The sequence below is a fragment of the Flavobacterium tructae genome, from assembly GCF_002217475.1.
Classification (GTDB): Bacteria; Bacteroidota; Bacteroidia; order Flavobacteriales; family Flavobacteriaceae; genus Flavobacterium; species Flavobacterium tructae.
Window position 1 is genome coordinate 1 of record NZ_MUHH01000023.1, and the last position, 57671, is coordinate 57671.

General features: G+C 35.9%; 48 protein-coding genes and 3 tRNA genes (1 of these 51 running past the window's edge). 32 read left to right on the top strand and 19 right to left on the bottom strand.

Annotated elements, in window-relative coordinates:
- Positions 1-61: 61 nt before the first annotated feature.
- Positions 62-134 (bottom strand) — tRNA-Gly (locus tag B0A80_RS10640).
- Positions 135-701: 567 nt separating this feature from the next.
- Between B0A80_RS10640 and B0A80_RS10645 the strand changes: the two genes are divergently transcribed.
- On the top strand, positions 702-2285 hold the full coding sequence (locus B0A80_RS10645; RefSeq protein ID WP_089077275.1) for a L,D-transpeptidase family protein: 1584 nt from the start codon (positions 702-704) through the stop codon (positions 2283-2285).
- On the opposite strand, the gene B0A80_RS10650 is transcribed toward B0A80_RS10645, so the two are convergent.
- The gene (locus tag B0A80_RS10650) at positions 2274-2996 is read right to left on the bottom strand and encodes a murein L,D-transpeptidase catalytic domain family protein (RefSeq protein WP_089077276.1); all 723 of its coding nucleotides are present in this window, start codon (positions 2994-2996) and stop codon (positions 2274-2276) included. The two genes, B0A80_RS10645 and B0A80_RS10650, sit on opposite strands and share 12 nt — an antisense overlap.
- Positions 2997-3313: 317 nt before the next feature.
- Here B0A80_RS10650 and B0A80_RS10655 point away from each other — a divergent pair, with 317 nt between their 5' ends.
- From B0A80_RS10655 to B0A80_RS10680, 6 genes are all read left to right on the top strand, one after another.
- A complete protein-coding gene (locus tag B0A80_RS10655) occupies positions 3314-5740 on the top strand; it encodes a DUF5916 domain-containing protein (RefSeq protein ID WP_089077277.1) in 2427 nt (808 codons plus the stop codon).
- Between the two features lie 139 nt (positions 5741-5879).
- Complete coding sequence (gpmI, locus tag B0A80_RS10660; protein WP_089077278.1) at positions 5880-7397, top strand: 2,3-bisphosphoglycerate-independent phosphoglycerate mutase; 1518 nt, start codon at positions 5880-5882, stop codon at positions 7395-7397.
- Positions 7398-7598: 201 nt separating this feature from the next.
- Complete coding sequence (locus B0A80_RS10665; protein WP_026110125.1) at positions 7599-8270, top strand: TetR/AcrR family transcriptional regulator; 672 nt, start codon at positions 7599-7601, stop codon at positions 8268-8270.
- Positions 8271-8286: 16 nt separating this feature from the next.
- Positions 8287-9954, top strand: coding sequence for a peptidase domain-containing ABC transporter (locus B0A80_RS10670; RefSeq protein ID WP_017497805.1), 1668 nt, complete (start codon positions 8287-8289; stop codon positions 9952-9954).
- Between the two features lie 3 nt (positions 9955-9957).
- Positions 9958-11304, top strand: a complete 1347-nt coding sequence (locus B0A80_RS10675) for an HlyD family secretion protein (protein WP_070908695.1) — start codon at positions 9958-9960, stop codon at positions 11302-11304.
- Positions 11304-12692 (top strand): TolC family protein, encoded by a 1389-nt coding sequence (locus tag B0A80_RS10680; protein WP_233430736.1) that lies wholly within the window; start codon positions 11304-11306, stop codon positions 12690-12692. The genes B0A80_RS10675 and B0A80_RS10680 overlap by 1 nt, the downstream gene beginning before the upstream one ends.
- A gap of 241 nt (positions 12693-12933) precedes the next feature.
- Here B0A80_RS10680 and B0A80_RS10685 read toward each other — a convergent pair whose 3' ends face one another.
- Positions 12934-14187: a DUF445 domain-containing protein gene (locus B0A80_RS10685; RefSeq protein ID WP_089077279.1), complete on the bottom strand. Its 1254-nt coding sequence runs from the start codon at positions 14185-14187 to the stop codon at positions 12934-12936.
- 250 nt (positions 14188-14437) lie between these two features.
- Here B0A80_RS10685 and map point away from each other — a divergent pair, with 250 nt between their 5' ends.
- From map to pruA, 7 genes are all read left to right on the top strand, one after another.
- Complete coding sequence (map, locus tag B0A80_RS10690) at positions 14438-15256, top strand: type I methionyl aminopeptidase (protein ID WP_089077280.1); 819 nt, start codon at positions 14438-14440, stop codon at positions 15254-15256.
- 73 nt (positions 15257-15329) lie between these two features.
- Positions 15330-15734, top strand: coding sequence for a GxxExxY protein (locus tag B0A80_RS10695; RefSeq protein ID WP_089077281.1), 405 nt, complete (start codon positions 15330-15332; stop codon positions 15732-15734).
- Between the two features lie 39 nt (positions 15735-15773).
- Positions 15774-16547, top strand: a complete 774-nt coding sequence (locus tag B0A80_RS10700) for a class I SAM-dependent methyltransferase (protein ID WP_089077282.1) — start codon at positions 15774-15776, stop codon at positions 16545-16547.
- Positions 16548-16668: 121 nt separating this feature from the next.
- Entirely contained in the window at positions 16669-19575 is a 2907-nt protein-coding gene (locus B0A80_RS10705; RefSeq protein ID WP_089077283.1) for a DEAD/DEAH box helicase, read from the top strand.
- 82 nt (positions 19576-19657) lie between these two features.
- Entirely contained in the window at positions 19658-20920 is a 1263-nt protein-coding gene (locus B0A80_RS10710; RefSeq protein WP_089077284.1) for a type IX secretion system plug protein, read from the top strand.
- Positions 20921-20999: 79 nt separating this feature from the next.
- The gene (gene apaG / locus B0A80_RS10715) at positions 21000-21386 is read left to right on the top strand and encodes a Co2+/Mg2+ efflux protein ApaG (protein ID WP_008467225.1); all 387 of its coding nucleotides are present in this window, start codon (positions 21000-21002) and stop codon (positions 21384-21386) included.
- Positions 21387-21540: 154 nt separating this feature from the next.
- Positions 21541-23166 (top strand): L-glutamate gamma-semialdehyde dehydrogenase, encoded by a 1626-nt coding sequence (gene pruA, locus B0A80_RS10720; RefSeq protein ID WP_017497795.1) that lies wholly within the window; start codon positions 21541-21543, stop codon positions 23164-23166.
- Between the two features lie 121 nt (positions 23167-23287).
- On the opposite strand, the gene B0A80_RS10725 is transcribed toward pruA, so the two are convergent.
- On the bottom strand, positions 23288-24361 hold the full coding sequence (locus B0A80_RS10725) for an NHL repeat-containing protein (RefSeq protein ID WP_124020568.1): 1074 nt from the start codon (positions 24359-24361) through the stop codon (positions 23288-23290).
- 308 nt (positions 24362-24669) lie between these two features.
- On the opposite strand from B0A80_RS10725, the gene B0A80_RS10730 reads away from it, so the two are divergent.
- Positions 24670-25722, top strand: coding sequence for a sensor histidine kinase (locus B0A80_RS10730; RefSeq protein ID WP_165769244.1), 1053 nt, complete (start codon positions 24670-24672; stop codon positions 25720-25722).
- A gap of 103 nt (positions 25723-25825) precedes the next feature.
- Positions 25826-26530, top strand: a complete 705-nt coding sequence (locus tag B0A80_RS10735; protein WP_070908686.1) for a LytR/AlgR family response regulator transcription factor — start codon at positions 25826-25828, stop codon at positions 26528-26530.
- A 44-nt stretch (positions 26531-26574) separates the two neighbouring features.
- Here B0A80_RS10735 and B0A80_RS10740 read toward each other — a convergent pair whose 3' ends face one another.
- The 3 genes from B0A80_RS10740 to B0A80_RS10750 all read right to left on the bottom strand — a co-directional run bounded on the left by B0A80_RS10740 (position 26575) and on the right by B0A80_RS10750 (position 30295).
- Entirely contained in the window at positions 26575-28323 is a 1749-nt protein-coding gene (locus tag B0A80_RS10740; protein WP_165769245.1) for a CocE/NonD family hydrolase, read from the bottom strand.
- Positions 28324-28523: 200 nt separating this feature from the next.
- Positions 28524-29243, bottom strand: coding sequence for a LytR/AlgR family response regulator transcription factor (locus B0A80_RS10745; RefSeq protein WP_089077288.1), 720 nt, complete (start codon positions 29241-29243; stop codon positions 28524-28526).
- Positions 29240-30295, bottom strand: coding sequence for a sensor histidine kinase (locus B0A80_RS10750; RefSeq protein ID WP_089077289.1), 1056 nt, complete (start codon positions 30293-30295; stop codon positions 29240-29242). The genes B0A80_RS10745 and B0A80_RS10750 overlap by 4 nt, the downstream gene beginning before the upstream one ends.
- Positions 30296-30778: 483 nt before the next feature.
- Here B0A80_RS10750 and B0A80_RS10760 point away from each other — a divergent pair, with 483 nt between their 5' ends.
- Positions 30779-31510 (top strand): hypothetical protein, encoded by a 732-nt coding sequence (locus B0A80_RS10760; protein ID WP_070908682.1) that lies wholly within the window; start codon positions 30779-30781, stop codon positions 31508-31510.
- 84 nt (positions 31511-31594) lie between these two features.
- On the opposite strand, the gene rsmG is transcribed toward B0A80_RS10760, so the two are convergent.
- Positions 31595-32224, bottom strand: coding sequence for a 16S rRNA (guanine(527)-N(7))-methyltransferase RsmG (rsmG, locus tag B0A80_RS10765; protein WP_017497786.1), 630 nt, complete (start codon positions 32222-32224; stop codon positions 31595-31597).
- Between the two features lie 108 nt (positions 32225-32332).
- Between rsmG and B0A80_RS10770 the strand changes: the two genes are divergently transcribed.
- Together B0A80_RS10770 and B0A80_RS10775 are read left to right on the top strand one after the other, a co-directional pair.
- Complete coding sequence (locus B0A80_RS10770) at positions 32333-33427, top strand: fatty acid desaturase family protein (protein ID WP_017497785.1); 1095 nt, start codon at positions 32333-32335, stop codon at positions 33425-33427.
- A 69-nt stretch (positions 33428-33496) separates the two neighbouring features.
- Positions 33497-34687 (top strand): pyridoxal phosphate-dependent aminotransferase, encoded by a 1191-nt coding sequence (locus B0A80_RS10775; protein ID WP_017497784.1) that lies wholly within the window; start codon positions 33497-33499, stop codon positions 34685-34687.
- Between the two features lie 57 nt (positions 34688-34744).
- Here the strand turns inward: B0A80_RS10775 and B0A80_RS10780 are convergent, their stop codons facing one another.
- Positions 34745-35803 carry a serine hydrolase domain-containing protein gene (locus B0A80_RS10780; protein WP_089077291.1) on the bottom strand — a complete coding sequence of 353 codons (1059 nt, stop codon included), beginning with the start codon at positions 35801-35803 and terminating at the stop codon, positions 34745-34747.
- Positions 35804-35968: 165 nt separating this feature from the next.
- Between B0A80_RS10780 and B0A80_RS10785 the strand changes: the two genes are divergently transcribed.
- The 5 genes from B0A80_RS10785 to B0A80_RS10805 all read left to right on the top strand — a co-directional run bounded on the left by B0A80_RS10785 (position 35969) and on the right by B0A80_RS10805 (position 40967).
- On the top strand, positions 35969-36514 hold the full coding sequence (locus tag B0A80_RS10785; protein ID WP_089077292.1) for a dihydrofolate reductase family protein: 546 nt from the start codon (positions 35969-35971) through the stop codon (positions 36512-36514).
- A gap of 135 nt (positions 36515-36649) precedes the next feature.
- Positions 36650-38524 (top strand): peptidase U32 family protein, encoded by a 1875-nt coding sequence (locus B0A80_RS10790; protein WP_089077293.1) that lies wholly within the window; start codon positions 36650-36652, stop codon positions 38522-38524.
- A gap of 386 nt (positions 38525-38910) precedes the next feature.
- Positions 38911-40071, top strand: coding sequence for a formate-dependent phosphoribosylglycinamide formyltransferase (gene purT / locus B0A80_RS10795; RefSeq protein ID WP_089077294.1), 1161 nt, complete (start codon positions 38911-38913; stop codon positions 40069-40071).
- A 3-nt stretch (positions 40072-40074) separates the two neighbouring features.
- A complete protein-coding gene (locus tag B0A80_RS10800) occupies positions 40075-40392 on the top strand; it encodes a DUF6370 family protein (RefSeq protein WP_070908676.1) in 318 nt (105 codons plus the stop codon).
- Positions 40392-40967 carry a Crp/Fnr family transcriptional regulator gene (locus B0A80_RS10805; RefSeq protein ID WP_089077295.1) on the top strand — a complete coding sequence of 192 codons (576 nt, stop codon included), beginning with the start codon at positions 40392-40394 and terminating at the stop codon, positions 40965-40967. Before B0A80_RS10800 ends, B0A80_RS10805 begins: the two co-directional genes overlap by 1 nt.
- 175 nt (positions 40968-41142) lie before the next feature.
- Here B0A80_RS10805 and aceA read toward each other — a convergent pair whose 3' ends face one another.
- Both aceA and aceB read right to left on the bottom strand, forming a co-directional pair.
- Positions 41143-42423, bottom strand: a complete 1281-nt coding sequence (aceA, locus tag B0A80_RS10810) for an isocitrate lyase (RefSeq protein ID WP_089077296.1) — start codon at positions 42421-42423, stop codon at positions 41143-41145.
- Between the two features lie 121 nt (positions 42424-42544).
- Positions 42545-44146 (bottom strand): malate synthase A, encoded by a 1602-nt coding sequence (gene aceB / locus B0A80_RS10815; protein ID WP_089077297.1) that lies wholly within the window; start codon positions 44144-44146, stop codon positions 42545-42547.
- 196 nt (positions 44147-44342) lie between these two features.
- Between aceB and B0A80_RS10820 the strand changes: the two genes are divergently transcribed.
- From B0A80_RS10820 to B0A80_RS10835, 4 genes are all read left to right on the top strand, one after another.
- The gene (locus tag B0A80_RS10820; protein ID WP_089077344.1) at positions 44343-45824 is read left to right on the top strand and encodes a helix-turn-helix domain-containing protein; all 1482 of its coding nucleotides are present in this window, start codon (positions 44343-44345) and stop codon (positions 45822-45824) included.
- 258 nt (positions 45825-46082) lie between these two features.
- Positions 46083-46799: a pirin family protein gene (locus B0A80_RS10825; RefSeq protein ID WP_017497774.1), complete on the top strand. Its 717-nt coding sequence runs from the start codon at positions 46083-46085 to the stop codon at positions 46797-46799.
- A 173-nt stretch (positions 46800-46972) separates the two neighbouring features.
- Positions 46973-47203, top strand: a complete 231-nt coding sequence (locus tag B0A80_RS10830; protein ID WP_017497773.1) for a (4Fe-4S)-binding protein — start codon at positions 46973-46975, stop codon at positions 47201-47203.
- Positions 47204-47461: 258 nt separating this feature from the next.
- Complete coding sequence (locus B0A80_RS10835; protein ID WP_089077345.1) at positions 47462-47995, top strand: YceI family protein; 534 nt, start codon at positions 47462-47464, stop codon at positions 47993-47995.
- 151 nt (positions 47996-48146) lie between these two features.
- Here B0A80_RS10835 and B0A80_RS10840 read toward each other — a convergent pair whose 3' ends face one another.
- Positions 48147-49097, bottom strand: coding sequence for a helix-turn-helix domain-containing protein (locus B0A80_RS10840; protein WP_233430737.1), 951 nt, complete (start codon positions 49095-49097; stop codon positions 48147-48149).
- 96 nt (positions 49098-49193) lie between these two features.
- On the opposite strand from B0A80_RS10840, the gene B0A80_RS10845 reads away from it, so the two are divergent.
- Both B0A80_RS10845 and fabD read left to right on the top strand, forming a co-directional pair.
- On the top strand, positions 49194-49556 hold the full coding sequence (locus B0A80_RS10845) for a hypothetical protein (protein WP_017497770.1): 363 nt from the start codon (positions 49194-49196) through the stop codon (positions 49554-49556).
- 72 nt (positions 49557-49628) lie between these two features.
- Complete coding sequence (gene fabD, locus B0A80_RS10850) at positions 49629-50504, top strand: ACP S-malonyltransferase (RefSeq protein ID WP_017497769.1); 876 nt, start codon at positions 49629-49631, stop codon at positions 50502-50504.
- A gap of 390 nt (positions 50505-50894) precedes the next feature.
- Here fabD and B0A80_RS10855 read toward each other — a convergent pair whose 3' ends face one another.
- From B0A80_RS10855 to B0A80_RS10865, 3 genes are all read right to left on the bottom strand, one after another.
- Positions 50895-51092 carry a hypothetical protein gene (locus tag B0A80_RS10855; RefSeq protein ID WP_070908671.1) on the bottom strand — a complete coding sequence of 66 codons (198 nt, stop codon included), beginning with the start codon at positions 51090-51092 and terminating at the stop codon, positions 50895-50897.
- Positions 51093-51210: 118 nt separating this feature from the next.
- A complete protein-coding gene (gene galE, locus B0A80_RS10860; RefSeq protein WP_017497766.1) occupies positions 51211-52224 on the bottom strand; it encodes a UDP-glucose 4-epimerase GalE in 1014 nt (337 codons plus the stop codon).
- A gap of 43 nt (positions 52225-52267) precedes the next feature.
- Positions 52268-53401 carry a DegT/DnrJ/EryC1/StrS family aminotransferase gene (locus B0A80_RS10865; RefSeq protein WP_089077298.1) on the bottom strand — a complete coding sequence of 378 codons (1134 nt, stop codon included), beginning with the start codon at positions 53399-53401 and terminating at the stop codon, positions 52268-52270.
- A gap of 135 nt (positions 53402-53536) precedes the next feature.
- Between B0A80_RS10865 and B0A80_RS10870 the strand changes: the two genes are divergently transcribed.
- A complete protein-coding gene (locus B0A80_RS10870; RefSeq protein WP_089077299.1) occupies positions 53537-54766 on the top strand; it encodes a 3-deoxy-D-manno-octulosonic acid transferase in 1230 nt (409 codons plus the stop codon).
- Positions 54767-55115: 349 nt separating this feature from the next.
- Positions 55116-55340 (top strand): PG1828 family lipoprotein, encoded by a 225-nt coding sequence (locus B0A80_RS10875; protein WP_017497763.1) that lies wholly within the window; start codon positions 55116-55118, stop codon positions 55338-55340.
- Positions 55341-55534: 194 nt separating this feature from the next.
- Here the strand turns inward: B0A80_RS10875 and B0A80_RS10880 are convergent, their stop codons facing one another.
- From B0A80_RS10880 to mutS, 4 genes are all read right to left on the bottom strand, one after another.
- Entirely contained in the window at positions 55535-55915 is a 381-nt protein-coding gene (locus tag B0A80_RS10880; RefSeq protein WP_089077300.1) for a DUF1508 domain-containing protein, read from the bottom strand.
- A gap of 163 nt (positions 55916-56078) precedes the next feature.
- A tRNA-Leu gene (locus tag B0A80_RS10885) sits at positions 56079-56164 on the bottom strand.
- Between the two features lie 14 nt (positions 56165-56178).
- Positions 56179-56251 (bottom strand) — tRNA-Gly (locus B0A80_RS10890).
- Between the two features lie 151 nt (positions 56252-56402).
- A protein-coding gene (mutS, locus tag B0A80_RS10895) for a DNA mismatch repair protein MutS (protein ID WP_165769246.1) crosses the window boundary here: on the bottom strand, positions 56403-57671 show its 3' portion. It continues 1338 nt past the right edge of the window; 1269 of the gene's 2607 nt are visible here — the last part of the coding sequence; its start codon lies beyond the right edge, outside the window; it ends in the stop codon at positions 56403-56405.

Here is a 57671-nt window from a genome sequence, read left to right on the forward strand (position 1 = left end):
AAACTCAATAATTTTTTATTTTTGTTAAAAAAACCGAAACGATTAAATCTCGGTTTTTTAGAGCGAAAGACGAGGCTCGAACTCGCGACAACCAGCTTGGAAGGCTGGAGCTCTACCAACTGAGCTACTTTCGCATTACTGCGGTGCAAAGATAAGGCATAAATTCAGTTAAATCTAAGCTTTTTGGCAAAAAAATTCAATAAAAAATCACATTTAACGATAACTTATTTAAAATTAAAAAGTTATAAAATCAATTATTTCTCATAAAATGGAGTTCGTATAAAAGAAACTACAGCAAAAGAAATTTATTCCGATTATCAATGCCGGCTTCGAAAGGAAAAATCAGCCGAAAGTTGTATCTTTGAAGGAAAAGTTTAGAAAACGGCCAACTTAACCGGTCTTATTTTAATAATGAAAAATTAATAAGAATTATTTCATTATTTGAGAAAATCAGACCTATATTTGCCGAGAAAATCAAATTTAAGTCCGGAAAATCTTTGCAGAAAAGCTTCAAAAGAGTAAAGAATCTGAAAAGGCTGCAATCAAACGTCGTAAACCTACTGCAACGCCGATGAAGCCAATTTGATTTAACATCAAAACGCTATTGTACGTTTACGAAAAGAACAAACTTCCATCCCCGGGTAATTTAGTTCGGATTAAAAACTGTAGCGTGTATTGTTTTATATTTAAAAGAATATTGAATGAAGAATTTTTACTTTTTATTTATAATATGTTTATTCATTAGCTGCAAAAAAGAAGCACCAAAAGCTATTCCCGTGGTAAAAAAAGCCGCCCCGGCTATTATACTTACTGACGAAAGAAAGGTTTCAATTGATACCGCTCTGATTGGTACCTTTAAAAGTGAAACACTCAAGCTGTTCTACAACTCATCAGAAAACATGACCGTTTGGGGAAATCTGAAAAAAAGAACCTATGTTTTGTCGCAATTGGCCGATGCCGAACAATTGGGTCTGGATCCCGAGGATTACAAAGCTTCGAAACTACAAAAATTCGAAAGTAAAATTAGTTCGTTAAGTGATTCTGATCTGGCAACCTACGATGTTTTACTGACTTATAATTTTGAAAAATACCTCAACCATCTTTACAAAGGAAAACTGGACCCTAAAAAACTATACACTGATTGGGATCTGGAAGAAAAAACATTTGACGTAAACAATGTCCTGATAAAAGCATTCAACAAAAACAAACTGGACAGCATTGTAGACGGCATTCAATCGAAGGCATCTCCTTACAAACAACTTTTAAAAGCACTGGAAATCATCAATACTTTTCCGGATGACGATATCCAACCTATTGAATCGGCTACCAAAATCACCTTAAATGACACTAACACCGCTTTGATCAATATCAAAAAAAGGCTCTTGTTCTGGAAAGACATGACCGGAAAGGACAGTCTTACTTCTATTTATGACCACAAAACTTTCGAATCGGTTAAAAAATTTCAGGAAAGACATGGCTTAGCTGCTGATGGTGTTATTGGAGCTGGAACGATAAGTGCCCTAAACTATTCAAAAGAGAAAAGAAAACATCAAATTATCGCCAACTTAGAACGCTGGAGATGGTATACTACGGATTTGGCCGAAGACTACTTTATTATCAACATCCCTGATTACAAATTAAACGTTGTCGAAAGTCAGGATACAACCCTGGTCCGTAATGTTGTCGTAGGAACAAGTAAGAGAAAAACTCCAATCATTACTTCAAAATTAAGAACGGTGGTTTTTAACCCAACCTGGACTGTACCGCCAACTATTTTAAAGGAAGATGTGGTTCCGGCAATGAAACGCAATCGAAATTATCTGGCGAATAAAAATATTACTATTTATGATACCGCCGGAAAGGAAGTCTCCCCTGCTGCCTGGAACGAAAATAAACCAGGGAATTACCGTTATGTACAAAGTCCGGGTTACAATAACGCTTTGGGATTAATGAAAATTTTATTTCCAAACAATCATAGTGTTTACCTGCACGATACGAACCATCGAAATAATTTCGGAAGAAACAACCGTTCCTTAAGTTCGGGATGTGTGCGTGTAGAAAATCCGCTGGAACTGGCTGAACATATTTTAGGAGATTCAACAAATTGGTCTAAAGATAAAATTGACACCATCATCGCTTCCAAAAAAACGACCAGCATTCGAATCACAAAAAAATACGCCTTATACCAATGGTACTGGACAGCATGGAGCAAAAAAAATCAGCTCATTTTCAGAGCTGATATTTATAATCTGGATTCGGATTTGTATGCTAAATTAAGAAATTAGCCTCTCTTCCATCGCGAAACTTCTGGATGGATGGTAGATATACAAAAGCGATTTGTCTTTTATGATCTCGATAATTTCATTAGTTAATCCCATTGGAATTGCCGGACATCCCTGACTTCTTCCTAATCGTTTGTTGTTTCTGATAAACGATTCTGAAACATAATCAGCTCCATGCATGACAACTCCACGTTCGCGTGCATTGTCATTCACTCCGTTCTCCAGTCCGTCTAAGCGTAAAGAAACACCATGTTTACCTTTATATACTTCGCCTGTAGCATAAAATCCCAGACTGCTTTTGAAAGAGGAATTGGCATTTGAAAAATTAGATGCAAATTCTTCTCCGGTATTTCTACCATGAGCTACTAAAGAATTAAATAAAACAGTATTGGTAGCCAAGTCAATTACCCACAAACGTTTGGTGTTTGACGACAGGCTAAAATCGATAAGTGTCAGGATGTCTTTTTGGATTACGCCTCTTTCTTTCAACAAGTAAAACCCTTTTAAGGCTTCAGAGAAAGTTCTAAGCTCAGGTAGTGAAAAATGATTGGGATTTAAGGTATTGTAAATACTCTCAATTTTCGAATCAACTGTAAGCGTTTCTATTTTAGCAATAGTTTTTACAGCTGCTTTTTTAACTTCGGAGGTGTTGTTTGAATCTTTACCAAAAGATAACAGCAAAAACACCAGTAATGGATAAATCTTGTAAATCATTGAATTTCTTTAGGTTAAACAGAGGTTTGGGTTTGGCAAAAGTATAAAAAAAATATACCTGGCAAAATATAAGGCTGTAAATCAGCCCTTTTTTGGTGAAACTTTAACAGAATCAGCTTAACAAATTAGTATTTGGTTCAAAAAACAAATATTTTTGTAGGAGGTTTACTCAAGGATGAATAAAAAATTGATTTTTCGTACTTTTCTTGCAAAAAACACAGAAAAATCATTTATTTCAATTAAAACTGTAACATTTGAAAAAAAACAGGGTCTGTTAACCAAAGCGCATTATCCATTCTTCTATTTTTTAAAATACTATGAAAAAATTAGTTTTTATCAGCTTTCTCTTTTTTACTTTTTGGTGTCATGCCCAAAAGAAAACACTGCAGGCTGAACTGACTACCGAAAATATTTTAATTGATGGAAAACTGGACGAACCTGCCTGGAAAAATGTTTCTCCGGCTACAGATTTTGTAATGTATCAGCCTGATAACGGCAAACCTATTCCTGACAATCAAAAAACTGAAGTAAGGGTTTTATACAATAATGATGCAATCTATATAGCCGCAACACTTCACGATGATCCTTCCAAAATTTTAAAAGAAATTTCGCAGCGTGATAATTTCGGAACTTCCGATATGTTTGGTGTTTTTATCAATGGCTTTAACGATGGCCAGCAAAATTTTCAGTTTTTTGTATCGGCAGCAGATGTACAGGGCGACTGCATCATGACAGATGCCAATGGCGAAGATTATTCCTGGGATGCCGTATGGCTCAGCAAAGCGGTGCTGAATGACAAAGGATGGGCCGTTGAAATCAAAATTCCCTATGCCGCCTTACGTTTTTCAGCCGCAGACAAACAAACCTGGGGCATTAATTTTTTCAGAGAGATCAGACGGGAACGCAAAAAATATACCTGGAATTTAATCGACACCAAAATTGGAACATTCACACAGCAAAATGGTAATCTGGAGGGAATCGTCAATATAAAACCTCCTACCCGATTGTTTTTTATGCCTTACGCCTCTTATTATTTAAATGCTTCAGACGGTCAAAAAACATATGGAACACTGAAAGGCGGTATGGATATTAAGTACGGTATTAACGATGCTTTTACTCTTGACGCGATTCTGATTCCTGATTTTGGGCAAACGAAATACGACGATCAGATTTTGAATTTAGGTCCGTTTGAACAGCAATTCAACGAAAACAGGGCTTTTTTTACAGAAGGAACTGATTTGTTCAATAAGGGAGGTTTGTTTTATTCGAGAAGAATTGGCGGCAAACCTTCTATAGACATCGCTTTAAATGACAATGAAAAAATAATTGAAGAAGTTCAGAATGTGAACCTCATCAACGCTTTAAAAATTTCAGGAAGAACCCAAAAAGGATTAGGAATCGGGATTTTAAATGCTGTTACCGAAAAAACGTTTGCCACGATAAAAGACACTCTTTCAGGCGAAACAAGACGTGTGGTTGCTGAACCTCTAACCAATTATAATGTATTGATTTTAGATCAGCGCTTTCGCAAAAATTCTTCCGTGACTCTTATCAATACAAACGTTACCCGAAATGGGCATTACAGGGATGCCAACGTAACGGCACTGGCCTGGGACTTAAGAACGAAAGCCAACACGTACAGCTTATCCGGTAATGTAAAATACAGTTTGATTAACGATACTGAAGACAAAAATGGTGTTTTCAGTACCATTCGTTTTGCCGAAACCAGCGGAAATTATCGCTATAGTATTGGCTCCGATTTTGTTTCTAAAGGTTTTAACCCCAATGATATGGGAATTAATTTTTACACCAATTATTACAATCTTTACGGAAATGGTAACTACCGCATCCTAAACCCTACAAAACTCTTTAATACTTTCAGGGTTGACTATGATATGTATACCGAATTCAATAAAGAATCCGGTAAAGTACAGGACAACCGAATTAGCACAGAAGTCAATCTCTCTACCCTGAAAAACAATTTTTACGGTGCCGGGATTGATCTTTTCCCTTTAAATTCACATGATTATTACGAACCAAGAGCCGAAAACCGCTATGTTATCATTCCTAGAAAAATAGAAATCTGGGGAAGCGTTTCGACTAATTACAACAAGAAATTTGCTTTGGACTTAAATCCATTTATAATCTTTGCGGACGAAGCAGGAAGAATGGCCTATGGTGTTGATGCTGGACCTCGATACCGTTTTAGCGATAAACTTTTACTAACCTATGCTTTTAGTTTCCTGCGAAGAAACAACAACAAAGGTTATATTGACGATTTTGACGATGATGATAATGACAACACTCCTGAAACAATCGTTTTTGCGAATCGAAATGTTATTACTTATTCGAACACTTTAAACGGAAAATATGCCATAAACAGTGCGATGACACTTAATCTGGCTGTAAGACAATATTGGTCTTATGCCGAAAATAAAGACATTCTTGAACTTCAGCAAAATGGAACTTTAACGCCATATCCACAATACACTAAAAATAAAAACTCAAGCTTTTATTCCTGGAACACTGATTTATCGTATTCCTGGTGGTTTGCTCCGGGCAGTCAGCTTTCGGTTTTATATCGCAATAATGGTGTTAATTTTGAACGCATTATCAACAAAGACTTTAAACACAACATCACCGATTTACTGAACAATCAGGCTTTAAAACATATCTTTTCAGTAAGTGTGAAATATTTTATAGACTATAATGGGGTCAAAAATAAGATCCGAAGAAGAGCCTAGCGTGAATTAATTTTAAAATTTTTAGGGTTCTGCAACCAAATTAGTATTTTTTACTACGCTTCATTTTATTAAACATAATTGTCACCGCGCTTTTTTGTCGACTTTAGAAATGAATTATCTTTGTAAAAAACGAAAACTAATGAACAAGAAAGTAATCCTTATGATTTTAGACGGTTGGGGAAAATCTCCTGACCCTAAAGTATCTGCAATAGACAATGCAAATGTTCCTTTTATAAACAGCCTTTACAAAAATTACCCAAGCGCTCAGCTTCGTACTGACGGATTAAACGTTGGTTTGCCTGAAGGTCAGATGGGAAACAGTGAAGTGGGTCATATGAACCTTGGTGCCGGACGAATTGTATATCAGGATTTAGCCAAAATAAACTTAGCCGTAGCACATCAAACACTTGCCAAAGAACAAGTCCTTATTGATGCTTTTACTTATGCTAAAGAAAACAATAAAAAAGTTCACTTTTTAGGATTAGTTTCCGACGGAGGTGTTCACTCTCATACTTCGCACTTACGCGGATTAATCGATGCTTCTCAGGAATACGGACTTGATAATGTTTTTGTTCATGCGTTTACAGACGGTCGTGATGTTGACCCTAAATCGGGAGCAAAATACATTCAGGATTTAGAAGAGCACATCAAAAATACTCCTGTAAAAATTGCTTCAATCGTTGGGCGTTATTATGCAATGGATCGTGACAAACGATGGGAGCGTGTAAAACTTGCTTATGATTTAGTAGTAAACGGTATCGGAACTCCGTCTAAAAATGCGGTTTCAAGCATTCTTGACAGTTATGCACACGATGTAACCGATGAGTTTATCGCTCCAATCGTAATGGTTGACGAGCAGGAAAAACCATTGGCAACCATCACTGAGGATGATGTAGTTATCTTTTTCAACTTCAGAACCGACAGAGGCCGTGAACTTACAGAAGCGCTTTCGCAGCAAGACTTCCACGAGCAGAACATGCACAAATTAAACTTGTATTATGTAACGCTTACCAATTACGACGAAACGTACCAAAACGTAAAAGTCGTTTACAACAAAGATAATATTACTGAAACTCTGGGTGAGGTTTTAGAAAAAGCAGGTAAAAAACAAATTCGTATTGCCGAAACAGAGAAATATCCACACGTGACCTTTTTCTTTTCGGGAGGAAGAGAAACTCCATTTGAAGGAGAATCACGTATTTTAAGAAACTCTCCAAAAGTTGCTACTTACGATTTACAGCCGGAAATGAGTGCCTATGAATTAAAAGACGCTTTAGTTCCTGAATTAAACAAAGGCGAAGTAGATTTTGTCTGTCTTAATTTTGCCAATGGTGACATGGTGGGGCATACCGGAATCATGAGTGCTGCAATTAAAGCCTGTGAAGCAGTAGATGCCTGCGTAAAAGAAGTAATCGAAGCGGCTCTTGCCAACAATTACACCACAATTGTTATTGCCGATCACGGAAATTGCGAAACGATGATTAACCCTGACGGAAGCCCAAATACAGCGCACACAACCAATCCGGTGCCGATTATTTTAGTAGATAAAGAGTTGAAAAATATTCAGGATGGTGTTCTGGGTGACATCGCTCCTACAATTCTGGAATTAATGGGCGTGCCTCAGCCAAATGCGATGACTTGCCATTCGTTATTGTAGTATTTAGTTTTTAGTCACAGTTTTCAGTCTGAATCGCGATAGTACTAAATCCTCAAAATAAATAAACCCGACAGTTTTTTTTAAACCTGTCGGGTTTCCTATTTTAAAACGGGACCGAGACAAAAAAAACAAACATAAATAATAGTTAAAATTTCTTAATTAATAGCTTTACTATTATCTTTGCAAAAAAAATGTTTTTTCATGCAAATTATACTATCAAATATAAAAATGCAGATCAACGAAAAGATCTATGTAAAAGATCCGGAAACATCTGCGTTGGGAAAAAAAATAATTGAGCAGAGTATTCTTCTAATTGACGATATTGGTTTTGATAATTTTACATTTAAAAAGTTAGGTGAAAAAATAGGCTCAAACGAAAGTTCGATTTATCGTTATTTTGAGAACAAACACAAACTGCTGGTATACCTGTCATCCTGGTACTGGAGCTGGATCGAGTATAAATTAGTTTTTAATACCACTAACATCACCGATAAAAAAGAAAAGCTTAAAAAAGCCATTACGATTGTAACCGAAAAAATATCTGACGATATTTATACAGATCATATTAATGAGTCTATTTTAAATAAGATTATAATTGCTGAGTTCACCAAAACACTTCATACCAAAGAAGTGGATCAGGAAAACAAAGAAGGCTTTTTCTTAATTTACAAAAGAATGATTAATCGAATTGTTGAGATTGTAAAAGAAGTAAATCCCGATTATCCTTACGCCAAATCACTGGTTTCAACCATTGTTGAAGGAAGTTTACATCAGCATTTTCTAACGGATCATTTGAAAACAATTACAGATTGTAATGAGACGGTTACGACAACTCAATTTTACCTAAACCTTGCAGAAAACGTTTTGCGCTAATTATAACAAAAACAGTATGACTCCTTTAAAAAGATTTTACCATTTACTTGAACTGGACAAAAAAGACATTTACCAAATTTTTTTCTATGCCATTTTTGCCGGGTTAGTCAGTTTATCGCTTCCACTGGGAATTCAGGCCATCATTACTTTTATACAATCCGGAAGAGTTAGTGTTTCCTGGATTGTACTTATTATACTTGTAGTGGGCGGTGTGGCTCTTGTTGGAGTGCTTTCGTTTATGCAGCTGCGTATCACAGAGAATTTACAGCAGAAAATATTTGTTCGTGCTTCTTTTGAATTTGCAGCCCGTCTGCCTAAAATAAAATCAGAAGAATTGTATGGCACTTACCCACCGGAACTAACAAACCGATTTTTTGATACGTTAACGATTCAAAAAGGAACTTCAAAATTATTAACCGATTTTTCTGCAGCATTACTGCAGATTACTTTCGGAATTATTCTGTTGTCCTTATATCATCCCTATTTTATTGTGTTCGGACTTTTACTGTTCCTTCTTTTGTACTTTATTTTTAAATTTTCATACAAATCAGGTTTAGAAACAAGTTTAAAAGAATCCAAATTCAAATACAAAGTGGCGGGATGGTTACAGGAAATGGCCCGTAATAACTTTAGTTTCCGTAATGAACTGAATTATGACTTTGCGCTTCAAAAAAACAATTCGATCGTAGCGGGTTACCTGAATTACAGAGAAAAACACTTTAGCGTAATCAAAAAACAATTTACCCAATTGATTATTTTCAAAGTTATTATTACCGCCAGTTTATTGTCTATCGGAGGGTATCTGGTACTAAGTCAGGAAATGAACATCGGGCAGTTTGTTGCTGCTGAGATTATCATTTTACTTGTGATTACATCGGTAGAAAAAATCATTCTGGGACTTGAAAGCTTCTATGATGTTTTAACTTCTGTTGAAAAAATCGGACAGGTAACGGACTTAGCTTTAGAGGAAAACTCTGAGTCTGATTCTCTAAACGATCACTGCTACAACAGCATCTCTTTAGAAACAGAAAATTTAAAATTCAAATTCCCGGATTCTCCAACCAATGCCCTAGATTCCATTACGTTAAAAATCGATCAGGGTGAAAAAATTGTTATTGAAGGTGAAAACGGATCAGGAAAAACAACGCTTATTCGATTGCTATCAGGCTTATTAAGACAAAGTTCGGGAGCTTTTTACATCAACGACGATACTTTCAGAAAAATAAATCTGAAACAATACCGCTCACAAATTGGCAGCATCATTCACAACGAAACACCATTTGAGGGCACTATTTTAGAGAACATTACTTTTAATGATCCAATGATCAGTACCGAAGATTTGAAATGGGCACTGGACGGAGTTCAGCTTAGTCCACTGATTAAATTATTGCCTAAAGGTCTGAATACTCATATTCACCCGGAAGGAAAACAGTTATCATCTTCTAATGCTCAAAAAATCCTGTTGGCCAGAAGTATTATCCACAAGCCAAAAGTACTCTTTTACGAAGATCCAACAGACACCATGGACGAAAAAGTGGCGAATGAAATCATAGATTTTATTACTTCGGATAAGAACAAATGGACGATTATCGTTTCTTCCAAAAATCCATATTGGAAAACCAAATCGACGCGAAAAATTACAATGCAAAACGGTCAAATTATACTGGATCAAAAAAAACAATAAGCCATGTTAAATATCTCTGACAATAAAACAAAATTACAGCCGCTTGATCGCTATGAGACTGTAAGAAACCTAAGCAACAGGCCACATTATAAAATTTTAAACCGAATTATAATTGCATCTTCCATTCTGGGAATTATTGCACTTTTATTGCCGTGGACTCAGAATATTTCGGGTTCGGGAGCGGTAACCACTTTAAAACCCAACCAAAGACCACAATCGATTCAGAGTGTGATTTCAGGACGTATTGAAAAATGGTACGTGCAGGAAGGTGACTTTGTTAAAAAAGGAGACACGATTCTGTTTATTTCTGAGATCAAGGAAGATTATATGGATCCTAATTTGGTTGAAAACACCAAAAATCAGGTCGATGCCAAGAAAAATTCCTTAGAATCTTATGGCGAAAAAGTAACCACGCTTTCCGGTCAGATTCAGGCCATCGAAAACGAAAGAAAGCTAAAACTGGAGCAAGCCAGAAATAAAGTCAAACAATCGCTTTTAAAAATAAAAAGTGACAGTATTGATCTTGTAGCGGTAAAAACGCAATTGCGAATTGCCAATACACAGTACAATCGTTCGGTGCAATTAAACAAAGAAGGTTTGAAACCACTTACCGATGTCGAAGAAAAACGTCTGAAACTGCAAGATGTAGATGCTAAAATCATCACGCAGGAAAACAAATACCTCACCAGCAAAAATGAATACATCAATGCCAGAGTAGAGATTAACAGAATTACGGCGGAGTACGGTGAGAAAGTAGCCAAAGCCAGAAGTGACCAATTTACCACCCTGAGTAATAAATTTGATACAGAAGCACAAGTGAGCAAACTGGAGAATCAATATGCCAATTACAGCTTGCGTAATGGCATGTACTACATCAGAGCGGTACAGGACGGTTACATCAACCGCGCTTTGCAGGCAGGTTTAGGTGAAACGATTAAAGAAGGTACACCAATTGTAACGATAATGCCTTCTCATTATGATATCGCAGTAGAAACCTATATCAGCCCAATTGACCTCCCTTTGATCAGAAAAGGAGAAAAAGTACGTGTTTGGTTTGACGGATGGCCTACCATTGTGTTTTCAGGATGGCCGGACATGTCTTACGGAACTTTCGGAGGAACAGTGGTAGCCATAGAAAACTTCATCAGTGAGAATGGTAAATACAGAATCTTAATTGCTCCGGACCCGGATGAGACGAAATGGCCAAAACAATTAAGTATTGGATCAGGCGCTCAAACTATTGCCCTATTAGACACGGTGCCAATTTGGTTTGAAATCTGGAGAACCCTAAACGGATTCCCTCCTAATTATTATAAAAGTACCCAAAAAGTAACTAAAGAAAAAAAATAATGAAACCAATACTTATCGCTTTTCTTTTTCTGGGCTGTACCGTTTTTGGCCAGCAGCCCTTCTCAAAAGAACTCACCTACAATGAGTTTTTGGGGTATGTAAAAAAATACCATCCATTGGTTAAAAATGCCAATTTGGAAGTCAGCAAAGCACAAGCCAATCTGATGATGGCACGTGGTGGTTTTGACCCAAAAATTGAAGTTGATTTCAGTCAGAAAAAATTTAAAGACAAAGAATATTATTCGATTCTAAACAGCAGTTTTAAGATCCCGACCTGGTACGGAATTGAACTGAAAGCGGGATTCGACAATAACGAAGGAGTGTACCTGAATCCTGAAAATACTACTCCCAATCAGGGATTAACTTCTTTTGGGATCAGTGTTCCAATTGGACAGGGATTGTTCATCAACCAAAGAATGGCAGATGTGCGAAAAGCTAAAATTCAGATCAAACTAAGTCAGGCTGAAAGAAAACTTCAGGCGGTTGGCATTTTGTATGATGCATCACTGGCTTATTTCAACTGGAAGAAAAACTTCGAGGAAATGAAGCTTTATGAAATGTACAACAGCAATGCTGAAATTCGTCTGAAAGGAATCAAATCGCTCATCGAACAAGGCGACAAGCCGGCAATAGACAGTATTGAAGCCGGAATTATCGTAAGAAACAGAGCCTTAAGCCTGGAAGATTCTAAATTAAAATTAACCAAAGCCAAACTCGAATTATCGAATTATATGTGGCTGGAGAATAATATCCCATTGGAAATTTCAGACGAGCTAGTGCCGGAAACAGCGCTTGAATCGACTTTACAAGAAACGCTGAAAACAAACGATCTACTACAAGGCGATACCAATTTAGAAACACATCCGAAATTGAATGCACTGCAAAATAAAATAGACCTACTCAAGGTTGAAAAAGACCTGAAGCAAAACATGCTGCTACCTAAAATAAACGTTGGGTATTCTTATTTATCTGATCCGAGATATATTGACAATTATAAATTTGACGATTACAAAGTTGGCTTAGAATTTTACTTCCCTTTGTTTCTTCGAAAAGAACGTGGAAGTCTGAAACTGGCCAAATACAAACTTCAGGAAAATGAATTTGCTCTTGCTCTGGAACGAACACAGCTGACCAATAAAATAAGTGCACAGAAAGTAGAAATCAATTCGCTGATCAGACAAAAGAAACTGGTAAAAAATTTAGTAGAAAATAATGCCGCGATGTTAACCTCAGAAGAACGATTGTTCTCTTTCGGAGAAAGCTCATTATTTCTGATCAATACACGCGAAAACAATCTGGTTAGCGCAAAACTAGCCGCAATTGCTCTGGACAACCGATTTTACATCTCAAATTCAGAGTTGTTCAAAATCATGGCCAATCCGGATTAAAGTTTAAAATCTACTTTAACACATAGAAACATATTTCTTTTTGCGTTCTTTTTTGTGCATTCAATCTATGTCTCTATGTGTTAAATCTTTTTGCACGCAGATCTTGCAGATTTCATAATCTTTTTAATCCCCTAATCTGTGGCTATTATCTAGACTCATAGGCCCGATACTCCTAAAAAAGACATTTCACGTTTTTTAACGCATAATCCTTCTATGTGTTAAATCATTTTTTACTGATGGATTAGACCAAATAATGATACGTCCATTCGACGGCATAAATTACTAGTCCAATGAGACCTCCTACCAAAGTTCCGTTGATTCGGATGTACTGCAGATCTTTTCCGATCTCCAGTTCTAATTTTTCCGAAACCTCCTTCCCATCCCAGCTTTTCACAGTAGACGAAATCAAATCTCCAATTACTTTTTTATTGTTTAGCAGCATCGAAAGCAAATCGTTCTTGATGAAATTATTGATCTTGTCGATCATAACAGTATCTTCTTTTAATCCGTTTCCGAACCCCTCAATCAAACCCGAAATATTTTTCTTAATTGACGATTCTTCACCCTTTTCCAAATCAGCTGAAATCGATCTTTTTATTTCATCCCAAATTCCGTTGACATAATCCTGAACCTCTTTTTTTCCGGCAAAACCCAATATCACAGTATTAATCTTCTCCCGCATTTCTTCTGAATGCTTTACTTTGTCCAGAAAATTATACACATACTCGTCTATCTTAATCCTGATGGCACTTCCGGGATGTTTGGCTTCGTTTAAAAAATCAGCAAGCCCATTAAAAACTCCCTCTGTAATACTTTTATCTGCCAAACCAAAACTTAAAAACGGAGTCGATGCTTTCACTTTTTTCCGAATCAGATCTTTATTATTAGCAAGCTCTGTACTCATCACATTCAGCACGTTGGTCAGCAGTTCCTCTTTCACATTTCCTTTCTGCAAAGGCTCTAACGCCAGCGCTACCCAATCGCCAAAATTGATTGCTTCCAGTTTTTCTTTGAACTGAGTTTGAATAAATCGTTTGATATCTTCATCTTTTATCGTTTTTAAAACTCCCGGAATAATATTTAAAGCCACAACACTGGCAATTTTATTGGCATTCTCCTCCTGCGAAAGCCAATCAGCCGCTTTCGTAGCAAAATTAAATTCTTCGAGTTTTATTTCCAGTTTCTCCCGATTCAGAAATTCTTCCGAAACAAAATTCCCTAAATTTTCACCAATTTCATTTTTCTTAGTCGGAATAATGGCCGTGTGCCAAATCGGAATTCCTAACGGATGACGGAACAATGCCACCACTGCAAACCAGTCCGCGATACCGCCCACCATCGCTGCTTCACTAAAAGCCTGAAGCATCGGAATCTTAAAATAAACCGCTATTACAAACAAAAGCACTGCGATACCTAAGAGTCCCAATGCATTATTTTTCATCCTTTTCAGGGCTTTCTTCTTTACTATGTTTTCATGATCTATAGACGTCTCCATAATTTAATTCATTTCAATGATTACTAATTTACGTTTTTTCTGTGAACCAATAACTCTTCATTAATTATCAGTTCGCCACGAATTCACAAATTTCTATTAGCAAACTTTACGCATAAATATTGATTCGTGAATTCGTGGACAATTTTCAAACGCCTGTCATTCCTTTTAATTCGTGAATTCGTTGCGAAAAATTTTTAAATAAAAAGATAATATTAAAATTTGTACTTTTGCGAACTGAAAATCCGAAATTATGATTATTGTAAAATCACGTGAAGAAATCGAATTAATGCGCGAAAGTGCTTTGATCGTATCTAAAACATTGGGAATGATTGCTTCTGAAATTAAAGAAGGAGTAACTACATTATATTTGGACAAACTGGCTGAGGAATTTATCCGTGATCACGGTGCAGTTCCAAGCTTCTTAGGTCTGTATGATTTCCCGAATTCACTTTGTATGAGTCCAAACTCTCAGGTTGTACACGGAATTCCGAACAATACACCTTTGAAAAACGGTGACGTTATTTCGGTAGATTGCGGTGCATTCAAAAATGGATATCACGGTGATCACGCCTATAGTTTCGAAATTGGAGAAGTTGCTCCCGAAGTTAAAAAACTTTTGAAAGTAACGAAAGAATCTCTTTACGTAGGAATCAGAGAATTTAAAGCCGGAAATCGCGTGGAAGATGTTGGAAATGCGATCCAAAAATATACAGAAGCTCACGGATACGGAGTAGTTCGCGAGTTGGTAGGACACGGTCTAGGGCAGAAAATGCACGAAGAACCTGAAATGCCAAACTACGGAAAACGCGGTCGCGGAAAACTGTTTGTGGAAGGAATGGTTGTAGCGATCGAGCCTATGATCAATCTTGGAACCCGAAACATCAAACAACACAAAGACGGCTGGACCATTACTACCGCAGACGGAAAAGCAAGTGCTCATTTCGAACATGATGTCGCTTTAGTGGATGGTAAACCAGAAATCTTATCGACTTTTCAATACATCTATAAAGCGCTTGGAATTGAAAGCAATGAGGAAGATGAATTCCGAAAAGTGCCGTTGATTCTGTAACAGTTATTCCGCAGAGATTCACAAAGATATACGCCAAAATTCACAAAATTCATTTATTATAAGCCTTTGGAAGATGTATGAAGAAAACACAGAATCTCGCGAAAAATTAGATGCAATTAGCTACAAAATAATCGGACTTGCTATTGAAGTTCACAAACAGCTTGGACCTGGTTTATTGGAATCAGCTTATCAGGAATGTTTGTACTATGAAATTGTAAATTCCGGTTTGATTGTTGAAAAGCAAAAAGCACTGCCCATAATCTATAAAGATATACAGCTGGATCATGGCTATAGAATTGATTTATTAATTGAAAATAAAATTGTAATTGAATTAAAAACTGTTGAAGCTTTTACAGATGTACATGTTGCTCAAATCTTAACCTATTTAAAACTTGGCAATTATCCATTAGGCCTTCTTATTAATTTTCATTCAAAAATTTTAAAAAACAACATCAAAAGATTTATAAACACTTTGTGAAGCTTTGCGCCTCCTTTGTGAAACTCTGTGAAACTACTCATGAAGAAACTTTTTAAACTCGTACTTAATACAATACCCCGTCCAATATTAATTCGTTTAAGTTATGTGGCGCGTCCTGTTTTAGCTTTATCATTAAGAGGAAGCAAATATACTGATCCGATTGACGGGAAAAGTTTTAGAAGTTTTTTACCTTATGGATATGGGAAACAACGTAACAATGTGCTTTCACCAAGTACACTTTCATTAGAGAGACATCGGTTACTGTGGTTGTATTTAAACGATCAGACTGATTTTTTTACAGCACCTAAAAAAGTATTGCACTTTGCTCCGGAACAAGCTTTTTACAAAAGATTCCGCAAGCAGAAAAATTTGGATTACACGACAACCGATTTGTTCTCGCCTTTGGCAGATGTAAAAGCAGACATTTGTAATTTGCCTTTTAAAGACAATGAATATGATGTTATTTTATGCAACCACGTTTTAGAGCATATTCCGGATGACACAAAAGCGATGCGTGAATTATTTCGTGTTTTAAAACCAGGCGGAATGGCGATTCTTCAAATCCCGCAGGACTTATCCAGAGCGGTTACTTTTGCTGACGATACCATCACCGATCAAAAAGAACGTGCCAGAATATTTGGTCAGTACGACCACGTGCGCATTTATGGCCGTGATTATTTTGACAAGTTAAGAAGCATTGGTTTTATCGTAATCGAAGAAGACTATACTCATAAAATTGCTCCGGAACTGGTAGAAAAATATTGTCTGGCAAAAGGCGAAATCATCCCGCTTTGCTTCAAACAGGAAAACTAATTCTTTCACCATATAAGTGATACAAGTTCATTTAAAAAGAGTTTTCAAATTATTGATATTTTGAAAACTCTTTATTTTTTTGCCCAATCTCTAAATTATAAGCCAACCAAATCCCTAAATCTTGGAACCTACAAAATCATTTCAGTTCTGCTTTGACATCAGTTTTGAAAAAAACCTGAATACCTACCTCCCAACAGCTTATATCATTGAGAATACCGATGATATTAAATATCTGGACAAAAAAGCGAGTACAGATGTACTTGAAAGTTTTGGAGTTCTTTTTGAAAATTTAGATTCCAATACAAAAAAAATACTGACGGCTTGCGACTCTTTAAAACCTGATTTTATCTTCAAGAAATTCAGCGCCAAAATCAAATCGGCTAAAACAATTGCTGATTTACAAAAAGATTCCAAAATTGAATTTGCCATTCGTCAGCATTTAAAATTTAACTTAGAATCCTTTTACAATCTAATTGTAAAAGAACAATTTCCATTCTCTGCTAACATGAGTGCCGAAAAGGATTTTTATCGTTGGAGAGTCGATACAAATCCGTTAGAATTTGAACCTCAGATTCAATTTGACAAACACGCCGAAGGCATTACTTATACTCTATCTTTAAAAGAAGGCGAAGCCACATTTTTACCAATGGATAAAAGTGTAGATATTCTTTTGGACGAACCAAGCTGGTTGATCATCGACAAAAAACTTGGGCAGTTAAAAGAACTTAATTCTAAAAAACTGCTGCCTTTTTTAAAGAAGAAATCAATCGAAATACCATCAAAACTAGTTGACAATTACTTCAAGAATTTCATTCCGGAAATAGCCAAAAAAATCGACATCGAATCTACCGGCTTTGAAATTGAGCTCCGCGACACCATTGTCTCCTGCACGATTCAGCCTGTTTTTGATTTCTTTAAAAACTGTTATTACCTCAACCTTTTTTTTGACTATAACGGTTATTCTTTTGATGCGGGTAAAACTAAAAAAACACACTCTTTTGTGGATTTTAGTGTTGCCAACGAACCTAAAATTATTCAGTTCAAACGAAGCGCTGATGAGATTTCCTATACAGACAAATTACTCAGTCTTGGTTTAACAAAAATCAAAAATGAATTGTTTGGATTGAGTTCAAATGCCGAGACCTCTGATCCGTATGTCAATATTCAATTCATTATTGACCATAAAGAACCACTCGAAAGTCTGGGTTTTACCATTCAGAATCTCAAACTCGAAAGCAAAGAAATCATCACCGAAAGCAACACGATTTCAATTGCAAAAGAAACGAAAGCCGATTGGTTCGACATTAAAATAATCATCACAATTGGTCCTTATAAAATCAATTTCAGCGAAATAATTCCAAACATAAAAAGCAAAGAAAGACTCTTTATGTTGCCTGACGGAAATTACTTTTTGATTCCGCTGGAATGGTTTAGCAAATACGGTTCTCTGGCAAAATTGGCAAAGACAGAAAACGGAACTGTTTTGTTGCGTAAAAGTAATTTTACTGCTTTAGACGGAATTTCAGAAATCTCCAATGATCCGGACCAGATTCATAAAGCTGAATTTACAGCTTCCGATTTACTAAAAGCAACCTTGAGACCGTATCAGATTGATGGTGTAAAATGGCTTTTAGGTCACTTTAATGCCAATCTCGGCGCGTGTCTGGCCGATGATATGGGACTTGGAAAAACGCTGCAGACTTTAGCGGTTTTAGTTGCGGTACAGGAACAATTGGGCTTTACGACTAAAACGACCAATTTTGATTTATTCTCAAACGATACGACTATCGAAAGAGAACCTCTGAAGGCCTTGATCGTTCTCCCTTCTTCTTTGGTTTTTAACTGGTACAATGAAGCCGGAAAGTTTACGCCTCATTTTTCGAAAATGCAATATGTGGGCAATGACCGAAAATTACTGGCAAGCAGATTAAATTCAACCGATTTAATTTTTACGAGTTACAGCATTGTTCATCGTGATATTTCTATTTTAGAAAAATATGATTTCCGCTATTTAATTTTAGACGAGAGTCAATACATTAAAAACAAAGATTCTAAGATTTTTAAAGCCATCAATAAGATCAGCACGGGACATAAAATTGCTTTGAGCGGTACACCAATCGAAAATTCACTTGACGATTTATGGTCGCAGATGCAGTTTATCAATCCTGATATTTTGGGGAGTTATGCTTTTTTCATGGAGAATTTCAAAAACCCTATTGAGAAAAAACAGAACGAAGAAGTTTTAAATGAATTAAAAAACCTGATCCAGCCTTATATTTTAAGAAGAACCAAAGAACAGGTTTTAAAAGATTTACCGGAATTGACAGAGCAAGTTTATTACTGCAATATGGATGCTGAACAGGAAAAACTATACGAAAAAGAGAAATCAAAAGCACGTAACTTTTTACTGAAAACGGATGGATCAGGTCCTGATAAAATTAGTATTATCAATACTTTAATGAAGCTGAGACAACTGAGCAATCATCCCAAAATGGTCGATCAGGATTCTGAAGTAGATTCCGGAAAATACATTGCCGTTACGAATTACCTGAAAAACTTAGTCAAGGGAAAACAAAAAGTCATCATTTTTAGCTCCTTTGTGACCAATTTGAATTTTTATACGGATTGGTGTAAAGAAAACAAAATAGAATATTGCGAGATTACCGGTGAAACTCCGTCACAAAAAAGAGAACAGCAGGTAAAACGATTTCAGGAAAAAGAAAACCCTTTGTTATTCTTTATTTCCCTTAAGGCGGGTGGCGTTGGTCTCAACATTACCAAGGCTTCTTATGTCTTATTCCTTGATCCCTGGTGGAATCCTTTTGCAGAGAAACAGGGAGTAGGAAGAGCACATCGTATCGGACAATTGAACAAAGTAAACGTAGTTCGTTTCATTTCAAAAAATACAGTCGAAGAAAAAATCATCAAATTACAGGAAAACAAAAAACTACTCTCGGATTCGCTTTTGGAAGAAAGTCATATCAGCGACGAAATTGAAGCTAATCTGGAATACCTGCTGGGCTCCTGATAATTTGTTTTCAAAACCTGTAAAACAGCATCTTATTAGGTTCTATAAAATTGTTATATTTACAATCTTACAACTTAATAAGATGCCAAAAAAATTATTTAGAAACCTCCTTATATTTTTCATTTTTGCTTCGGCTACTGCTCAGGAAGTACAAACTGAAGTAAATCCGCCTTACAATATTAAAACCGTCTCTTTTGTTCAGAACGGCAGTAATGTGATTCCGATCTTCGAATTGGGGGAAGCATTTCAATTTCAATTTGACGATTTATTTGGCAATGAAGCCAATTATTATTTTGAAGTGATACACTGCGACTACAACTGGAAACCGTCTGATATTCCGAAAACAGACTATATCATCGGTTTTGACAATCAGCGAATTACTGACTATTCGAATTCGTTCAATACACTTCAAATCTATTCGCATTACCGACTTCCTTTCCCGAATCAGTTTACCAGTCAATTGCGTCTTTCTGGCAATTATATGCTTCGTATTTTAAATGAGGACAAAGAAGTTGTGCTATCCAGAAAATTTATCTTATACGAAAATCACTGTACTGTAGCGACTCAGGTAAAAAGAAGCCGGGATTTGTCTAACATAGAACACAAACAAAATCTGGATTTTAATATCAGCTCTAATGATATTGTTTTTCAGACTCCGCTGCAAAATGTAAAAGTGCTGCTGCTACAGAATGGCAACTTTAACACTTCTATTAAAAATATTGTGCCGCAATACACCATTGGGAATCAGCTGGTGTACAAATACGATAAAGAAACTCAGTTTTGGGGCGGTAACGAGTTTTTGTATTTTGAAAACAAAGACATCCGCGCGGCTAGCACCAATGTAGCCAAGGTAGGAAGCAGCGGCGACATTTATAACTCTTATTTGTTTACCAATCTGGCAAGAGCCAATCAGATTTACTCGAACAATCAGGATGTAAACGGAAATTTCGTAGTGAAAAATATCAATGCTTCCAACAATGAAATCGAAGCTGACTATGCCTGGGTATATTTCAGTCTGTCGGCCCCAACTTTCAGAGCCTCGAATAAGGATATTTATATCAGCGGGATGTTCAACAATTACAGCCTGTCTCCGGAATATAAGATGGATTATAATTCAGAGAAAGGAATATTTGAAAAAGCCGTAATGATCAAACAGGGTTTTACTGCTTTTCAATACACGGTTGCCGATAAAAAAGGAGTGATTGATTATGAAAATGCCATAGACGGAAACTTTTATCAGACTGAGAATGAATATACCATCCTGGTGTATTACAGAGAAAGTACAGATCGATACCAGAGAGTGATTGGCAAAGGAAATGCAAACTCGATAAACATCATAAATTAAAACATTGTTAAGGATTTAGGCAGAAAGATTTTTTTTCGTAGCTTTGCACCTATAACGCACACATATATACTACTTTAGTATGGTTTCTCAGATAACAAGAGGCATAAAAATATCTGTTTTGACTAGTTTTGAAGGTACTTACTTCAAGAACTATAAGATTCACTTTGCTTTTAGCTATGTCGTTACAATCGAAAATCACAGCAAAGATTCTGTTCAGTTAACTTCCCGTCACTGGGAAATTTTCGACTCGTTAAACGACCTCGAAGTAGTTGACGGTGAAGGCGTAATTGGCAAAAAACCGGTTTTAAAACCCGGCGAAAATCACACTTATAGTTCAGGCTGTTTATTATCGTCTCCATATGGGGCAATGAAAGGTCATTTTAATATGATCAACTTTACCACTACCAAAACATTCAAAGTAATTGTTCCTACTTTCAGAATGTGTGCTCCTTTTGCTTTAAACTAAAAATTAGGTTTAAAACTCCCTTTTTTATCGTTATCTTAATCACAAATTTGACAAATTATTAATTTATCCTTTGTACTTTTGTGCAGCGTTAGATTATTCGTAACAATCAAATCGTCTAATTCTTAAATTGTCTAATTATCTAATTTTAAATAACATGCTAAAAGGATTCTTTCACGTACCAAAAGCGGTAAACGAACCGGTAAAAGGATACGCACCTAACTCACCAGAAAAAGCAGCAGTTCAGGCAGCTTACACTACTTTATGGAACTCTAAAATCGACGTGCCGTTATACATCGGAAGCGAAGAAATCAGAACTGGAAATACAAGAACAATATCAGCTCCTCACGATCACAAACATATCGTAGGAACCTACCACTTAGCTGAAAAACAACATATCGAAAAAGCGATTGCCAACGCTCTTGAATCAAGAAAAGCATGGGCAAATATGGCATGGGAACAACGTGCTGCTATTTTCTTAAAAGCTGCTGAGCTTATTGCAGGACCATACAGAGCCCGCATTAATGCTGCAACAATGATCGGTCAGTCTAAAAATATTCACCAGGCAGAAATTGATGCTGCTTGTGAGCTAATCGACTTTTTACGTTACAACGTAGAATTCATGACTCAGATTTACGGAGATCAGCCAAAATCAGATTCTTCTACATGGAACCGTTTAGAATACAGACCTCTTGAAGGTTTCGTTTACGCGATTACTCCTTTCAACTTTACTGCTATCGCTGCTAATCTTCCTGCAAGTGCTGCTATGATGGGTAATGTTGTGGTTTGGAAACCAAGCGACAGTCAGGTTTTCTCTGCAAAAATCATTATTGATATTTTCAAAGAAGCAGGTGTTCCTGATGGCGTTATCAATGTTGTTTTTGGTGATGCTTTAATGATTACAGATACTGTTTTAGCAAGTCGTGATTTTGCAGGAGTTCACTTTACAGGATCAACTCATGTATTTAAAGACATCTGGGCTAAAATTGGTGCTAACATTCACCACTACAAAACTTACCCTAGAATCGTTGGAGAAACTGGTGGTAAAGATTTTATCATTGCACACCCAAGCGCTAACGTAAAACAAGTGGCTACAGGAATTGCCCGTGGTGCATTTGAATTTCAAGGGCAAAAATGTTCTGCAGCTTCAAGAGCTTATATCCCGCAAAGTTTATGGCCAGCGGTTAAAGAACAATTAGTTGCCGATGTAAAATCAATGAAAATGGGTTCTCCGGAAGATTTCGGAAACTTTATTACGGCGGTTATCCACGAAGGTTCTTTTGATAAATTGGCGAGCTACATCGACCAGGCTAAAAAAGATGCTGATGCTGAAATCATCGTTGGTGGAAACTACGATAAATCAGTTGGATACTTTATTGAGCCAACGGTTATCGTAACTACAAACCCAAAATATACTACAATGGAAACCGAATTATTCGGACCTGTAATCACTATTTATGTTTACGAAGATGCTAAATGGGAAGAGACTTTAGAATTAGTAGATACTACTTCTGAGTACGCTTTAACAGGAGCGGTATTTAGCCAGGATCGCTATGCAATTGAAGTAGCTACAGTAAAATTACAAAATGCTGCAGGTAACTTCTACATCAACGATAAACCAACAGGAGCTGTTGTAGGAATGCAGCCATTTGGTGGAGCAAGAGCTTCTGGAACTAACGATAAAGCAGGTTCTGCATTGAACTTATTGCGTTGGGCATCTCCTAGAACCATCAAAGAAACCTTTGTAACTCCTGAAGATTACAGATATCCTTTCTTAGGATAGTCTTAAAGCTGGAAAGTCAAAAGTCTTAAAGTCAATATTAAAAAGCCAAATCTAAGTTTTTAGATTTGGCTTTTGTTTTGTTTTGTTTAACCTATTGTTTTTTTTTATTTCTGGACAGGACTTATAATTTAAAACTGGAAATAGTATGAAAACGATCTGCGCCTTTATTCTTTTCTCCCTCAAAAGTATCGTAATTTACAACTAACAATTTTCCTTTATAAACAATAGTCTCACAAGGATTATCTAATTGCCCGTCAGAACCGTCAGCATTATCATTTTCCCAAATTAAAGAAATCGTATTTGTATCTAAATTTAATTCGTGTACACTATTATTTTCATAATTGGCAATGAAAATAGAGTTTCGCTTTTTATCATAAAAAAAGCCATCGCAACATTTTAATTTATCCGAATCAAAAACAACTTTTTTAGATTTTACTTTTCCATCACAGTAGAATTCTATTTTAGTAATTACTCCATCACCAAAATTTCCCGCATATAGATTTCCTTTTTTATCAAAAGCAATTCCATCAATCCCAATGGTACTCTTGGTAACTTCAGGTTTTAAGATAAAAGTTGCAATCAGATAATTTTTCTTATTTGATGAATCCAGAGCAATCATTTTCTGATTCAATTCCTCTAACGAAAAACTATAAATTCCGCTTTCTCTTCGATTTTCAAATAAAGCATCTGTAATATAAATTCGATTTTTAAACCATCTTACGGCTTCTCCAAAATTAAATCCTTCGGCTAAAACCTCAGCTTTTACAGGCTTCCCGTCTTTTACGATAATTCTTAGTAATCTGGAGAAATTCTCTCTATTCGCAAAAAACTGATTGTCCATAATATATAGATTCCCATCAGGGCCAAACTCCATTCCCATCGGATGTACTTTTTGTGTAACAGGATGTAATGGTAATTTGTCGAACCAGGTTATCGGTTTATCATTCTTATCGAAAGTTAAAATTTTACTGCCGTACTTTTCAAATGAAATTGCATTTGTAATCGAAAGAAATAAATTTCCTTTCTTATCAAGAGCCATTCCGTCCGGAGTTTGGCAAGTTTCGCCCAAGTCTGCAAACAAAGCAGGCTTGATTACTTTAGAAGTCTCGTTGTATTTAATTTCTTGTTTTTTTTCCTGCGAAAATAAGTTTAAAGAACTTATTAAAATCAGAATACCAATTGTGTGTTTAATCATTTTTTTCATTTCGTTTTAGGCCCGTTTATTATTTTAAGGAGATTTTATTTCAACATGTTGCTTAGAAATAGAATCAATACAAGGATAAATTTGATCATAATTATTTTTAAGCGAATATAATTGCAAGAACTTCTGCTAATTACAAGCGCAACCGAAAAGGCTGTTTTAGCAATCAAATAATGAATAATTCAATTCTGTTGTATTCGTATGCTGAAATGCTGTTATTGAGGGCAAAATCTCATTATTTATAGTCCTAAACAGAGCTTATTTCTATATTTTGTTATCTTGCTCCTATTTAAAATATGCTAATGAATTTCATCAAACAAATTGATTTAAAAAGAGCAGCACTTCATTGTTTTTACTGGATTTTCTTTTTATTTTTTTATTTTTCGAATAAAGCTGATAACGAAGATTCTTATGCTTTTCTATTTATATATTCCTGGAAAATTGTAGCACAGGCAGCTGTTGGGTATGGTCTGATTTATTGGATTATTCCTCAGACATTAAACAAAAAGAAATATTTACTTTTTACAGTTTCCGCATTAGGCTGGCTTTATTTCGTTTTTGCCCTTTTAATGATTTTAAAATTTTATTATCTCGAACCAAAATTTCCGGGTTTCTTTGATTACTGGCCTGGTCATAAAATGACCGTTATTGAAAGATTAACTTCGGTTAAATTGATGCTGAGAGAATTCTCATTCCTTACCTATCCTGTTATTATTTTAGGCTTTATAAGTTTTAACCGTAAACAACAACGGCTTTTAAAATTAGAAGAAGAAAAAAAATCAATGGAACTGAAGATCCTAAAAAATCAACTGAATCCACATTTCCTCTTTAATACATTGAACAATCTCTACACTTTAACCTTAAAAAAAGATAATAAAGCACCGGAAGTTATCGCTAAATTATCTGAAATTTTAGATTTTGTTTTATATCGCTGTAACGAAGATTATGTATCGATCGAAAAAGAAATTGCATTAATTGAAAATTATATTGGTCTGGAAAAATTACGCTACAGCGAAAGCAGACTGACTATTTCATTTACAAAAAACATTGAAGTGAGTAATAAGATATCTCCTTTAATTCTATTAACTTTTATCGAAAATGCCTTTAAACATGGTGTAATTAACGAAACTGAAAAAGCAATAATTTCTTTGCATTTAGAAAGCAAAAAACAACAAATCATTTTTAGCATTGACAACACAAAACCTAAAAACGATTTTGGTAAAACTTCAGATAAATCTAAAATTGGTTTGGTCAATGTTCGCAAACAATTGGATTTATTATATCCTAAAAAACATCAATTAGAAATTGAAGAAACACAAATTACTTATGCTGTTAAACTTTACCTCAACATTTAATTTTAAGCTTACAAAATGAAAACTCCTAAGATTTTTTTAGAGCTATAACCAAAGCTTATTCAAAACCCATAAATTAGATTTTCTAAAAAATATTCTTTTTTGAATGAAATACAGATGCATCATCATTGACGACGAACCTTTGGCAAGAGAATTAATTGCTTCTCATTTAGTGAATTTTCAAAATTTCGAACTAATCGATTCTTTCGAAAACGCACTGAATGCTTATACTTTTTTAGAAACAAACACAGTCGATTTGATTTTTTTAGATATAGAAATGCCACTCTTAAAAGGCAATGAATTTTTAAAGAAATTAAAAAATCCGCCTAAGGTAATTTTCACAACGGCTTATCGGGAATATGCCATAGAAGGTTATGAACTTAATGTCATTGATTATCTCTTAAAACCTATCACTTTTGATCGTTTTTTTGTCTCGATAGAAAAATTCAAACAAGTACAGCCATTAAAAAAGGAAACAAAATCAGACTCTGAAAATCATGTTTTTGTAACCAGCGGAAGCAGAAATATTAAAATTGTATTTGATGAAATCTTATTTATTGAAAGCCTGAAAGATTATATTACCATTCATCTCGAAAACGGAAAATCACATCATATTAAGCAGAATATTTCTGTTTTTGAGAAACAATTAGATTCCAATTTTGTGCGTGTTCACCGTTCTTATATCATTCAGATCAAAAAACTAACAGCTTATTCTAAGAATGAAGTTGAAATAAATACAGTAGCAATACCAATAGGAAATAGCTATAAAGAAAATTGGTTACATCATTTAGATACAGCTTTACTGAAATAAAAAAATCCCAATCTTAAAAACAAATAAGATTGGGATTCTTTCTTTTATTTCCAAATTGGAATCTGTACAAAACTATCGTTGTACCATTTGATTTTTAAAGGTTCTTTGGCATCTTTAATTGTTTCGCTGCTGACCTCCTTCCCCGTCCCATAATTCAATTCCGAAAAAGCATTTTTGTTTACATTCAAAGTAATCAACAATCTGCTTCCTTTACCCAATTGTTTACTCACCAAACGGGTATTGGAGAAAGGAATACTTTCTATTTTATTGGGCTGAAGCAAATTTCTTTTCGTAATATCCTTCGCATAACTTGCCCTTCCTATAAAATAAGACAGCTCAAAATATTTTCCATCCGGCGTTACTTCAAACAAGGTAACTCCAATATCCATGTCTTTTTTATTGATGCTGGCCTTTATTTCTCCCAAAAATGCTCCATTTACCACTATCGGCTGACTAAAAGGTTCACTTATAAAAACATAACCATTGGACGTATCTACTTCGTTATCAATAATGGGATCGGGATAATAATCGTTATTAATGGTTTGTCGGTCTGCAAAATCAACTTCCTGCGGCAAATAACTTTTCTTACCCGGTTTTGTGGCATTCAACGAGTAAAATTTTCCTTTCTCTGCCGGATCATTGGTAAGATACAACGTTAGCAAACTATTACTCATTTTAGCAATAGACGGAGCACTTCTCCACTCATTAGCTCCCATTACCTCATAATTGATTCTGTCTTTTAAGATTGCCGGTTTGGGTTTGCCCTTCAAAATATAATCAAACCATTGATAGGTTATTTTATAGGTATTAATTAGAGCAACCTCATCCACTTTGTAACCATTCAGCACAGCATCACCCCCTACTTGTGCACCAAAATGACCGTACGGGCCAATGATTAAATACGAGTCGGCTTTCGGGTTGTATTTCTCCAATTCTCTCAAATAATACAATCCTGAATTTTGAGAATCATTATAGTAACCATCAATGGCTAAAACCGGAATATTGATCTGCGAAAATTCTTTTCCGTATGGTGCCATTTTCTGCCAGTATTCGTCAAATGACGGGTGCTTGATCCACTTTTGAAAGAATTGGTTCGGAGTGCCGTCAATGCTATCCATTTTTTTGTAAGCCACACCGGTTTCCCACCACTTAAACTGCATATTCCTGAAGCGCTGTCTGTCGTTTCCCGCAACCGTATCCAGATATTTGTTATTTCCAACGTAAAACGCCCATTCGTAATTAGGGTTTATAAAAACGTTATTCTCCATTGGCAACCCCATTCCCGGTCTGGAAGCAACATACGGAACTATCGTTTTAAGTGCAGGGTGCATTTTTTTACACGCTGCCCATTGCGTAAACCCGTTATAACTTCCGCCATACATCCCGACACTTCCGTTGCACCACTTCTGTTTACTAATCCAGTCGATAACATCATAAGTATCATTCGTCTCGTTTTCATAAGGCGTTATTTCATCAGGACTAAATCGTTTCCCGCGTGAATACGACATGACCCCTATATAATCCTTATCTGCCGCTGCTTTTAAAGATTTGAGATCTCTGCCTTTTTCTCTGGCATAAATGGTATGCTGATAGATGACCGGCTGGGGAGTTAAATTCCCTTTTTTCCGAACAACCATTGCTGATATTAAAGCACCATCTCTGGTTTTAATCATTACACTGTCCTGAATGTCATAAGCGCTTTCCAGATCTTTTGATCTTGTCACACTTGTCTGTTGTGCATAGGTGTTGATTACTGAAAAAATAAAAAACACCAATTTTAAAATTAGTCTCATTGAGTTATTTGATTTAAGTAGTTTTGTTGCAATTTTAAACGAATCAGTCATGTCAGATCTGGGTTTTATTTTTCCGGAATTTTAATCCAAAAACAACACACTGCGTCCCGCTGTTTTCAGTACCTCTAAAAACGGCTTCATTTGTATTACCTCTTCTTTTGCTATAGCGATTTAAAAAGAATGAGTTTTTCTTTTTTTAATTAAATCCCATTAAGATTTTTAAACTTCACGGCCTGACGGTTTGAAACTTCTAAGAATTCTCCCGTTTTTAACGTTACTTCCAGTTTGCCGCTAGCGGTTCTGTTAACTTCCCGAATGTGATTAAGGTTTATAATTTCGGTTCTGTTTATTCTAAAAAAAACATTCGCATCCAGCATTTCTTCCCATTGGCGGAGGGAACGTCTCTGAAGAGCTTTTTTATCCTGAAAAAAAAGTCTGGTGTAATTTTCAAGAGATTCGATCAGATAAATTTCATCCAACTGAATAAAGAATCTTTTCTCTCCATCTTTAATGAAAATCTTACGGTCTTTTACTGCAACGTCTCCCAAAGAATACTTTCCGGATAAAGTATTTCTTATTTTTTCAATTGCTTTTGCAAAACGTTCTTCCCTTATCGGTTTCATTAAATAATCTAAAGCATTTACTTCGAAAGCCCGCACAGCATATTCATTATAAGCCGTTGTAAAAAGTACTGCCGGTGCATTATCGAGAGATTCCAGTAAATCGAAACCGGATTTTTCAGGCATCTGAATATCCAAAAAGATCAGATCCGGCATTTTGGCTTCAATCAGACTTTTGGCTTCATCGGCATTTCCTGCTTCTCCAACAAGAACAAAATCTTCATGAGGTTCCAGTGCCCTTTTTAGTTCTTCTCTGGACAAACGTTCATCGTCTACTATTATAACTTTTATCTTTCTCATTCTGATGGGAATAAAATAGTTGCCAAAACGGTTTCCCTCTCCATTTCTTTAATTTCAAAAGAAGCTCTTCCTTTGTATTGCAACAGCAATCTCTCTTTCAGATTACTCAATCCAATACCTGAAAAATCCTTAATCTCTTTATTAAGCTTCCCCGAATTTTGAACACTGATGTTTATAAAACTGCCCAACTGCTCTACTTTTACGGTAACAGCTCCTCCTTCTTTTCTTTTTTCAATTCCATGTTTTATTGCATTCTCCACCAGTGCCTGAATACTTAAAGGTAAAACTAAATGATCAGACAGATTGCTATCTACTTCAATTTGTACCTGTAGACGTTCTTCAAATCGTATTTTTTCCAACTCCAAATAATCCCTAACCAGACTGATTTCATCGCTTAAGACTACTAAATTTCCTATATTATTATTTAAAGAATTCCGAAGCAAATCAGATAAAAGGTCAATCGCCCGTCGTGCCGAATGCGGATCTTCTAATACCAAAAATTTAATACTGTTCAGTGAATTAAAAAAGAAATGCGGATTAAGCTGTGTACTCAGATTATTCAATTGTGCTTCTTTTAATATAATAGACAATCTGGCATTTTCTTTTACGGTTTCAATCTCTAATCTTGAATAATGATACAGATGATAAGCCAGCACCCAAATAGACATTAGTCTGGTACCAGTAATAAAAACCTGCAACTGCGTGGATTGTAAAAACGAAATAAATGAAATTGATGTGCTTTTTAAAACAAATAGCCGCACAAGGTAAAGTTTCCCCACAATCAAAAGCATGTACAACACAGAAAGTATAAGAACACTCAACACCATTCTTGGAACCAATTTTTTCAGACTGAGCTTATTCCAACCTCTTTTCAAAGCAAAATTTCTGTAAAGATGCGTTAATGAAATACCGATAAACACATCTAATACAAAATCAGCTATGCCAATTGTCCACATAAAACTACTGCCAAAAAAAGCCGAAACTCCCCAATACAAAGAAGTTGCCGCCCATCCAATGAGCTGAATTTTCCAATATGCAGATAATTTTACCATTATTCTCAAGCCAAAAATTGTTATGCTGTAGTAAAGATATTCCACTAACAGAGATTGAGCAAATAAAAGTACATAAGCGAAAGATAACTGTAGACGAATGACGTTCTTTCCTGAATTAACACATAAAACATACAAAAACCGGATCTTAAATGAAACCTGGCTTTTATCTGTTTTTTTTATTTCATAAAACCAAAGAGAACAAAGGTGTTTTTACTTACAAAAAAAATCCATTAACAAATAAAATCATATGTTTTTTCTTTCATATTAATTTAGAGTCATTACAAATTAGAACTTTGTCTTATCATGTTATTTATATGTCCTGTCGTTACATTAAAAAAGAAAAACCCAACATAAATTTGCAGCATAACCTCAAGAAAAAACATAAATCTTAATCACAAAAAACCGAGAAATAAACTTCATAAACAATTACTATACAATCCACTTTCAACAAAGGAATCAACCAAAAAAATCAACAATTGACTTATGAAAAGCTTGAAAAATGCTCCGCAGATTATTCTAAACTCAAAACATATTGGGCATCCAATTGATTTCAAATGGAATAAAAAGAAGATGGAAAAGTTCTTAGATCCTCTGGATGAATACAAAGAACTCGAAACTAAATTGTTAAATATTAATCATAAAGCAACGGTAGGACTTAGTGCTGCTTTACTGGAGTGGATCTACTGGCGTTTTTTAGGCCATAATACCAGTATCACTGATACCGAAAAACGCATCGAAGCACTTTGGTGCTCAACTAAAGATCCGGAGTTATCAAGCCCTTTATTATTTGACACTAATTTTGATATCCCGGCTTCAGGCCCTATAAATGGTCCATTATGGGTAGCACATATGACCGTGAGAATGATCGATGTAAGATATAGAAAAGGATCTTACTTTTTACAAAATGAAATTTTAGGACTGGTACTGCTTGCCCGTCATATAACGCCTAAGAAAAACGTTTTTGACAATTGGTTCAACAATATCATTATACAATTAACTTATTTGTATCCGTGTCCATATGCAAATGAAGATCTTGATGAAACGGATGAAAAGGTATACGATTCTCATAACGAGTCCTTAATCTGTCGCGATTTTTTCTTTAATCCTAAATTTCGATATACCATTATGGCATCAGAAAAAGCGGTGAATAAATACATCCAAAATTCAGATCAAAAGAGTAATCCGTTCCTTCAACTATCACAAAAAGTTTCCTAATTATGATGTACTAATACTATTTTAAATACAAAACCCAATAATGCTCTGAAAACAAACAAACATTATTGGGTTCTTTTATAGCTTCTAAACAGTGAACTTTAAAGGCAAATGGACCACTTTTTTAGTTTCAAAGAATTCATCTTCAAAAATAGTCGACAAATCATATAAAGTAGCTTTTGGAAAAGCTGCCAATTCTTCTGTTAAGTCTCCTCCTTTTAAATATAGAATTCCATTTTTCAAAGTGTGTTTATGCTGCTTCTTTATTTTACCTTTTACCCACGAAACAAAATCCGGCATATTGGTTACGGCACGGCTTACAATAAAATCAAAATCGCCTTTTACCAATTCAGCACGCTTTTGTTCTGCTTTAACATTTTTCAATTCTAATGCGTCTACAACTCCCTGAACCACCTTAATTTTTTTTGCTATGACATCAATCAGATAAAAACGGGTTTCAGGAAAAAGAATGGCCAACGGAATTCCTGGAAACCCACCTCCGGTACCTACATCCAAAACTGTTGCCCCCGGTTCAAACTTCATAATTTTAGCAATTCCAAGCGAGTGCAAAATGTGTTTTGTATATAAGGCATCAATATCTTTTCTTGAAATAACATTGATTTTTTCATTCCAGTCGTGGTACAAAAAGTCTAACTTTTGAAATTGCTGGATTTGAAGTTCAGTCAAATCCGGAAAATATTTCAATATCTCATCCATTGCTCTAATTTTTTTAACAAAAGTAGTACTTTACGATTGAAATATTTAACTCAATTTTGCAAATTGAAAATTTATAATAATTACCTTTGAAACCTATTTAAAATAATTATGAATAACACTGCGCCTACATTTGCGAAGCAAGACAATCTGAAGTTCTTCAGAACGCTTAACTCACGAGTAAACAATTACTTCAAAGAGAACAATATTCAGAAAACAGGAAACTGGAAGCTGCATTTAAAAGCCATTATTCTTTTCGCTGTTTTTTTAACACCCTATTTTTTAATATTAACGCTTAACATGCCTTTTTGGGCACAATTACTCCTAAATATCCTTATGGGAGTTGGTATGGCCGGAATTGGAATGAATGTCATGCACGATGGAAATCACGGGTCGTACTCTTCTAAATCATGGATCAATAAAATCATGGGGGGAAGTATTTACGTATTAGCCGGAAACGTTCACAACTGGCAGGTACAACATAACGTACTTCACCATACGTATACGAACATTCACGGTCATGATGAAGATCTTGATGCCGGAAGAATTATCCGCTTTACACAAAATGCAGAATGGCGTCGTTTTCATAAATTTCAACATTACTATTCTTTTTTCTTATATGGACTATTGACTTTCAACTGGGCCTTAACAACCGATTTCAAGCAAATGAAAGACTATATTAAAAGAAAATTATCTTACGGAGCGCCGCAAAGTCCAACCAAATTATGGACCGTTCTCGTGATCACAAAAATAATTTATATTTTAATCTGGATCGCTTTACCAATGATTTTGGGGGTAATATGGTGGAAAGTCGTGATCGGGTTTTTCGTAATGCATTACACAGCCGGATTAATTTTAAGTATCGTTTTTCAATTGGCACACGTAGTAGAAGAAACTTCAAATCCTGTTCCGAATGAAGATGGAGAAATAGAAAACACCTGGGCCATTCATCAGTTGTACACCACCGCTAATTTTGCACCAAAAAACAAAGTTGTCAACTGGTTTACCGGAGGATTAAACCACCAGATCGAGCATCACATTTTTCCAAATATCAGTCATATTCACTACGGAAAAATTGCCGAAATCGTAAAACAAACGGCCATCGAATGCAACTTGCCTTATCATGAATTTAAAACGATGAGAGGAGCTGTATTAGCACATTACAGACACTTAAGAGATCTTGGAATAAAACCCGAGCTAGCATAAAATAAGAAACTATTAATCATTAACCGTCTTTAATTAAAGTTGAAATTAAAGACATTCAAAAATTTTATAATGAATCATATTCTTTCAGACAGAATCAACAACTTAGCGACATCACAAACTTTAGCAATGGCTGCTTTAGCACGCGAATTAAAAGCACAGGGAAAAGACATTATCAGTTTAAGTTTAGGAGAACCGGATTTCAATACGCCGGATTTCATTAAAGAAGCAGTTAAAAAAGCAGTAGACGAAAACTACAGTACTTATTCTCCGGTAGAAGGTTATTTAGAATTGAGAGAAGCAATCTGCAAAAAATTCAAAAGAGACAATGCATTAGAATACAAACCATCTCAAATTGTGGTTTCTACAGGTGCAAAACAATCTTTATACAATATTGCCCAAGTAATGTTAAACGATGGTGACGAGGTTATTTTACCGGCACCTTACTGGGTTTCTTACTTTGAAATCGTAAAACTTTCAGGCGGAGTTCCGGTTGAAGTTCCTACTTCTGTAGATACTGATTTCAAAATGACGCCTGAGCAATTAGAAGCTGCCATCACACCAAAAACAAAAATGATGTGGTTCTCTTCTCCTTGCAACCCATCCGGATCTGTATACAGCAGAGAAGAATTGACAGCGCTTGCAAAAGTGTTGGAAAAACATCCAAATATTTATGTAGTTTCAGACGAAATTTATGAGCACATCAATTTCTCAGGGACTTTCTGCAGCATCGGATCAATTCCGGGAATGTTAGAAAAAACGATCACTGTAAACGGAGTTGCAAAAGCATTTGCTATGACAGGATACAGAATTGGTTATATCGGAGCTCCTGAATTCATTGCAAAAGCATGCGTAAAAATCCAGGGACAAGTAACTTCTGGTGCAAATTCTGTAGCACAACGTGCCACAATTACAGCTGTAGAAGCCGATCCAAGTGTATTAAACCACATGGTTCAGGCTTTCCATACCCGTAGAGATTTAGTTGTTGGATTGCTTAAAGAAATTCCAGGTGTAAAAATCAACGTTCCGGAAGGAGCTTTCTACGTTTTCCCTGATGTATCTTCTTTCTTCGGAAAAACATTAAGAGGAACTGAAATTAAAGATGCAAACGATGTTTCGATGTATTTATTGGCTGAGGCTAATGTAGCAACGGTAACAGGTGATGCTTTTGGAAACCCAAATTGTATCCGTTTCTCTTATGCTACAAGCGATGATATTTTAAAAGAAGCTTTACGCAGAATCAAAGAAGCTTTGACTGCATAATGCCATACAAACAATAACCAAAAGGGTGTTTTCTTTCGAAAACACCCTTTTTTTTATCTAGTCGATTAAAAGCGAAGCGATCTCTTTTGTAATTGCAGTCGGCGAATTGCAATCGCAATTACTTAACCCTACTACATAAACCTGTTCTGTCGGTTCGTAAATCCCCATCGATTTAAATCCAAAAATGCTTCCACCATGCTCATACACCATTTTATTTTTTATTTTTTCTAAATGCCAGCCGTAGCCGTAATCTATATTCGTTTTGTTGTTCAACTGATAATTCGTAAAAGCTTTTACTGTGAAAGCAGGACTCAATAAGGCATTACTCTTTACTGCATTTTGCCACTTCCATAAATCATCGACGTTTGACATAATCGATCCCGAAGCATACGGAATAGAGAAACTGATATAATTGGCATTACTAAAACCATTCCTGTCCCGATAACCGGAAGCCCTGTTTTTAATCATTTTATCATGGCTCGCGTAATAGGTATTTTCCATCCCTATTTTCTTAAAAATATGTTGCGTTACAAATTCTTCATACGTCTGACCTGATGCAATTTCAATTATATATCCCAAAAGAACATAGCCGGAATTGCAATACTTATACTGTTCCCCGGGTTTAAAATCAACCTGTTCATTCTTAAAGAAATCAACTAATTCTTTTGGCGACAAATCTCGTCGGGCTATATCTTTTATCGCTTTCATACCGGTAAAATCCTTAATTCCGGAAGTATGTGTTAACAAATGATGCAGGGTAATCTTATTTCCATTGGTTGGATAATCGGGAATAAATTTCGTGATTTCATCATCAAGTTTAAGCTTCCCCTGCTCTGCAAGCATCAAAACAGCAACAGCCGTAAATTGCTTGGTCATGGATCCGATTTCAAAAACAGACTCGGGTTTCATTTGAACATCCATTTCTAAATTAGCCATTCCAAAAGCTTTTCGATACACTACTTTTCCTTTCTTCACCCCCAGAAAAACAGCCCCGGGGTTTTCAGGTTTAAATTTAGCAGTTAATAAACTGTCAATTTTAGCTTCTAAATTCTGAGCAAAAACGAAAGAATGAAAAAGTAGAAAGAAAACAACAAAAATTCTAAAAATTACTCTCATCTGATAATCTAATTAAGGGTTGATTCTTCTTTTGACGATATCACTCCACTTTAGGTTACAAAACAAAAAACAGTAGTTGTTCAAATTTTATGGTATCCTTTTTTCTAACGAGCATTATTTTTTAGATTATTTTTACAGTTACTCTTAACAGAAAAACATTCCCAAATGAAAAAAATAATTTTAGATCTGGCTGTAACTTTAGATGGTTTTATTGAAGGTCCCAACGGAGAAACAGATTGGTGTATCATGGATGATGATATGAATTTTGATGGATTCTTATCCAGTATAGACACCATTTTTTATGGCAGAGTGAGCTATGATATGTGGGGAAATTATCAACCCGATGAAAATGCAAGTCCTACTGAAAAGTCACTTTGGAAAGAAGTACATACAAAGAACAAATATGTTTTTTCCAGTCAAAACAGAGAAGACGACAATGCCTCTTTTATCAATTCTGACATCGCAGCTAAGGCAAACGAAATCAAAAAACAATCGGGAAAAGATATCTGGTTATATGGCGGAGCGAGCCTTATTAAAACTTTTATTCAATTAAATCTTATTGATACCTATAGAATATCAGTTCATCCAATAGCTCTGGGAAGCGGAAAACCACTATTTGAAGACTTAAAAGAAAGATTAGAATTAAAGTTACTGACCACCAATATTTTTAAATCGGGTGTAATACAGCTTATTTACGAACCCGTTAAATAAAAACTCCATTTATCATCATTCCATATAACCTAACTATTTCAAAAAAAGTCACTTCAGCATTAGCAAACTCGAAATATTTATAAGAACTTTGCAAACTTTTTTCCGTGAATACCACAAAAGCCTAAAGTACTTAAAATGAAGAAGAAGATTGAAATATTAGCTCCTGCCAGAGATTTAATTGGAGGAATGGCAGCCATAAACAGTGGCGCCGATGCCGTTTATATTGGTGCACCACAATTTGGAGCACGTTCAAACGCCAACAATTCTATCGAAGATGTAGCCGCACTGGTACAATATGCACACCTATTTAATGCACAGGTTTTTGTAGTTATGAATACCATTTTGTACGATAACGAACTAGAAACTTGCCGTTCAATGATCTGGGAATTGTACGATATTGGTGTTGATGCCCTGATTATTCAGGATATGGCAATCATGGAAATGGACTTACCTCCTATCGTACTTCACGCCAGCACACAAGCCAATAATCGTGATGCTGATAAAATTAAATTTCTTAAAGATGCCGGAATCAAACGTGTGGTTTTAGCCCGTGAATTGAACCTGCATCAAATTAAAACGATATACGACGAAGCTGATGTTGAATTAGAATTTTTCGTAACCGGTGCATTATGTGTATCCTTTAGCGGAAACTGTTACATGAGTGTAGCCAACGGAGAACGCAGCGCCAACCGCGGTTCCTGCGCACAAAACTGCCGTTTACCTTACAACTTAATCGACGGAAACGGAGAAACCCTAATCAGAAACAGTCACTTGCTTTCGATCAAAGATTTAGATATTTCAGATCAGATTCCGAATCTAATTGAAGCCGGAATCGTTTCTTTCAAAATCGAAGGCCGTTTAAAAGATGTCGTTTACGTTAAAAACAACGTTTCCTATTTACGTCAAAAACTAGACAGCTATTTAGAAGGCGCAGGAAGTGATAAGTATATGAAAGCATCATCAGGAACATGTACCTATACTTTTGATTCTTCTTTAAGCAGAACTTTCAATCGTGGTTATACGGATTATTTCGTAAACGAAAGACACAGCTCCATTGGTTCCTGGGAAAGCCCAAAATCAAAAGGTCAATATATTGGTAAATTAATCAGAACGGTTGGAAACGCCTACGAAATCGAAAATGGCGAATTACTAAACAACGGTGACGGACTTTGTTTCATCAATGAAAACAATGAAGCCGACGGAATCTATGTAAACAAAGCCGAAAACGGGAAAATTTATCCAAACGTTTTAAAAGAAGTAAAAGACGGAACTTTTATTTACCGTAACAACGATGCTGCTTTCATCAAAATTGTTGAGAGAGAAGACAGTGCTGTTCGTAAATTGAGCACCACTTTATTACTTACCGAAACAGAAAACGGTTTTGAACTAATCGCAACGGATGAAGACGGTAATGTAAGTACTGTTACCCTGGAACATGCAAAAGAGCAGACTAAAACCGGTGAATCGATCGAGGAAAATATTAAAACACAATTGGCCAAAACAGGTTTTACGCCTTACACTGCCAATGAAATCAATGTAATGTTCTCTCAAAACTGGTTCCTTCCTATTTCAAAAATCAACGAAATGAGAAGAACCGTTTACGATCAGTTGACTGAAATTCGTCTGGCCAATTACAAACGCGAAGAACACCAACTCGTTAAAACATCACATCCTTATCCGGAAACTAAATTGGATTTCATGTACAATGTTTCCAACAAAACGGCCCGTAAATTCTACGAGCGTCATGGCGTTACCGAAATTGAAAAAGCATTCGAACTACAATGGGATCCGGGAAAATCACGTGTGATGACCACTAAATATTGCATCAAATACGAATTGAAGAAATGTCCAATACACCAAAAAGATATAGTAGGTGTTAAGGTAAAAGAGCCCTTGGTTTTAAAACAAGGCGAACTGGAATACAAACTAAAATTCAACTGCAAACCTTGTGAAATGGAAATCTGGGAAAAAGATGCGGAATTCGAAATAGAAGAAGATCATTTTCATTAGAATTTTAACCGCAAAGAATACAAAGATATACGCTAAGGTCCGCAAAGATTAATTAATCTTTGCGGACCTTTTCTTTTAACTGAACATCAAAAAAAATTGCGTTCTTAGCGTAATTCCTTGCGGATTTTGTGGTTAAATTCACCCCGTTATTTCTCAGTTTTATCATTTAGACATAAAAAGAAATCGCACAAGAAACTCAATCCCAATTGTCGTCAATCTTTGTCGAATTACGAGTGTGATTTCTCCCTTCGCTCGAAATAACAAGCTACAAGGTTACTTTATCTAAAAGACAAAAACTTAGCGCTCTTTGCGTAATTCTTTGCGAACTTTGCGGTTAAACTCTTTTTTCGCTACTTTTACTTCTCCAACAACACAATTAATCCAAAATGAAAATACTACTCCTTGGTTCGGGTGAACTGGGCAAAGAATTTGTCATTGCCGCTCAACGAATCGGACAAACTGTAATTGCTGTCGATAATTACGAAAATGCTCCGGCCATGCAGGTAGCACACAGCTTTGAAGTCATCAACATGCTCGACGGCGAAGCACTGGACCGAATCGTAGCCAAACACCAGCCCGACTTTATCGTTCCCGAAATAGAAGCTATCCGAACAGAACGTTTTTACGATTACGAAAAACAAGGCATTACCGTTGTTCCATCTGCGAAAGCAGCCAACTTTACCATGAATCGAAAAGCGATTCGCGATCTCGCTTCGAAAGAACTGGGATTAAAAACCGCAAAATACCAATATGCAACTTCGGCAGAAGAACTTCAAAAAGCCGTTCAGGAAGTTGGAATTCCCTGCGTAGTAAAACCTTTAATGTCTTCTTCCGGAAAAGGACAATCTATTATCAAAACGGAAGACGATATTGAAAAAGCCTGGCAATATGCCGTTGCAGGTTCACGTGGCGATGTCATCGAAGTTATCGTGGAAGCTTTTATAGATTTCAATTCTGAGATTACACTTTTAACCATTACTCAAAATAACAATCCAACACTTTTTTGCGCTCCAATTGGACACCGTCAGGAACGCGGGGATTATCAGGAGAGCTGGCAGCCTGCAAAAATTTCTGATGCAGATTTATATGAAGCGCAGGATATGGCCGAAAAAATTACCGAAGCTCTGGGAGGCGCAGGCCTTTTTGGTGTTGAATTTTTCTTAACCAACGAGGGTGTTTATTTCTCAGAACTATCCCCACGCCCACACGATACCGGAATGGTAACTCTTGCCGGAACACAAAATTTTAATGAATTCGAATTGCATTTGCGAGCTATTTTAAGCTTACCCATCTTCGAAATCACTCTTGAAAAAGCCGGTGCAAGTGCCGTGATACTGGCCTCAGAAGACTCAACAAATCCAACTTTTACCGGAATTGAAAAAGTAGCTGCCTTACCTAAAACTGATTTTAGAATTTTCGGAAAGCCAACTTCAAGACCTTACCGTCGAATGGGAGTTGTTTTAAGTCATGATACCCTAACAACACCAATCGACGAAATTACAGAACGTGCCAAAACAACTTCAAAACTAATAACCGTAAACTCTTAAAAAATGAAAAACGCATTATTTGCACTGTTCCTGCTTGCCGGAATTTCAACTCAGGCTCAGGATAAGAAAACAAATGAAAAACCTGTAATTGTAGAAACCGCTTGTGGCGAATGTCAATTTGGAATGAAAGGCAAAAGCTGTGATTTAGCCGTTCGTATTGACGGTAAAACGTATTTCGTAGACGGAACAACAATTGACGAGCACGGTGACGCACATGCGGAAGATGGCTTTTGCAATGCCGTTCGCAAAGCTTCAGTTATTGGAAAAATAGAGAATGATCGCTTTAAAGCAAGCTCTTTCACGCTGATAAAAGAAAAATAATGGCATTAATTCTTGAAAATATAGCCAAACACATTTCATTGACGCCTGAAGAGCAGGCTCATTTTTTATCCAAAACAGAAACCCATTTTTACAAGGCGAAAACCATTTTACTGAATGCCGGTGAAGTGTGTACCCATTCGTATTTTGTAAATTCGGGAATTCTAAGAAGCTTCAATATCAATGATAATATTGTCGAGCATGTTCTGGCATTTGCTTGTCAGGGCTGGTGGATGAGTGACATGTACAGCTATTTTTCACAGAAACCGGGAGAACTTTTTATAGAAGTCTTAGAAGATGCGGAAGTCGTTTCTTTATCCAAAGAAAATCAGGAGCAATTGTATCTCGATATTCCTAAATTAGAACGTTTTTTCAGAATTTTAATTGAAAATTCTCTGGTCGCCAATCAACAACGCTTAATGGATAATTTAAGTCTGACGGCAGAAGAACGCTTTGAAAAATTTTGTGTTAAATACGGCACATTGGTTCATAAAGTACCTCAAAAACAAATTGCTTCTTTTATTGGCGTCACACCTGAATTTTTCAGCAAAATGAAAGCCAGGCTTTTAAAAAAATAACCACAGATTTCACAGATTAGAATGATTAAAAAAATGTTGCCACGAATTTTAATTCAATTCTTTCGCAAATTTAATTTGTGGAAATTCGTGGAATTCACGGCAGAAAAAAATCCTTTTAATCTGTGAAATCTGTGGCAAAAAAAACCAGTTCATATGAACTGGTTTTTCTTTTGAATTAAAACTGCTCAACCTCTGTTGAATGCTTCATTGCAGTAGTTGAAGACCTTCCTATCGTTACTGTATTTTGAACCGCATCAAAATAAGAAGTCCCTACAAAAGCCTGATGTTTTACTGCTCTGAATCCGTTTTGCTGCAAAGCAAATTCTCTTTCCTGCAATTCAGAATATCCTGCCATACCACGTTCTTTATACGCTTTAGACAATTCGAACATACTGGTATTTAAAGCATGGAATCCTGCCAGAGTAATGAACTGAAATTTATACCCCATAGCCGCCAGATCTTCTCTGAAAGTTTCCATTTCTGCTACTGATAATTTTGCCGCCCAGTTGAAAGACGGAGAACAATTATATGCCAGCATTTTACCCGGAAACTCTTTTTTCATTGCATCCGCAAACTTCTTAGCATAAACCAAATCAGGATTACTGGTTTCCATCCAGATCAAATCAGCATAAGGCGCATAGCTCAATCCTCTTGCGATTCCCTGATCGATTCCGCTGTTTACATAGAAAAAGCCTTCATTGGTTTTTTCACCGGTAATAAATTTTGCATCTCTTGGATCTGCGTCGCTAGTCAGTAAATTAGCTGCATCAGCATCTGTTCTGGCTACAATTAATGTCGAAACGCCCATAACATCAGCAGCCAAACGAGCAGCAATCAGTTTATTGATCGCTTCCTGAGTAGGTACTAAAACCTTCCCGCCCAAATGCCCGCATTTTTTAGCAGAACTCAACTGATCTTCAAAATGAACACCAGAAGCACCCGCTTCAATCATCGATTTCATCAATTCGAAAGCGTTTAAATTTCCGCCAAAACCGGCTTCTGCATCGGCTACAATCGGAACCAAATAATCTTTTTTATCTTCAACCTGGTTTACCACCTGAATCTGATCAGCTCTCAACAAGGCACTATTAATTTTCTTTACCACCATCGGCACGCTATTTACCGGATAAAGCGATTGGTCAGGATACATTTCTCCTGCCAGATTTGCATCGGCAGCCACTTGCCAGCCACTCAAATAAATCGCTTCTAAACCAGCATCGACTTCCTGAATCGCCTGATTTCCTGTTAAAGCACCTAAACCAGCAACATAATCCTGACTTTTTAACTTTCTCCATAATTTCTCCGCCCCCATTTTAGCAATAGAATGCTCAATATGATAAGAGCCCTGAAGCATAACCACCTCAGTAGCAGTATACGGACGTTCAACACCTTTCCATCTTGGGTTTGTGATCCAATCGTTAATCAATTCCTGAATTCTGTCTTCTGTTGTTTTCATAAAAATATAAGTTAAGTTGGTTAGTAAGTAAATAGTCTGCAGTCGCAGTTCACAGTTCTGACTGTGACTTGTAAAAGGTTTATTTTTTCACGCAGATTTTTAATGATCAGCGCGACATTTTTTATAAATATTTGTAACATGGAAGGGTTAAAAAATCAACGAAATCGGGATTTACAACCAGTCTTTCCAAAACTTTCTCCGCTAACGGGAATTGACGGTTTTCGTAATTTTCCTCTCCCAGCTCGTCTTTAATTTTTTTGAATTCATCTAAAGCCAACTCATGATAATACGCCAGATTCAGTATTTGCCCGTTATCCAAAGTCACCTTATTCTGAAGCCACTGCCACAATTGCGATCTTGAAATCTCGGCCGTAGCAGCATCCTCCATCAGATTGTGCAAGGCTGCGGCGCCTTGTCCGTTCAGCCATGAAGCCAAATACAAAACCCCAACATTAATGTTTTTACGAACCCCATTTTCTGTTATAATTCCAATTGGTGGCTCTATCAAATCTGCTTCTGTTATTTTACGATATTCTTTTTTAACATGAATTTGATTGGGAGTTGGCATTCCGGCATCGAAAACATTTTTAGCCAGAGCAACCAAATCCGGATGCGCTACCCACGTTCCATCGTGACCATTCTTTACTTCACGTTCTTTATCGGTTTTTACCTTTGCGAAAGCAATTGCATTTGCCTCCTCATTATTTTTAATCGGAATTTGAGCGGCCATCCCTCCGATGGCATGAATACCTCGTTTATGACACCTTTGAATTACCAAATTCGAGTAAGCGTTCATAAAAGGCGAAGTCATATTGACCTGATCGCGGTCCGGAACAATAAACTTGGAATGCTTGCGGAATTTTTTAATGTAAGAGAAAATATAATCCCAACGCCCACAATTCAATCCCACAATATGTTCCTTCAATTCAAAAATAATTTCGTCCAGCTGAAAACTTGCTGTGATGGTTTCAATTAAAACAGTAACCTTTATCGTCCCTCTTTCTAACTTCAAATAATCTTCGGTAAAATCAATTACGGTATTCCACCAGTTCGCTTCCAGATAATGTTCTAATTTTGGAATATAGAAATAAGGTCCTGAGTTATTTTCTAAAAGTCTCTTATGATTATGAAAAACATACAAACCAAAATCTACCAAAGAACCTGAAACCGCATTCCCATCAATCGAAAGATGTTTCTCCGGTAAATGCAATCCACGTGGGCGCACAATCAATGTCGCAATCTTTTCATTCAGGTGATACGATTTATGCTTAATCAAATCGGTATAAGAGATCGTCTTGTTAACCGCATCAATCAAATTCACTTGTCCGTCCATTAAATTTTGCCAGGTCGGAGAAGTACTGTCTTCAAAATCCGCCATAAAAGTTTTCGCTCCTGAATTCAACGCATTGATAATCATTTTGCGATCAACCGGTCCCGTAATCTCAACTCTACGATCCTGTAAATCTTTTGGAATTCCTCCTGCCACCCAATTACTTTCTCTGACGGTTTTGGTTTCTGAAGGAAAAGACGGCATGACTCCCTGATCAAAAGCGGTTTGTTTTTGTTCGCGTTGCAGTAACAATAATTTTCGTTGCGAATCGAATTTTCGATGCAGTTCGGTTATAAAAACAATTGCCTCTTCTGTCCAGATCTTTGGATAAGAAAGCTTCTTTTCGGCCAAAAACTCCATAGCCGTCTCGGTAATCTCTAATTGGTTTTTCATCGCTGTTGCTTTTGATTAGTTCTTCATTATTCGTCATTTTTTGCTAATAAAAGATCTTTTCTGTTATAACAATCTGACCGTTAATATTTTCTACACCACAATATTAGAAAAAAGTTTTTTACAAAACAAGCGAACGTTCGCTAAATTTACAAAAACTTTTTTGGTGATTATTTTTAGATTACTTACATTTGATATTATGGATATCGAAAAAGACTATATAAAGCTGATTTTTGGGCTAAAACTCAAGCAAGTTCGTACTCAGAAAAACCTCTCTCTATTTGGTTTGGCGAAACTGACCAATCTTTCAAAATCGTATTTGAACGAGATTGAAAAAGGAAAGAAATATCCAAAAACAGATAAGATTTTGCTTTTATGCGAACATTTGGATGTTACTTACGACCAAATGGTTTCTTTAAAACTGGACAACAACCTCGCTCCGATTGGAGAAATCTTAAAATCAGGAATTTTAAAAGAGATTCCTCTGGAGCTTTTTGGCATCCAGGAGGCAGATTTAATTGATATTATTGCCAATGCCCCTGCCAAGGTCAATGCGTTTATCAGCACCATTATCGAAATTGCCCAGCATTACAATCTGAGCAGAGAGAGTTTTTTCCTGGCTGCCTTACGCTCGTATCAGGAGGCTCACAGTAATTATTTTGAAGATTTAGAAGAGAAGGTCATCGCTTTTTCTAAGTCCTTTCAAATTAATTTAGACTCTAAGATCACTATTAAAGAACTTGAAGCTATTCTTAAAGAGGAATTTGACTACACCATCAAAGAAATTGCCTTCACTGATCAGGAAGCCTTAGAAGATCTGCGTTCCATCTACGTACCAAAAAGCAAAACCCTCTTACTTTCAACAGAAATCGACGATCCGCAAAAGGCTTTTATTCTGGCCAAAGAAATCGCCTATAATTATCTGAACTTATCGGATCGTTTACTGACTTTCAGTTGGATCAAGTTCGAAAACTTCGACCAAGTATTGCATAATTTCTATGCCTCATACTTTGCAGGTGCTTTATTATTACCGAGACAATTGATTGTAGGTAAAATCAATGACTTTTTAAATAACGAAAAGCCAAATCCGGAAGAATTTGTAACGCTGATCGAAAGTTTTGAAGTTTCACCGGAATCTTTTTATCAAAGATTAACCAATTTACTCCCTAAAGATTTCCATCTGAAAAATTTATTCTTTTTAAGAATGTCGCATAAAATTGGCTCTGATTTTTACCAAATCAAAAAGGAATTACACATTACCAATCAACAAGAACCACATGCAAACGAAACCAACGAGCATTATTGCAGGAGATGGGTTTCGGTAAAAACCATAGACGAGGCCATCAAACAAAACAAACCACACTTTTTTGACGCACAGATTTCGAGTTATGTTCATAGCGGAAATGAATATCTGGTTTTTTCATCAGCCACAAAAGATCCTTTCATCAAAGACAACATAAGAAGTATTTCGGTTGGTATTTTAATCAATCCAACCATGAAAAAGAAATTCAAGTTCATCGAAGGAAAACCACTTGTCAAACGAATTGTAGGGGTCACCTGTGAAACCTGCGATGTAAAAGACTGCCTCGAAAGAGCCGCTCCTCCAATCGCATTGGAAAAGAAAAAACGCCACGAGAATACAGATGCCGTTGTGCAGCAGTTTATTTTGCAATACAGTTAGACTTTCTTAGACCTTTGGATTTGTTAGATCCTCAGATTATTGAACTATTCGATTCTTTGAATGTTTAGATCATAAACACGAAAATCAAGCCAATCTAAGTCGTCGCCAAAGCCTCTGAACCTTTGTACCTTTGCAACTAAAAACCTTAACCCCTTAGCAACTCAGAACCTCAGAACCTTTTCTTAATCTACATTAAGTGCTTTTCAGGCATGTTGATCGTAAATTTGTACTATAAAAAATAACAAAACAATTATCATCATGGAAAATATAGTAATACACAAAGCAGAAACAAGAGGAAATGCAAATCACGGATGGCTTAATGCCTATCACAGTTTTAGCTTTGCGAGCTGGTACAACCCGGAAAGAATTCAGTTTGGAGCGCTTCGTGTTCTGAACGACGATACTATTGCGGGCGGAATGGGTTTTGGAACTCACCCTCACGATAATATGGAAATCATTACCATTCCGTTAGAAGGTGATTTAGCACACAAAGACAGCATGGGGAATACCGAAATCATTAAAAATGGTGACATTCAGGTGATGAGTGCCGGAACCGGAATCCAACATAGTGAATTCAATCCAAATGCCGATCAGCAAACGAAGCTGTTACAAATCTGGTTGTTTCCTAACCAAAGAAATGTAACTCCGCGTTACCAACAAATCACTTTAGATGTTGCCGACAGACACAACAAACTGTCTCAGGTTTTATCTCCAAATGCTGATGATGAAGGAGTCTGGATCCACCAGGACGCCTGGTTTCATATGGGAAATTTCGATTCCGGAATCGCTACAACCTATAAACTAAAAAAAGAAGGAAACGGGGTCTACGTTTTTATCTTAAAAGGAAATGTAACGATAAACGGTCAGGAATTGAACACTCGTGATGCTATGGGAATCTCTGATTTTGAAACTTTAAACATCAAAGCCAACACTGAGGCCGAATTCCTGCTAATGGAAGTTCCTATGAATTACTAATTTGCAAGACACCTCACATACACTTCAAAAGAAACGATAATCATACTGGATAACAGCATGTTATCGTTTCTTTTTTTTCTCAAATCACAAAAAAACCAAAAAGAAGTATTAAATTTATTAATAGAAAATTGGTCTGAATTTAAAACTAAAATTAACCGCTAAAATTTTCAATCATGAATCCAAATGACCTTACGAAAGAATATAGCAATGGAGAAGTAACCATTGTATGGCAGTCCGGAAAATGCATTCATTCCGCCAATTGTGTAAAAAATAATCCCGATGTTTTTCACCCAAAAGAAAAACCATGGATCATTCCTGAAGGCTCAACAACAGAAAAAATTATTTCAACCATTCACAAATGCCCATCGGGAGCATTGAGTTTTTACATGAATGACAAAAGCTAATTTTCTTGCCACAGATTACCTAGATTAAAAAGATTCTTTCTGAATTGAAACATACTAATCCATAAAAAATCCTTTAATCCGTGGCAAAAAACTAAGACTCTTCCCTCTAACCGGGAGGTCTCAAAGCAACAATTAAAGATGCGATACTCAAAAAGTCATCGCATTTTTTATTTCTTAATCTAGGTTAAGTCCCTTACGCTCACTACCACCGTAACTTTGTCCTATCAAAATGAAATTAATTATTTAAAAGATAAAATTATGGCAACTACAAAATGGTCAATTGACCCAACACATTCAGAAATTGGTTTTAAAGTTAAACATATGATGTTTACCAATGTTTCAGGTAAATTTGGAACTTACGATGCAACAATCAACACAGAAGGAGACAACTTCGAAAATGCTGCAATCGAATTTTCAGGAGACATTACTTCTATTGACACTGCAAATACAGACAGAGATAATCACTTAAGAAGTGGTGATTTCTTTGATGCCGAGAATCATCCAAAACTAACTTTCAAAGGTTCTTCTTTCAAAAAAATCAATGAAGGGAGCTATGAATTAACCGGAGATCTAAACATTAAAGGTATCTCAAAATCAGTGACTTTTCCGGTAGAGTTTAGCGGAACTATGACTGATCCATGGGGAAACACAAAAGTCGGATTAAATATCGAAGGAAAAATAAACCGTAAAGATTGGGGACTCAACTGGAACTCAGCTCTTGAAACCGGCGGTGTTCTGGTTGGAGAAGAAGTAAAATTAAACATTGAATTACAGTTTGCAAAACAAGCTTAATTCAATATCCCAGAATTTAATTGATTGGTTATTAAGCCCTGCATCTGCAGGGCTTTGTTTGTAGGGACGAGGCTTCGACTTCGCTCAGCCTGACATTTGTACTTTAAAGATATCAAATGTCAGGCTGAGCGAAGCCGAAGCCCCACTTTTTTTACTTCTTATTCCTAAATTCCGTTGGCGATAGTCCGGTTTGTTTTTTGAAGAATCTGGAGAAATACGAATAATCTTCGTAGCCTACTTTAAACGCTACTTCGTTAACCGCTAATTGTTTGTCAATCAACATTCTTTTAATCTCCAGAATCACTCGGCCCGTAATCACTTCTGTGGCCGTCTTTTGCAGAATTTCATTGCAGATACGGTTCAAATGCTTTAAAGTAATACTTAACTTTTCAGCATAAAAAGACGGTAATTTTTCTTGTTTGAAATAGTGCTCCAAAAGCATTTCGAACTTGTCAATTTTAATGTTATACGAATGCGCCTGATGCGAATAGGTTTCGTTGTATTTGCGGGCTATTTCAATATGAATACAATCGAGCAAATTCAACATTTTATCCAGTTGATATCGCCCCTCCTGAGTACTTTCCTGAATTAATAAGTCAAAATAAGGACGGATTTTAGTAATTCCTTTTTCTTCAAAAACCATTTCCGGCCGATTGTGAATCGAATGGTAAAAATTATATTCGTTGATTTTTTTCTGTCCAAAATATAAATTATACAACTCCTGTGAAAAAATAATCACAAAGCCCTCAACATCTTCAGATAAACTCCAATGATGCATTTGTCCCGGCTGTAGCACAAACAGGCTTCCCTTTTTAATTTCAAACTGATCAAAATCAACTTCGTGCTGTCCAGAGCCTTTCGTAAAAAACACCATCAAATACGAATCATGCCGGTGTGGTTCTTCTACAAAACTGTGACTTTTTAAATGCTCTTTGAAGGTATTGACATAAAAATCACGATGAATATCATTACAGCTAAAATTCTGAACACTATAAACCGGGTATTTTTTCATATAAGTAGAATTTATTTTTTTACTGGTCATATATGCGATCGCCCAATCCTGTTTTTCGTTTATAAACTTGTTTAAGGCGGGCGATATCATAATAAATGTCTTTATTGTGCTATAAGTAGCGAAGATATAAAAAAGACTTTAATCCTGTTCTGAATTACCTTTGTATAAATAAAAAACAACAAGATCATGTCAAGTGCATTAACTCATATTTTAAGCAACGAATGTCCCATTTGTCATAAAGGAAAGGTTTTTACAGATAAAAATATATTTTTCACTTTTGGCCTTCCAAAGATGAACGAATTTTGCAGTCACTGTAATTATAAGTTTCAAAAAGAGCCTGGTTATTTCTTTGGCGCTATGTATGTAAACTACGGATTAACAGTCGCTCAGGGAATTGCAACGTACTGTATCGCACAATTTTTCTTCGAAAAGAATTTCGATTTAAGAATCATTCCGATTATCGCTGTCGTCATTACCCTGCTCACTTCTTTCAATCTTAGATTTTCAAGATTAGCATGGATTTACATGTTTAAGGATTATACGAAGTAAAAAAATGCTACTTTTGCCTTTCAATTGAAACTAATTTTCAATTCAAAAAAATTCAATCTTTAAATTAGACAAATGAAAGCATACGTATTTCCGGGTCAGGGTGCACAATTTACAGGAATGGGCAAGGACTTATATGAAACATCGGCTTTAGCCAAAGAATTGTTCGAAAAAGCTAATGAAATTTTAGGTTTTAGAATTACAGATATCATGTTCGAAGGTACTGCCGAAGAACTAAAAGAAACTAAAGTTACACAGCCTGCGGTATTTTTACACTCCGTTATTTTAGCTAAAACTTTAGGAGACGATTTTAAACCAGAAATGGTCGCAGGACATTCTTTAGGAGAATTTTCAGCTTTGGTTGCCAACGGAACTTTGTCTTTTGAAGACGGTCTTAAATTAGTTTCTCAACGTGCTTTAGCTATGCAAAAAGCTTGTGAAATCACTCCATCAACAATGGCTGCGGTTTTAGGTTTAGCTGATAATATTGTCGAAGAAGTTTGCGCTTCTATTGACGGAATAGTTGTTGCGGCAAATTACAACTGTCCTGGACAATTGGTGATTTCTGGAGAAACTTCAGCTGTTGAAAAAGCTTGTGAAGCTATGAAAGCTGCCGGTGCAAAACGTGCTTTAATTTTACCTGTTGGAGGAGCATTTCACTCTCCGATGATGGAACCAGCAAGAGAAGAATTAGCTGCTGCAATTGAAGCCACTACATTCTCAACTCCTGTTTGTCCGGTTTACCAAAACGTAACCGCAAATGCTGTTTCGGATGCAAACGAAATCAAAAAGAACTTAATCATACAATTGACTGCTCCCGTAAAATGGACACAATCTGTTCAGCAAATGATCGCTGACGGCGCTACTTTATTCACTGAAGTTGGTCCGGGAAAAGTGTTGGCAGGTTTGATCAATAAAATTGACAAAGAAGCGGTTACTGCGAATGCATAATTAGCATTTAGTCTCAGTAACAGTTTTCAGTTACTCACTACATAAAAAAAATCCTCATGAACAAGATTGTTTATGAGGATTTTTTTTTATAACCCTTTTGCTTCTGCACTGTAATTATTTACAATTCCAGTTATCAAATAATTTTGATTTCTTTTTTCAAAGAAGATATACCAGGTTGTTTTGGCATTGGGTTTGTAAAAAATATAACTTGAACCTAAATATTGGAGTAATTTTGGTGTTTTCTTGTGAGGAAAACTCGAAATATCTGAAATAATAAAAACAACTATCTTATCTACATAATTCTGAGCTGATTCAGGAAAACCAAAATACTCCTCTTTAAAAGTGCAAAAACTAAATCATCAAAATAGTCAAGAACTTCTTTTTCAAAAATTACTTTTTCCACGGATAAGCTTGAATTCTCTTAAACATTTCAGCTTTAAATTCCTCTGGAGTCAGTCCTTTTGCAAACTCGGCATCAAAATCAAAAGTTTCCTGATCAATTCCTTTAAATTTAGATTTTTGAACTTCATATTCTACAGCAGGCTCTTCCACCTTGCTAGCTCTAACTTCTTCTTTTTTCTTCTTCATGATTCCTACAATTTATTCTTACAAATTTACAAAAATAAATTAAGCCAAAAATAAAAACCCCAAATAAATTTTAGATTATTTGGGGTTTTTCTTATATTTTATTTTCGTCTGAAAAAAATTAAGAACGAACTTTCTGTTCCCATTTCCAGGCACTTGCCATGGCTTCGTCTAAACTTAATTGGGCTTTCCAGCCTAAAACATTATTAGCTTTATCTGTATTTGCATAAGCTTCTGTAATATCACCTTCACGACGCGGCATAATTTTATATGGTAATTTTTTATCGCTTACTTTTTCGAAACTATGAATCACTTCTAAAACAGAACTTCCTTTTCCGGTTCCTAGATTGAAAGTTTCAACTTTTTGCAAATTCTTTTTAGCCAACAAACGCTGTAAGGCAATTACGTGCGCTTTTGCCAAATCTACTACGTGAATATAATCACGAACTGCCGTACCATCAGGAGTTGGATAATCATCTCCAAAAACCGATAATTCCTGACGCAATCCTACACCAGTTTGTGTAATGAAAGGTACTAAATTTTGAGGAACACCAATTGGTAACTCGCCAATTTCAGTCGTTGCATGAGCTCCAACCGGGTTAAAATAACGCAATAAAATTGCACTGATATTGGTTACTTTAGCTGTATCCGTAATAATTTCTTCACCTATCTGTTTCGTATTTCCGTAAGGCGAAATCGCCGCCTGTACCGGAGCATCTTCAGTAATTGGCATTTTTTCGGCCTGACCATAAACGGTACAAGAAGAGCTAAAAATAAAACTCGCTTCAGGTTTTTGCTGCAATTCCTGCAATAAATACACCAATGAAGCAATATTGTTTTCGTAATACAACAATGGATTTTCAACACTTTCACCAACTGCTTTTGAAGCCGCAAAATGAATTACTCCGGTAACATCGTTATGTTTTTTAAAAAATTCCCGAACCGACGCTTTTTCTCTTAAATCCAACTTTTCGAACAAAGGTGTTTTTCCTGTAATGGACGTAATCCCTTTTAAAACATCTTCTGTAGAATTGGAAAGGTTGTCAATAATGACTACTTCAAAACCTTCATTTTGCAATTCTACAACGGTGTGAGAACCAATAAATCCTAATCCTCCTGTTACTAATACTTTCATTTTGTGGTTATTTTGTGCTGTTGTTTATTTGGTTTAATCTTTATTATTTATTCAAAAATTCCAAAACAGAATCGGTTATAAATTTAATTTGCTCATCATCCAGTTCTGTATGCATTGGCAAAGCAATTACTTCTTTCACCAATTGATTGGTCACCGGAAACTGCTCTTCTTTGTAACGAGAATCAGCATAAGCTTTTTGTGAATGCAACGGAATCGGGTAATAAATCGCACACGGAATTCCCTTATCCAATAAATGCTGCATCAAAGCATTACGATCTGCATCAATAATTCTCAATACATATTGATGAAAAACATGATCATTTTGACTTGCATCAAATTCCGGTGTAATAATATGTGTATTTCCGGCAAAAGCTGCATTGTATTTTGTTGCCGCTAAACGACGCGCTGCATTGTACTCGTCTAATAATGGCAATTTTGCATTTAGAACTCCGGCCTGAATACTATCCAAACGTGAATTCACTCCTACAACATCATGATGGTAACGCTCATACATTCCGTGATTTACGATCCCGCGAATGATGTGCGCCAGTTTATCATCGTTTGTAAAAATTGCCCCTCCATCTCCATAACAGCCTAAATTTTTAGACGGGAAAAATGAAGTTGCCGCTACATGACCAATTACCCCAACTTTGCTTTTTGCTCCTGATTTAGAAATATAATCTGCTCCAATTGCCTGTGCATTGTCTTCGATTACATATAAATTATGTTCGGCAGCAATTTCCATAATAGCATCCATGTTTGCTGCACGTCCAAATAAATGTACCGGAACAATTGCTTTTGTTTTTGGTGTAATCGCATTTTTAAGCGCTTCAATATCGATGTTCATATTTACGACATCAACATCCACTAAAACCGGCGTCAATTGCAGCAAAGCAATTACCTCAACAGTAGCTGCAAAAGTAAAATCGGCCGTAATTACCTCATCGCCCGGTTTCAAATCCAATCCCATCATGGCAATTTGCAAAGCATCGGTTCCGTTTGCACACGGAATCACGTGTTTTGCCCCCAGATAGTCTTCCAGATTTTTTTGAAACTGGTGTACTAAAGGACCGTTTATGTAAGTATTGGTATCCAGGACCTCCTGAATAGAGGCATCAACTATAGTTTTTATTTTTTCGTATTGACTTTTTAGGTCAACCATTTGAATTTTTTTCATTTTCAATATATTTTAAAATTAAAGACTTGCATTTCATTCAGCGTCTCTAAAAGGAGGAACAAAAATAGTTATTTAATACCTTCAAACCAATGAAAATAATTGAAAGAACCGTAATTTAGCCACAAAAACAAACAGATGCTTTTTCTCTATAATTTAGTTATTTCTATTGCTGGCTTTTTTCTGAAAATTGTAGCGCTTTTTAGTCCGAAAATTAAGCTTTTTGTCGAAGGTCGTAAAAATGTTTTCACGATTCTTGAAGAAAAGATAAAACCTTCAGATAAAACCATCTGGTTTCATTCGGCCTCACTTGGTGAATACGAACAAGGCCTTCCGGTAATCGAAAAAATCAAAGAAAAATACCCTGCGCACAAAATCATCGTTACCTTTTTCTCTCCCTCAGGCTACGAAGTCCGAAAAAACAATACTACTGCAGATGTTACACTGTACCTTCCACTGGACACTAAAAGCAATGCAAAGAAATTCTTAAAGCTTGCTCATCCTGAATTGGCATTTTTCATAAAATATGAATTTTGGCTGAATTACCTGAATGAATTAGAGAAAAGCCAAACCCCGACCTATTTAATTTCCGGAATTTTCAGAGACAATCAGATGTTTTTTAAATGGTACGGCGGTTTTTACAGAAAAGCATTAAAAGCATTCACTTACTTTTTTGTTCAGAACGAAAATTCGAAAGAAAAAATAAAGAGTATCGGCTTTGACAATGTTATTGTTTCAGGAGACACTCGTTTTGATCGTGTAAATGCTATTTTAGAAAGAGACAACACTTTGGATTTTATCGAAAAATTCAAAAACAACACTCCAACCATCATTATAGGCAGCTCTTGGCCTAAAGATGAAGTATTATTAGCAGAATACATCAACCAGGCATCCGAAGATGTAAAATTCATCATTGCACCTCACAACATTAAGAGCGATCAGATCGCAAGCCTGAAGGCGCAAATTACTAAATCAACAATATTATTCTCCGAAAAAGAAAATACCGACTTATCTAATTACAATGTCTTTATTATAGATACTATTGGATTACTGACTAAAATTTACAGTTACGGAACAATTGCTTATGTTGGAGGCGGATTTGGAAACCCGGGAATCCATAATATATTAGAACCGGCTACTTTTGGAATCCCAATTGTAATTGGCCCCAACTACTCGAATTTTGCCGAAGCAGTTGAACTGGTAGCGCTCAAAGGATGCCTTGTAATCTCGAACAATCAGGAATTAAAACAAAATCTTGACCGTTTGCTTCAGGACAAAGAGTTTTTAGAAGAAAAGAGTCAGATTTGTAAATCGTATATTCAGAACAATAAAGGAGCTACAAACAGCATCATGAATATCGTCGCGTAACCTTTTTATACGAATTGCACGTGATTCAGAAACAACATTACACACAAAAGGGCTTATTTAAGCTCTTTTGTTTTTTTTCAGCACTACCTAATATTCTAAAAAACACAAAACAAACTGCAACCAAGAGTGTAAAAACCCCCAATTCTCTTATTGAATCTTCAATAAAAAATAATTTAGACAAAATATACCATAATTTAACATATTATTATTAATTTGGCACATTGTTTGATAAATAAGATAATCGTGAGCAATGAAAATATTTTAAAAAAAAAATAAAAAAATATTTTACATATTAAAAAATTTATATCTTTGCCACGAATTAATAATTAACCTTTTATAATAAAGTAAGATGAAAAAAGTATTTTTAAGTTTAGCTGTTGTTGCTGTTTTAACTGTTGTATCTTGTAAAAAAGCTGACGCTGCAGCTACTGAAGCTGTAGATTCTACTGCTGTTGCTGTTGATTCTGCTGCTGCTGTAGTTGATTCTGCTGCTGCAACTGTTGATTCTGCTGCTGCAAAAGTTGACTCTGCTGCTGCAAAAGTTGAAGAAGCTGCTGCTCCTGCTAAAAAGTAATTCTAAATTACTCAAAAAAATAAAAAGCTATCTCTTTGCAGATAGCTTTTTTTTATGCCTTATACCCAACAAAACCACAACACCTTTCCTAACCACAACACACACGCTATAAAAAAACCCGATAAGTCTTCAAAACTCACCAGGCCTTTATACAATTACAAAAACTTAGAAAACAAAAGACACTCTTTTATTTCCTAATCCCCCACTTCCACTTCCTCACCCACAACTTCATCTTCAAAAATAGATTCACTCGAGGAAAAATCCAAAATCTCAGCTCTCGAAGCATAAGTCACAATTTCTTTGATCCCTTTCTGCAAAAGCAATTCCGTTGTGTATTTTCGACTTGTAGCAAAATGAAGCTCTCCCAACATCAATTTAAAAAAATACCTCCCCCCAGCTCCTTTAAACTTTAAAAACCGAGCCATCTCTATATTCACCTTAAACTTCTCGATATCCTCTTCGCACTCAAACCTCAATTCATAACTAAGACTCGTAAATATCACCTTGCCCTTCCTCGAAGTAAATACGAATTTATATTCATCATTAAACCGCTTACTAATTACAAAGGCACCCATATTATTATTTTAGATTTTAAATTTTAGATTATTGACTTCAGATTCTTAGATTCTTAGATTCTTAGATTCTTAGATTCTCTAAAATAAATCCGCTTCGCAGATTTATTTTAGAACTCCTGGATTTACACCATAAAAAAAGCCTCTTCAAAAGAAGAGGCTTTAGTACTCAGAGCGGGACTTGAACCCGCACGAACATTGCTGTTCACTGGATTTTAAGTCCAGCGTGTCTACCAATTTCACCATCCGAGCATTAGATGATATAGAGCGAAAAACGGGGCTCGAACCCGCGACCTCGACCTTGGCAAGGTCGCGCTCTACCAACTGAGCTATTTTCGCATTTCAAATTCTAATTAAGAACTGCAACACTTGATTTGTTCTGTATTGCGAGTGCAAATTTAGGACATTTATTCAATTACACAAGCGTTTTTTGAAAAAAAAATCTACTTATTTTATAACTTTCTGATAACCTAAACTTTAAATATGAAATTTATTTTCGTACCAACATTCTTTTAATCTCATTGAGTTTCATCAATGCTTCAACCGGTGTGATCGCATTAATATCAAGCCCCAGAATTTCTTCTTTTATCTCTTCCAGCAAAGGATCATCTAAATTAAAGAAACTCATCTGCATTTCATCATTTTCAGACTTTACACCATTTAACGCTTCACTTGAGTGGTTTTTCTCCAGTTTTTTCAACATCTTTTGCGCCTTCAAAATTACAATCTGAGGCATTCCGGCCATTTTTGCCACATGAATTCCAAAACTATGAGCACTTCCTCCTTTTACCAGTTTACGAATGAAAAGCACATTATCTTTTAACTCTTTTACCGCAACATTATAATTTTGAATTCTTGGCAGCGATTCTGTCATTTCATTCAATTCATGATAATGCGTTGCAAACAAGGTTTTAGGTCTTCCCGGGTGTTCGTGTAAAAATTCGGCAATCGCCCAGGCAATCGAAATCCCGTCATACGTACTGGTTCCTCTTCCAATTTCATCCAGAAGTACCAAACTGCGATCTGAGATGTTATTCAAAATAGAAGCGGTCTCATTCATCTCCACCATAAAAGTAGATTCTCCCATCGAAATATTATCCGAAGCCCCTACTCTGGTAAAAATCTTATCTACAATTCCCATTCTTACACTATCAGCAGGAACAAAACTTCCCATTTGAGCCAACAATACAATTAAAGCCGTTTGTCTCAAAATAGCAGACTTACCAGACATATTAGGACCGGTAATCATAATCAGCTGCTGCGTCTCTCTGTCTAAATAAACATCATTAGCAATATAAGGCGTTCCAACTGGTAATTGCTTTTCAATAACCGGATGACGTCCGTTTTTGATCTCTAACTCAAACGTTTCATCAATTTCAGGACATACATATTGATTCTCTATAGCCAATTGTGTAAACGAACACAAACAGTCCAGCTGTGCCACCAAATTAGCATTCATCTGCACCGGCTTGATATAAGTTCCAATCCAGATCACCAATTGCTCAAAAAGCTCTGTTTCTATCTTGTAAATCTTCTCTTCTGCTCCCAGAATTTTAGTTTCATATTCTTTTAATTCCTCGGTAATATATCGCTCTGCATTAACCAGCGTCTGTTTACGAATCCACTCTTCAGGAACTTTATCTTTGTGTGTGTTTCTAACTTCAATATAGTAACCAAAAACATTATTGAACGAGATCTTAAGCGAAGAGATTCCGGTACGCTCCGATTCTCTTTTTTCAATTCCCTCCAGATATTCTTT

Excerpts from the sequence above, each read along its gene's own strand:
- B0A80_RS10645 (WP_089077275.1), top strand. The coding sequence starts at position 702 with ATGAAGAATTTTTACTTTTTATTTATAATATGTTTATTCATTAGCTGC.
- B0A80_RS10650 (WP_089077276.1), bottom strand. The coding sequence starts at position 2,996 with ATGATTTACAAGATTTATCCATTACTGGTGTTTTTGCTGTTATCTTTT.
- B0A80_RS10655 (WP_089077277.1), top strand. The coding sequence starts at position 3,314 with ATGAAAAAATTAGTTTTTATCAGCTTTCTCTTTTTTACTTTTTGGTGT.
- gpmI (WP_089077278.1), top strand. The coding sequence starts at position 5,880 with ATGAACAAGAAAGTAATCCTTATGATTTTAGACGGTTGGGGAAAATCT.
- B0A80_RS10665 (WP_026110125.1), top strand. The coding sequence starts at position 7,599 with ATGCAAATTATACTATCAAATATAAAAATGCAGATCAACGAAAAGATC.
- B0A80_RS10670 (WP_017497805.1), top strand. The coding sequence starts at position 8,287 with ATGACTCCTTTAAAAAGATTTTACCATTTACTTGAACTGGACAAAAAA.
- B0A80_RS10675 (WP_070908695.1), top strand. The coding sequence starts at position 9,958 with ATGTTAAATATCTCTGACAATAAAACAAAATTACAGCCGCTTGATCGC.
- B0A80_RS10680 (WP_233430736.1), top strand. The coding sequence starts at position 11,304 with ATGAAACCAATACTTATCGCTTTTCTTTTTCTGGGCTGTACCGTTTTT.
- B0A80_RS10685 (WP_089077279.1), bottom strand. The coding sequence starts at position 14,187 with ATGGAGACGTCTATAGATCATGAAAACATAGTAAAGAAGAAAGCCCTG.
- map (WP_089077280.1), top strand. The coding sequence starts at position 14,438 with ATGATTATTGTAAAATCACGTGAAGAAATCGAATTAATGCGCGAAAGT.
- B0A80_RS10695 (WP_089077281.1), top strand. The coding sequence starts at position 15,330 with ATGTATGAAGAAAACACAGAATCTCGCGAAAAATTAGATGCAATTAGC.
- B0A80_RS10700 (WP_089077282.1), top strand. The coding sequence starts at position 15,774 with ATGAAGAAACTTTTTAAACTCGTACTTAATACAATACCCCGTCCAATA.
- B0A80_RS10710 (WP_089077284.1), top strand. The coding sequence starts at position 19,658 with ATGCCAAAAAAATTATTTAGAAACCTCCTTATATTTTTCATTTTTGCT.
- apaG (WP_008467225.1), top strand. The coding sequence starts at position 21,000 with ATGGTTTCTCAGATAACAAGAGGCATAAAAATATCTGTTTTGACTAGT.
- pruA (WP_017497795.1), top strand. The coding sequence starts at position 21,541 with ATGCTAAAAGGATTCTTTCACGTACCAAAAGCGGTAAACGAACCGGTA.
- B0A80_RS10725 (WP_124020568.1), bottom strand. The coding sequence starts at position 24,361 with ATGATTAAACACACAATTGGTATTCTGATTTTAATAAGTTCTTTAAAC.
- B0A80_RS10730 (WP_165769244.1), top strand. The coding sequence starts at position 24,670 with ATGAATTTCATCAAACAAATTGATTTAAAAAGAGCAGCACTTCATTGT.
- B0A80_RS10735 (WP_070908686.1), top strand. The coding sequence starts at position 25,826 with ATGAAATACAGATGCATCATCATTGACGACGAACCTTTGGCAAGAGAA.
- B0A80_RS10740 (WP_165769245.1), bottom strand. The coding sequence starts at position 28,323 with ATGAGACTAATTTTAAAATTGGTGTTTTTTATTTTTTCAGTAATCAAC.
- B0A80_RS10745 (WP_089077288.1), bottom strand. The coding sequence starts at position 29,243 with ATGAGAAAGATAAAAGTTATAATAGTAGACGATGAACGTTTGTCCAGA.
- B0A80_RS10750 (WP_089077289.1), bottom strand. The coding sequence starts at position 30,295 with ATGGTAAAATTATCTGCATATTGGAAAATTCAGCTCATTGGATGGGCG.
- B0A80_RS10760 (WP_070908682.1), top strand. The coding sequence starts at position 30,779 with ATGAAAAGCTTGAAAAATGCTCCGCAGATTATTCTAAACTCAAAACAT.
- rsmG (WP_017497786.1), bottom strand. The coding sequence starts at position 32,224 with ATGGATGAGATATTGAAATATTTTCCGGATTTGACTGAACTTCAAATC.
- B0A80_RS10770 (WP_017497785.1), top strand. The coding sequence starts at position 32,333 with ATGAATAACACTGCGCCTACATTTGCGAAGCAAGACAATCTGAAGTTC.
- B0A80_RS10775 (WP_017497784.1), top strand. The coding sequence starts at position 33,497 with ATGAATCATATTCTTTCAGACAGAATCAACAACTTAGCGACATCACAA.
- B0A80_RS10780 (WP_089077291.1), bottom strand. The coding sequence starts at position 35,803 with ATGAGAGTAATTTTTAGAATTTTTGTTGTTTTCTTTCTACTTTTTCAT.
- B0A80_RS10785 (WP_089077292.1), top strand. The coding sequence starts at position 35,969 with ATGAAAAAAATAATTTTAGATCTGGCTGTAACTTTAGATGGTTTTATT.
- B0A80_RS10790 (WP_089077293.1), top strand. The coding sequence starts at position 36,650 with ATGAAGAAGAAGATTGAAATATTAGCTCCTGCCAGAGATTTAATTGGA.
- purT (WP_089077294.1), top strand. The coding sequence starts at position 38,911 with ATGAAAATACTACTCCTTGGTTCGGGTGAACTGGGCAAAGAATTTGTC.
- B0A80_RS10800 (WP_070908676.1), top strand. The coding sequence starts at position 40,075 with ATGAAAAACGCATTATTTGCACTGTTCCTGCTTGCCGGAATTTCAACT.
- B0A80_RS10805 (WP_089077295.1), top strand. The coding sequence starts at position 40,392 with ATGGCATTAATTCTTGAAAATATAGCCAAACACATTTCATTGACGCCT.
- aceA (WP_089077296.1), bottom strand. The coding sequence starts at position 42,423 with ATGAAAACAACAGAAGACAGAATTCAGGAATTGATTAACGATTGGATC.
- aceB (WP_089077297.1), bottom strand. The coding sequence starts at position 44,146 with ATGAAAAACCAATTAGAGATTACCGAGACGGCTATGGAGTTTTTGGCC.
- B0A80_RS10820 (WP_089077344.1), top strand. The coding sequence starts at position 44,343 with ATGGATATCGAAAAAGACTATATAAAGCTGATTTTTGGGCTAAAACTC.
- B0A80_RS10825 (WP_017497774.1), top strand. The coding sequence starts at position 46,083 with ATGGAAAATATAGTAATACACAAAGCAGAAACAAGAGGAAATGCAAAT.
- B0A80_RS10830 (WP_017497773.1), top strand. The coding sequence starts at position 46,973 with ATGAATCCAAATGACCTTACGAAAGAATATAGCAATGGAGAAGTAACC.
- B0A80_RS10835 (WP_089077345.1), top strand. The coding sequence starts at position 47,462 with ATGGCAACTACAAAATGGTCAATTGACCCAACACATTCAGAAATTGGT.
- B0A80_RS10840 (WP_233430737.1), bottom strand. The coding sequence starts at position 49,097 with ATGATATCGCCCGCCTTAAACAAGTTTATAAACGAAAAACAGGATTGG.
- B0A80_RS10845 (WP_017497770.1), top strand. The coding sequence starts at position 49,194 with ATGTCAAGTGCATTAACTCATATTTTAAGCAACGAATGTCCCATTTGT.
- fabD (WP_017497769.1), top strand. The coding sequence starts at position 49,629 with ATGAAAGCATACGTATTTCCGGGTCAGGGTGCACAATTTACAGGAATG.
- B0A80_RS10855 (WP_070908671.1), bottom strand. The coding sequence starts at position 51,092 with ATGAAGAAGAAAAAAGAAGAAGTTAGAGCTAGCAAGGTGGAAGAGCCT.
- galE (WP_017497766.1), bottom strand. The coding sequence starts at position 52,224 with ATGAAAGTATTAGTAACAGGAGGATTAGGATTTATTGGTTCTCACACC.
- B0A80_RS10865 (WP_089077298.1), bottom strand. The coding sequence starts at position 53,401 with ATGAAAAAAATTCAAATGGTTGACCTAAAAAGTCAATACGAAAAAATA.
- B0A80_RS10870 (WP_089077299.1), top strand. The coding sequence starts at position 53,537 with ATGCTTTTTCTCTATAATTTAGTTATTTCTATTGCTGGCTTTTTTCTG.
- B0A80_RS10875 (WP_017497763.1), top strand. The coding sequence starts at position 55,116 with ATGAAAAAAGTATTTTTAAGTTTAGCTGTTGTTGCTGTTTTAACTGTT.
- B0A80_RS10880 (WP_089077300.1), bottom strand. The coding sequence starts at position 55,915 with ATGGGTGCCTTTGTAATTAGTAAGCGGTTTAATGATGAATATAAATTC.